Raw genomic sequence first — 57,671 nt, forward strand, 5'->3', positions numbered from 1 at the left:
CAGTGTTTAAGAACAGGGGCACGTCTTGTGTGGGTGTCCGAAAAACAGGTACTACACTAATTCGCGTGTCCACTGTTATGGGTACATTATATTTGCAATTCCTCCTTTCCTTATTTACAAGTTGATTATAAGACAGGTGTAAAAGGATTGCTTGCCAAATCGAAAGAAGATATAGACAAATGTTGCAAAGGGGAGTATTTCATGCAGTTAAAATATGTTGACACAAAAGAGGAGATCATAGCAATAAATAGGAAGTCAAAACATATTGAACCACATCTTCATAATGCACTGGAGATCGTTTGTGTAACAAGTGGAGCATTAGAACTTGGTGTCGGACAGGAACTATACCATATGGAAAAAGGAGATATAGGCTTTGTATTTCCAGATGTTATTCATCACTATCAGGTACTGACACCCGGTGTAAATAAAGCGACTTATCTGATTGCATCGCCATTTACGATAGTCAAATTTGCAGATATCATGCAATCCATGGCTCCTGAATACCCAATCATTAAAGCGGAAAAGGTTGAACCGGAGGTATATAGGGTTATAAATGCAATTTTAGAGACAGAACAGTCGGATATTACTGTTGCACAGGCATATCTTCAAATTGTGTTGGCACGCTGCATAGGAAAATTAAATTTGGTAGAAAAGAGTAATGTGGGGAGCAACGATCTTATTTACCAGACAGTTTCCTATATATCAGCAAATTTCAAGAAGAAGTTTTCGCTGGAAGAGATGGCAAAAGACCTGGGCGTGAGCAAATATGTTTTATCCAGACTCTTTTCCAAGACATTCCATAGAAACTTTAATCAATATCTTAACGATGCAAGGCTGAACTATGCATGCCATCGTTTGGAAAATACGAGTGATTCTATTACAAATATTTGTCTGGATAGTGGATTTGAAAGTCAGAGAACGTTTAACCGAGTATTTAAAGAAAGATATAAAATATCACCAAGTGATTATCGAAGTACTTGTGTGAAAGAGATGTTGTCATAAAAGGTTCTGTTGATCGAAATATTTACTTTGATTTTACAGTGCTATGTATTTGATTTCATGTGTGGATGATATAATATAAAAATATTTGTAGAAAAAAGAGTTTTATTCTATTATGAAAAGAGTAAGGTGTATTCTAAAGAAACAAGAAAGGCAGGGCGCACATGAACATGAGAAAATCCATAATCGATTTTAATGAAAAAAAAGGATTCATCTGTGATATGGATGGTGTGATCTATCATGGCAATCAGATATTGCCAGGTGTTCCAGAATTCATCCAGTGGTTGCATGATGAAAAGAAAGAATATTTGTTTTTGACAAATAATAGTGGATATACACCACGAGAATTAAATCAGAAACTGGCTAGGATGGGACTTGATGTGCCAGAAGAACATTTTTATACCAGTGCATTGGCAACAGCCGCATTTTTAAAAGAACAGGCGGCAGGCTGTTCGGCATTCGTGATAGGAGAAGCCGGCCTGTTAAATGCACTTTATGATGTAGGTATCACAATGAATGATGTAAATCCGGATTATGTTGTTGTGGGAGAGGGACGCTCCTATTCATTGGATACATTAACAAAAGCAACGAATTTAGTTCTGAAAGGTGCAAAGCTGATCGGAGCAAACTCAGATGTTTCCGGACCGATTGAGAACGGCATCGCTCCTGCCTGTCGTGCATTGATTGCACCTATAGAAATGGCAACAGGTACACAGGCATATTTCTGTGGGAAACCGAATCCACTGATGATGAGAACAGGATTGAATATGCTTGGATGTCATTCAGCAGAAGCTGTAATGGTTGGGGATCGTATGGATACAGATGTGATTTCAGGAATGGAAAGTGGTATGTCTACTGTATTGGTTCTCTCTGGATGTTCAACGAAGGATACACTCAAAACTTATGCTTATCTTCCGACAATGGTATTGAATGGAGTGGGAGATATCGCCAGTATGGCAAAAGCAAAAGAGGAATAGTGTGATTAGGCAAATACCAGGAGGTAAAGTATATGATGAAACTTGATAATTTTGTAGGAATGATGACAGGACATTTTGATAATAAGGATCAATTTAATAAGATGCAGGCAGAAGGGAAAACATATCCATATGCGGAACATGTAAATACAATCTGTAATGACAAAATAAATAACCTTCCTGAAGATTTCAAAGGAAAATTTGTTGTTGAAGAGAGTTATTATGAAATTAATGGAAAACGTCATGCATCTCCACATCTTTTCCTTATCACGGAAATAGGGACGGAATCTGGGAGGGAGGCAGCACAAGCCAGTTCTCTCCGGTAATGACATTCAAACTTTGGGAAAAGTTTTCCAACAATTTTCTGGAAGTATCGGAAAGCATGGAAGTTAATGGAAAGAGAACTTTTGGATATGATGAACCAATAATTTATAAGCGTGTATAATCAAAGGTCTGCATATTGGGATGAACTTCAGTTTGTAGAGGACTCGATGAATTTGCGTAATATTGGGCGTTACATGAATGTTAATTTAAGAAAATAATATGGTAAGCAAAAGCGGGATAACTTTTCAAATATAAAAATAAGCGATATTATAAAAATTCTTTTTCAATTAAAAATAAGAAATAATTATCTGCCGTACGACGGCAAAAGAAAAAAGCCGTCGTACAGCAGTCATTTGACACGCCCGTATAAAACGGCGGCTTTGACTTTTCAAAGTCGCTGTTTCTTTGCGTTTACGCAAACTTATCATATTGAGTGAAGTATCGAAAGTGATTGAAATAGACTTAATCCTGGAGGAATATTTCAACGCAGCATGATAAAAAATAGAATAGTAGTGATAGAAAAAAGTACAAATAAGAATCGAACATTTGTACCTTTTTTCTTGCGTTAATCTATATACTTTCAAAAATTTATTTGATATAATAGGGACTGTTACAAGAACAAACAGTAAAAATATGACAGGACCGGAGGTTAGTATTTTCAGGTATTTCCGAGTGCTGTTTTATCCGCAAATATTAGTTTTGTGACTTTTATTCGTAACGAGGTGAGAAACACATCTATTCACTATAAAAATGAGCTTTTCGTTACGAATCTAGATACGAATTTTTGGCTGATAATGATCATAGTAAAAGTCACAAATGGAGGGATTTACCATGAATGAGTTCAAATTAAAAGCCCCATACAAGCCAACCGGCGATCAGCCCCAGGCCATCGAGAAATTGGTCGAGGGATTTAAAGAAGGCAACCAGTTCGAGACTTTGCTTGGTGTTACTGGCTCCGGTAAGACTTTCACAATGGCGAATGTCATTGCCCAGTTAAATAAACCAACTCTGGTACTTGCCCACAATAAAACACTGGCGGCCCAGCTTTACGGCGAGATGAAAGAATTTTTTCCTGAGAACGCAGTGGAATATTTTGTGTCCTACTACGACTACTACCAGCCGGAGGCTTACGTTCCTTCCACAGACACCTACATCGCCAAGGATGCATCCACCAACGACGAGATCGATAAACTCCGCCTTTCTGCCACAGCGGCCTTATGTGAGCGGAAAGACGTGATCGTAGTTTCATCGGTATCCTGTATTTATGGCCTGGGTGCGCCGCAGGAATTTTTTGATATGATGATCTCACTTCGGCCGGGGATGGAAAAGGATCGTGACGAGGTTATCAAACAGCTGATCGATATCCAGTATACAAGAAATGAGATGGATTTCCACCGAGGAACATTCCGGGTGCGTGGCGATGTGCTGGAGATCTTTCCGGCTAACTCTACAGACCGGGCGGTGCGTGTGGAATTTTTTGGAGATGAGATCGAGCGGATCACAGATATCGATGTGCTTACCGGCGAAATCAAAAGTGTGGAAAGCCATGCGGCCATTTTCCCGGCGTCCCATTATGTTGTGCCTCAGGAGCAGATCCGCCGTGCTGCGGATGCCATTCTGGAAGAGATGAAACAGCAGGTGGAATATTTCAAAAGTGAGGACAAACTGATCGAAGCCCAGCGGATTGCCGAGCGTACCAACTTTGATGTGGAGATGATGAAGGAAACCGGATTCTGTTCCGGAATTGAGAACTATTCCAGACATCTTACCGGGCTTGCACCAGGGCAGCCACCGTATACCCTGATGGATTACTTTGGAGATGATTTTTTACTTATTATAGATGAGTCCCATAAGACAGTGCCCCAGGTTGGCGGTATGTATGCAGGAGACCAGAGCCGTAAACAGACTCTGGTGGATTATGGATTCCGCCTTCCTTCCGCCAAGGACAACCGCCCGTTAAGTTTCGATGAATTTGAGACCAAACTGGACCAGGTAATGTTTGTATCTGCAACACCGGGAGAATATGAGTTTGACCATGAACTCCTCCGGGCAGAACAGATCATCCGCCCTACAGGACTTCTTGATCCGAAGGTAGAGGTACGTCCAATCGAAGGACAGATTGATGACCTTGTGGCAGAAGTAAATAAAGAGATCGAGAAGAAAAACAAGGTTCTGATCACGACCCTGACCAAGCGCATGGCAGAAGATCTTACTGATTATATGAAAGATCTGGGGATCCGGGTCCGGTATCTCCATTCTGATATCGATACTCTGGAACGAGCAGAGATCATCCGTGATATGCGTCTGGATGTATTTGATGTGCTGGTGGGAATCAACCTTCTGCGAGAAGGACTGGATATTCCGGAGATCACGCTGGTAGCGATCCTGGATGCAGATAAGGAAGGCTTCCTTCGTTCGGAAACATCCCTGGTACAGACTATCGGCCGTGCTGCCCGGAACAGCGAAGGCCATGTGATCATGTATGCAGATAATATGACAGAATCCATGGAAAAAGCAATCTCGGAGACAGAAAGAAGGAGAGCGATACAGGAGGCTTACAACAGGGAGCATGGCATCACTCCGACCACGATCAAGAAGGCGGTCCGTGATCTGATTGCTGTTTCGAAGAAGGTGGCAGAGACAGAAGTGAAGCTTAAAAAGGATCCGGAATCCATGAGCCGAAAAGAACTGACGAAGGTGATCGCTCAGGTAGAGAAGCAGATGCGTGCTGCGGCAGCAGACCTGAATTTCGAGCAGGCTGCTGAGCTGAGAGACAAGATGCTCGAATTAAAAAAGAATCTGGAAGAATTAACGGAATAGGCTGCGAAGCAGCTGACAGTACAACACCCCTGGCTGTTACAGCCAGGGGTGTTGCCGGGTATGCTCGATCTGTTTTTAGGAAAAGCTTATTTTGTAGTTGAAAAGCCCAGGGAGCGCAGGGTGATGCCGGAGCCCTTGAGAAGATCAGTCCAATATGGAACAGCCATATCCAGAGTGTCGTTGGCAAGCTCGGAAGCATCTTTTTGTGTCAGGATTTCATAAGGATCTGTAAGCTTCTGGAAGTGGAAGGATAAATTAGAGGATTCATTCCTGATGGCGGAAAGCGGAGCGGAGCTGCTCATAGTGGCGATCAGTGTACCGGATTCATCATCAGGAAGTATGCTCATGTAAAAATAAAAGTTTAAGGAAGCCGCAGTAGAATTCATCGGGAAAGTCAAAGTAATATCACTTTTTAAATCATCATGGCTGGAAAACCGGAAATAGAATTTAAAACTGTTGTTTTTTGGAATGTATGTGATACTTCGATATTCATCTACGGAAACCTGCATAGAAGAAGATGACGAACCCAAACCGCCTAAATCCATATCGATTTTTTTGATTCATCGTGTGTGTTAAGCTCAATTTTTACGCTTCCATCACTGGCCTTTTTGCCTTTGTTCAGGATGTGGTTTTTTAATTTTATGCCGGGCTTCGGAGCTGCGGTAGGGGTTGGTTTTGCCGGAGTAGCTTTTTTCTGGATTTTAACCTTGCAGACAAAGCGGATCCCGTTTACCTGAGCAGTAATTGTAGCATTTCCTGCAGATTTTGCAAAAAGCTTGCCTGCTTTGTTTACAGTGACGATTTTGGAATTGCTGCTCTTCCAGGTGATTTTCTGCCCTTTTTTGAGACCGGTGATCTTCAGTGTTCTGCTCTGCCCCTTGATCATGGTAAGCTTGGAAGAACTGATCCTGGGAGCGGCTTCTGTAACACAGACTGTGCCAGGCAGAATTGCCGATTCTGCCGGAAGAATGGCCAGTACAAAGACTGTTATCAGAGATATCAGGATTTTTTTCCATTTTTTCATAGCGATCCCTCCTTCGAAAAAATAGGATGGTTCTCTTTATTGATTGATTATAAGTAAAATTCCGGAGAAGGGCATTGGCATTTATGCCAGTAACTTTGTTATAAAGAAGAGAAGAAGTTATATATGCTGTTCCCGATAGGCGGAAGGTGTGATCCCCATTTTCTTTTTGAAGCTGGTGCTGAAATAATATTGATTGGCATAACCACATTTCAGGCTGATCTCCTTCAGACTCATAGTAGTCGTAGTCAGGTAACGGGCGGCTGCGGAAATTCGCTGAGATGTGATAAAGTCACTGAGACTGATTCCCTGATTTTTTTTGAAAAGAGCACTTAAATAAGCAGGGCTTACATTGGCAGAGGCAGCAATATCATTGAGGCAGAGCGTATTGTCAGTGTAGTGTTCGTTGATATAGGAAATCACCAGTTCACAGAGCTTCTGGTGATAATCATTCATGGAGGAATCAAGCTTCCGGCATAAAAGATGGCACAGATCCTTCAGCCATTGACATAGCTCTTCCGTATTATGAAACTCATTTATGTGGTTGTAAACATACAAAATTTTAGCTTCAAGGTCATGCGTATCCAGATTTAATTCATAGAAAAATTTCAGGATCCGGCCAAGAAGAGAATAAATCTGTATGAAAGCGAAATTCTTTGTGCGAAATTTCTGAGTGAGCCAGTCGGAAAAATTCTGAAACCAGAGATCTATGGCAGCGGTATCCTTTTTGCAGAGAAGCCGGATCAGTTCCTCCTCCTTTGTATCTGAAAAATCTGCAACAGACAGATCGGAACCCAGAGCCTCTCTTCCGTCAAAGATATTCTGATGCGGGAAAAAGAATCTGTATTCCAGTGCATGTACGGCGCTTTTATAAGAATGGTTCAGATTCCAGAAATCCTGGACAATTGTTCCAATGCCTGCGTTGAGAGAAAGTCCCAGTGGCTGGCAGGCATCTGCGATTGAGGAAATAAGTCCGCTGGTAAGCTGGCGGAAGCTGTTGGACTGACAGCCGCTGTGTCCCAGAATGCACAGATAGCCATCCATATCCGGGAGAAGATACACAAAATCAAGAGAAGCGGTTTCCTCAGTTATCAGATCCTGAAGGTTGAAAAGCTCCATCTGAAACTTTTCAATCCCGTAAACAGCTTTTAGATCCGGAGCATTTTCAAGCTCCAGAATAACAACTGCATAAAAATCATAATTCAGCTCCAGGTTCAGATACTTAAGATAAGGCTTCAGTCGGTAGGCTGCTTCAGAAGACGGAAGGTGTGTGATCTCGCGGAAAAATTTTTCCGTAAGAAGAGGCCTGCTTTGTTTCAGAAGCTGGAGATTTTTCTGTTCCTTTTCCATCAGTGCAAAAGCGTTTTTTACCTTCTGGATAAGATAGGCATAGTCCAGAGGCTTTTCGATATAATCCAGAGCACCGAGGAGCAGAGCGCGTCTTGCATATTCAAATTTATCACAGGCACTGATCAGGATGATCTTTACCATAGGATTGATCTCAAGAGCTTGACGGCTCATGGAAATGCCGTCAAGATCAGGCATTTCAATGTCAGAAATGATCAGATCTGCCGGTTCTTTTTTCATGGCTTCGATAGCAGAGGTTCCATTGTAGCAGACATGGATGATCTCTGCATTCAGCGTTTCCCAGTCTATGTTTTTTTCGATACCTTCTGCAGATAAGTAATTATCATCTACGATCATTATTTTTTTCATCGATATCTTCCTCCATCTGTTCGAATTCAATGGTGACGTATGTGCCGTTTCCGGGGTTGCTGCGGATCCTTACGGAACCGTTTCCGTATAATGGGTTGGAAATACGGGAACTTACGTTGGAAATTCCAAAATGCTTCTCATAATCAATAACATTATGCTCAATAGCATGGCGCAGCTGTGCAAGGGTTTCAGAGTCCATGCCGGCACCGTTGTCCTCAATGGAGATCACAACCGTATCATCGCCATAAAGAACATGGATCGAAATGAAAACAGCTGGTGTGCCCGAAGAAATCCCGTGCAGAATGGAATTTTCGAGAAATGGCTGAAGTGTAAACTTGCAGATCAGGAAATTTTCGATTCCATCTTCTGCTTCGATCTCCCAGTCCAGATTATCTTTATGACAGAGCTTTTCCATTTCCAGATAAAGCCGGGCAATTTCCAATTCATCTTTAATAGGAATAAGTTCCTTTGATTTACGCAGGGTAAGACGGTAAAAGGCAGTCAGATTTGCAATCATCTGATCAGCAATGTCAAGCTTTCCAAGGGACTGGCAGGTACGGATCGATCCCAGGATATTGTAAAGAAAATGCGGATTGATCTGTGACTGGAGCAGCTGGTATTTCAGACGTTCTTCGTTTACGGAAAGATTTACAATGGACTTCAGGTTTCCGGCTATTGTGTGCTGCATATCTTCAAAGGTGATGCCCAGTCTGTCAATCTCATCATACCTGGAAGGATCATCCGGGTGGGGAACAGTAACGATAGACAGATGTTCCGGGTCATGTCCCAGCTGAAAGGCTTCCATTGCATAGGAAAGTGCAGTAATCTTCCGGGTAAGATTTTCGGAAAACAGGATAACGATGATAACAGTAAGGGGCAAAAAAATAAGGACAGTGATCAGTAAGGCACGGATCAGGATGTGCGTGTTGCCCTGAATATAGCTTTCCGGGATTTCGGTAACATGGAGCCAGCCATTGCTTAAGGTGCAGCAGTTATAATATTTGTCGCCGCTGTGAAAAGAAGAATCTGCATTTCCTTTGAGTTTCTGAAACTGTGCTTTGGAAATTCCGGATAAATTCAGTGAGGATGTATTTTTTGCTGCAATCTCTCCGTGATCTGTGAGAATGTAGCTGTATATGCGGGAATCCAAAGCAGCAGGCTGCAGATAAGTGGTAAGCTCTGAGGTGTCCAGAGCAATGCCGTAGGCGTATTCCAGAATACCGGTGGCCTGATTTTTCAGTGCCCGGACGCAGAGGATCACATCGGCAGATGATTTTTTTGTGGACAGTATTTTAGGCAGAGGCATATTGGAAACCGGTATCCAGACAGAGGAAAAGCCTGAACCGGAAACAATATTTTTATCCAGACCATATGCAGAAAGCTCATCTGTGGAAAAGAAGTACAGGCCTTCTTTTGAACCGAGCTGATCGGGCTGCAGAAAAACATATATATGGAAGAAATCGAATGTGGATTTATACAGCGAAATATTATTTTTCACAGCGGTGAATTTTTTCAGTGCATCTACATTATTAGAGGAAGGCTGATTTAGGGAGTACATTTGAAACTGTATGGTATCTGCTACATTTTCAACCTGACCGAGGCGGTCGTTCAGCTGAGAGACCAGCTGCTTGTCAGTCATTACGGCAGAATCGATGATACGATCTCTGGCAATGTTATAGGAAATGTGATAGCTGATGAAGATCAGGGAAATCAGAGGTACCATAGTTGCAATCAGAAATGCGAGCAGGAGCTTATAGCGAAATGAGGAAAAACTGGGTGGGATACATTTGTGGAATTTCATAGTACATATTCTCTTTTATGTCAAAAACAAATTAATGAAACCGAATTCAGCTGTGAAAAAAAGCCGTTACAAATATAGATTATATAAAAGGATTATAAAAAATTAACAACAAAAATACAAGAGAACGAAAAATAATATAAAGAAATCATAAAATATTGTATTTAGAATAAGGGGGCTCTCTGGTATCCTTAAACCATCAAAAACAGGTGTGGACAAACACGAAAATGTCCAGAAAGGAAGAAAGATATGAAGAAAAAAGTAATGAGTGCAGTTTTGGCAGCAGCGATGGTTGTGGGTATGGCAGGTAACGTGGTTACTGTTTCCGCAGAGGAGAAATATGATCTTACCTTATACAGCATCAACACCACAGACCCGGATTTTGAGGACTGGCTTGCAAATGTGGAAGATGCCACGGGCCTGAACATTAATGTAATTGCGGCACCTACAGATTCAGATACACGTCAGCAGAAGATCACCACAATGCTTTCCACAGGAGATGCTTCCGTGGATGTCATTGAGATCAACGATGAGATGAGTGCGGCATTTAAAAATTCCGGATGGCTGGAAGGACTGAATGATACAGTAATGACAGATGATATCGCTGATCAGTTTGCCCAGGGATATGTAAAGGATATGATCACAGATAAGGACGGAAACATCATCGGTGTTCCAGGCTATACAGGATATCTTGCATTCTGGGTAAATCAGGAGATCATGGATGAGGTCGGAATCAAATCCATTGATACAAAAGAGGATTTCATGAAGTATATGAAGGCTGTTTCCAAGGACGGAAGATTCGGCTACGGCGGTTCCTGGGAGAAAACTTATGCATTTAACGAGCTTGCACAGTTTGTAAACATGTTCGGCGGCGATTATTTTGACTGGACCAAAGAGGAAAACAAGGAAGCAGTTCAGTTCCTCCACGATCTGGTTGCTGATAAAGAAACATCCATTGAGCAGATCGCTGATAAATATGAGCAGATGAATCCGAAGATCAATGACGGAAAATACGGATGCTGGTTCATGTGGGGCCTTGGAACAGATTATGCAAAGGCAGATATGCTTGGCGCAGATAAGATCCACATGGAAATGGTACCGGATTTCAGCGGTAAGGGAGAGCGTGCGATCTTTACAGATTCCTGGAGCTATGTTCTCAACAAAGCATCCAAGAATAAAGATGCAGCTGTGAAATTCCTCCAGTATATGGCTGATGAAGGCGGAATGGAAGCTTCCTATAAAGCATTTGACAGATATCCTGCAAGAAAGGATGTTGCAGAGAAGGTAGTTCCGGATTCTGACCCGGCAAAAGAAATGTACAGCAGATATGCAAATGAATGCAATGTACAGGGACGTCCGATGGTGGCACAGACAATGGAATTTATCAGCGATATGGGAACAATCTTCCAGTCCTGTATGAAAGACGAGATCACAGTTGATGAGTTCTGCAAGAAGGCTCAGGATGTGGTAGATATGTATAAGTAAAAGATATAAAAAAACAGCAATGTAAAGCAGAGGTAAAAGTCTGCTTTACATTGCTTGATGAACAGGGAGGAAAGTTCCATGACAATAAGTAAAAAAACTATGAAGTGGATACCATGGCTTTTGATCCTGCCGGTTGTACTGATTCGAGGTTTTACAACATTATATCCCATTCTGATGACTGTGAAAAACAGCTTCTTTAATATCAGTATCCTTGCAGGTATCAATGAATTTATAGGCTTCAAGAATTACCTGAAGGTATTTTCTGATCCTAAAGTGCTCACATCGATCAGCTTTACGGCAATATTTGTGGTTGCTTCCATGATCCTGCATGTGATCCTCGGAGTTATCCTGGCACTGATCCTGAATATGAAATTCAAAGGCCGCCGTTTTCTGAGGACCATCGTGCTGATCCCGTGGGCTATGCCTGCAGTAGTAGCCGGTATGGCTGCAAAATGGGCATTTAACAATGATTATGGTCTGATCAATGATTTTATCCGCTGGTTTGTACCGGGTTACCAGAACAGCTGGCTGATCAATACAGGTACTGCAAGAGCAGCGGTAATTGCAATGGACCTGTGGAAGGACCTTCCGTTCTTTGCAATCCTTGTACTTTCCGGACTTCAGTTTATTTCCGGCGATATCTATGAGGCAGCAAAGGTAGACGGTGCAAACGGGATCCAGAGCTTTTTCCGGATCACACTTCCGCTGATCGCAAAAAATGTCCTGACTTTATGTATTCCGTTCACACTCTGGAGACTGACAACCTTCGATCTGGTTTATTCCATGACATCTGGAGGCCCTGGAGAGGATACTGCGCTGATCGCATACAGAATCACAACAGAAGCATTTACAAATCTAAACGTAGGATATGCTTCGGCGCTGGCTATGCTGCTGTTTGTTGTAATGGCGATCTTCAGCTGGCTGAATATACGTGTTATGAATAAGTTTGACAGTTAGGGGGAATTATCGTGAAGAATACAGGAAAATATAATGTTTATCATGGAGTGGTAGCCGTTGGAAGATGGGTTCTGTTTGCAGTCGTGGCTTTTCTGATCCTGTTCCCGGTTTACTGGATCTTTATTTCTTCGATCACACCGGCAGGAGAACTGTTTAAAACACCGATCGATTATCTTCCGGATCATCCCACACTGGAAAGCTATAAATTTCTGATACAGAATGTAGGACTGCTTTCAAAGATCGGAAATACAGTTCTGATCGTAGGCCTTACACTTGTGATCAGTACCGTGCTGTGTGCAATGGCTGCCTATGGATTCTCAAGATTTAACTCAAAGGGAGTTTCTGTTGCATTTGCATTTGTGCTGGCTACCATGCTGATCCCTGAGGTTGTTACAGCCCGCCCGCTGTATGAGTTTATGCAGAAGGTAAAGCTGTATGATACATATCCGGGACTTATCCTTCTTTATATCAGTACCGTTATACCGTTTACGGTTCTGATCCTCAGAAACTTTGTCGGTGAGATCCCGATCTCACTGGAGGAGGCAGCTGCTATTGACGGCGCATCTTTTTCACAGAGACTGTTTACGATCGTTCTGCCGCTGATGAAGCCGGCGATCGCTACGGTTTGCATCATCAACTTTATTACCTGTCTGAATAACTTTTTCACACCGTTGTTTTATTCAAATGGTATTCAGGTACTTTCCGTTTCCATTGTACAGCTTCCGTTACGTGACAACATGTATGGAGTTCCGTGGGATCTTGTCAGCGCCATGGGATGGATCATCCTTCTTCCGATCATTATCTTTGTAGCTGTTTTTGAGAAACAGATCATGGATGGTATCATGGCAGGTGGAGTAAAAGCGTAAATATTTTTAATTTCCAAAAGAGAGGAGAAAACAGATATGTATCAGGCATTTACAGGCGGACTGGGAGGAATCGCACTTGCAAAGCATGGAAAAAGCCGTGCGATCAACGCGGAAAATCCTCATGGAGAAAAAGGCAGAGGCGGTATGGCTGCAAGTCATCTGGGACCATCCAGAAAAGGAAGCCCGTGTCTTAAGGATATTGAGCCGGGAGCTGTGGTAACTCTGGCAGAAATGGAAGGACCGGGACAGATCAATCATATCTGGATCACCGTTGATAACAAGACTACAGAGGCAGATTGCTTTGTACTGAGAGATCTTGTGATCCGTATGTACTGGGATGACGAGGAAACTCCTTCCGTGGAAAGTCCTCTGGGTGATTTCTTCTGCTGCGGATTCGGAAGAGAATGTTTTGTAAATTCTGTTCCGGTGGCTGTTGTTCCAAACAGGGGCTTTAACTGCTATTTCCCGATGCCGTTTAAGAAGAAAGCAAAGATCACACTGGAAAATCAGCATGCAAATAAAATCCCGGCTTTCTTTTATCAGGTAGATTACTGTCTCTATGATGAGCTTCCGGACGATATTGCTTATTTCCATGCGCAGTGGAGAAGGGAACGGTTGACAGAAAAAACAAAAGATTATACAATTTTGGATGGAGTAAAAGGAAAAGGCCATTATATAGGAACCTACATGGCACTTACCACACTGGAACGTTACTGGTGGGGCGAGGGAGAAATGAAGTTCTATATTGACGGAGATGAGGAGTATCCGACCATCTGCGGAACAGGAACGGAAGATTACTTTGGAGGTTCCTGGAGCTTTGCCAAACAGGTGGATGGAAAAACCGTGGAACAGAATTATAACACACCATATCTGGGATATCCGTATTATTCTGCCCATGACGAACTGATCCACAATTTTTATCATAATGATGACTGCCCGCCAATGCGAGGCTTTTACAGATGGCATTTACAGGATCCGATCTGCTTTGAAGAGGATCTTCGCGTTACGATTCAGCAGATAGGCGTCGGATACCGTGGCCTGTTTGAACGACAGGATGATGTGGCAAGTGTAGCGTACTGGTATCAGACACTTCCTCATGCACCGTTCCAGCCGTTGATGTCAAAAGAGGATAGATGGCCCAGATAAAAAGGGTGGTAGAGATTGAAAAAACAGGTATTTTGCGGGGTATTTGCCCTGGCTCTGGCAGTGACAGGATGTGGAGTCCAGAAGAAGGAGGCTGCATCTGATATTGTGCCGGAGAACAGACAGGAACTGACGATTCTTCATATGGATGCAGGCACAGAGGGCTTTGATTCTTTTATCAGTCAGGCGGAAAAGGATCTTGGAATAGAGATCCATATCGAAAAATGTCCGGCTAATGCGGACAACCGCCAGGCCAAAATAGCAACTCTTCTGACATCAGGAGATGATTCTGTTGATCTGATCACAGTAAATGATGAGATGATATCCGAATTTAAGCATAAGGGATTTCTTCTTCCGCTGGAAGATACGGTTATGACAGAGGAGACAGCGGCGAATTTTCCACAGGAATACCTGAAAGAAATATGCATGTCAGACGGACATATTTTTTCGGTACCGTTCAAAATGGATATCATGGCATTCTGGGTGAATCAGGAATTGCTGGATCAGGCTGGTCTGGACAGACTCTCCTGTCTCAGTGATCTTGAGATCCTTCAGAAAAAGCTTCAGAATACGGGAAAATATGCATACGGGGATGCATGGGAGATTTCTTACATATATAATAGTATCAGCGAGTATGTCGATTTTTTCGGAGGAGATTATACAGACTGGACGGATCCGAAAACAAGAGAAGCGGCAGAATATATGAGGCGAATGCTGGATACAGGGATGATATCAGAGGAGAATCTGATCGACCAGCATGACCAGCTGAATGAAAAATTTATAAACGGCCAGTATGGATGTATGTTCATGTATACCGGTGCGTTGAGTACCTTTCAGAATGCAGGCGTGTATAGAAAAGATAAGATCCATATGGCACCATTTCCGGAATTTGACGAGAAGGTGACCAATATCGCAACCTGGCAGTATGTACTGAATAAAAATTATGATCATAAAGAAGCAGCTCTGAAGTTCCTTCAGTATGTGTCCGGATATGAGGCCAGTAAAAATTACGGACAGCTGACAAAAATGTGTCCGGCAAGACTGGATGTGATCGAGGATAAGAATTTTGATCTGGATGGCATTGAAATGATCCGGCAATATCTGAAAGATTATAAGCTGAAGGCAAGACCACTGTGTGCCGATTCCATAGAAGCTGTTTCGGCTATGGGTACGGAATTTCAGAAATATGTGCTGGGACAGAAAACAGAAGCGGAATTTTTTACCGGAGCACAGAACTGTATAGACCAGTATTACAAAAAAGCATCGTACTGATGCTTTTTTTGTTGCGAAAAAATAAGAACTTTTTTTCAAAACATATTGACAAATAATTTACATGGTGATATCTTAAAGACTGTGGATGTTAGCACTCCACTAAAATGAGTGCTAACAGATATAAAAAAAGAATCAACATCCGTCAGGAAGAATAAAAAGGAAAGGAGATGGCTTCATGGAAGAGGTGTTGAATGAGCGCAAGCAAAAAATCTTAAAAGCAATCATCAAGACCTATATGGAAACCGGAGAACCGGTTGGTTCCAGGACCATTTCCAAGTATGCGGATCTCAATGTCAGTTCCGCAACGATCCGAAATGAAATGTCAGACCTGACAGATATGGGCTATATCGTCCAGCCTCATACCTCAGCAGGAAGGATTCCTTCAGATAAAGGCTACAGACTTTACGTCAATGAGCTGATGAAGGAGAAGGAAGCAGAGGTTGCAGAGCTGCGAGATCTGATCATTGAGAAGACAGATAAGATGGATAAGGTGCTTAAGAAGGTTGCGAAGGTTCTTGCTTCCAATACCAACTATGCTACCATGGTTTCCGTTCCGCAGTACAGCGGCAACAAGATCAAGTTCATCCAGCTGTCGAGAATGAGCGAGCTTCAGCTTGTGGCAGTGGTTGTCAGTGACAACAACACAGTTCGGAACCAGATCATCAATCTGGATGAGGAAATGGACGACCAGACGATCCTGAAACTGAATCTTCTTCTTAACACCAATCTCAATGGGATCCCGATCCAGGATATCAACCTTGGGATGATCGCCAGACTGAAGGAACAGGCAGGCAGCCACAGCGGTGTGGTGGCAACGGTTCTGGATGCAGTGGCAGCCACCATTCATGTGGAAGAGGAAGATATGGAGATCTATACTTCAGGTGCAACTAACATCTTCAAGTATCCGGAGCTTGCCGATAAAGAGAAGGCAACGGAGCTGATCTCCGCATTTGAGGAGAAGCATGAACTTGCCGATCTTGTAAAAGAACAGATGTCAGATGGAGAGAATACAGGAATCCAGGTTTACATCGGTGATGAGATGCCGATCCAGACCATGAAGGACTGCAGCATTGTAACTGCCAGATATGAACTGGGAGACGGAATGTACGGAACCATCGGGATCATCGGTCCCAAACGAATGGATTATGAGAATGTAGTGGACAGTCTGAAGGAACTGAAGAATCATCTGGATGACGTTTTGAAAAAGAAGAAAACTTAGAAAGGCGGTAGAAAAAAAGTGTCGGAGGAAACAAAGAAAACATCCGAAGAGCAGGAAGCGGAGAAGGAAATCCCCGTAACTGACGGAGATCAGGAAGAAGAAAACCTGACACCGGAGGGAGAAGATCTGCCGGAGGAAGAAAACAATACTCCAGGCGAAGAAGCTGCCTCAGAGGATAAAAAAGAAGAAAAATCAAAAACTTCCTTCTTCGGAAAGAAGAAAAAAGATAAATCTGAGCAGAAGGTGGAGGAACTTACCGATCGCCTGAAGCGTACCATGGCTGAATTTGATAATTTCCGTAAAAGAACGGAAAAAGAAAAATCCAGCATGTACATCATCGGAGCAAAAGAGATCGTTGAAAAGATCCTGCCGGTTGTGGATAACTTCGAAAGAGGTCTTGCACAGGCACAGGAAGGTGATGCTTTTGCAGATGGAATGAAAATGATCTACAAGCAGCTTACCACAACACTGGATGAGCTTGGTGTGAAGCCGATCGAAGCAGTGGGAAAGGAATTCAACCCGGATTTCCATAATGCAGTGATGCATGTGGAGGATGAAGAGGTTGGAGAGAACATCGTGGTGGAAGAATTCCAGAAGGGTTACACCTACAAGGATTTCGTAGTACGCCACAGTATGGTAAAGGTTGCGAACTAACTGACAACAAACTTTATTTTAACAGATACAGACTAAAACAGGAGGAAAAAATCATGGGAAAGATTATTGGTATTGACTTAGGTACAACAAACAGCTGTGTAGCCGTAATGGAAGGTGGACAGCCGACAGTTATCGCAAATACAGAAGGCGCAAGAACAACACCATCCGTTGTAGCATTCACAAAAACAGGAGAGCGTCTGGTAGGTGAGCCTGCAAAACGTCAGGCAGTTACAAATGCAGACAGGACGATCTCTTCTATCAAAAGAGAGATGGGTACCGATTACCGTGTAACCATCGATGACAAGAAATATTCTCCACAGGAGATCTCCGCAATGATCCTTCAGAAACTGAAAAAGGATGCAGAGGCATATCTTGGTGAGAAAGTAACAGAGGCAGTTATCACAGTTCCGGCTTACTTCAACGATGCTCAGCGTCAGGCAACCAAAGATGCAGGTAAGATCGCAGGTCTTGATGTAAAACGTATCATCAACGAGCCTACAGCAGCAGCTCTTGCATATGGTCTTGACAATGAGAAAGAGCAGAAGATCATGGTATACGACCTTGGCGGCGGTACATTCGATGTATCCGTGATCGAGATCGGTGATGGCGTTATCGAGGTTCTTTCCACAGCTGGTAATAACCGTCTTGGTGGAGATGACTTTGATAAGAAAGTTACAGATTACATGCTTGCTGAGTTCAAGAGAACAGAGGGCGTAGACTTAAGCAACGACAAGATGGCTCTTCAGAGACTGAAAGAGGCAGCTGAGAAGGCTAAGAAAGAGCTTTCTTCCGCAACAACAACAAACATCAACCTTCCGTTTATCACAGCTACAGCTGAGGGACCGAAGCATTTTGATATGAACCTTACAAGAGCTAAATTTGATGAGCTGACACATGACCTTGTAGAGATGACTGCAGAGCCGGTTCGCCGTGCACTGTCTGATGCAGGTATCACAGCTTCTGAGCTTGGCCAGGTACTTCTGGTTGGTGGTTCTTCCCGTATCCCGGCTGTACAGGATAAGGTAAGACAGTTAACTGGCAAAGAGCCAAGCAAGAACCTGAACCCGGATGAGTGTGTTGCACTTGGTGCTTCCGTACAGGGTGGTAAACTTGCAGGTGATGCAGGTGCCGGTGATATCCTTCTTCTGGATGTTACTCCACTGTCACTGTCCATCGAGACAATGGGTGGTATCGCAACTCGTCTGATCGAGAGAAATACTACAATTCCTACAAAGAAGAGCCAGATCTTCTCCACAGCAGCAGATAACCAGACAGCTGTAGATATCAATGTTGTACAGGGTGAGCGTCAGTTCGCGAAAGACAACAAATCCCTCGGCCAGTTCCGTCTGGATGGAATCCCGCCAGCACGTCGTGGAGTTCCGCAGATTGAGGTAACATTTGATATTGATGCCAACGGTATCGTTAATGTATCCGCTAAAGACCTTGGAACAGGTAAAGAGCAGCACATCACAATCACAGCTGGTTCCAATATGTCCGATTCCGATATCGACAAAGCTGTCAAAGAAGCAGCTGAGTTCGAGGCTCAGGATAAGAAACGTAAAGAGGCAATCGATACAAGAAACAATGCAGACTCCATGGTATTCCAGGTTGAGAATGCTCTGAAGGAAGCTGGCGACAAGCTTGACGCAAACGATAAAGCAAGTGTTGAGGCTGACCTTAATGCACTGAAAGATCTTCTTGCACAGACAGCAAATGCTCAGGAGCTTACTGATTCTCAGGTTGCAGATATCAAGGCTGCACAGGAGAAGATGATGGAGAGCGCTCAGAAACTGTTCTCCAAGATGTATGAGCAGACTCAGGGAGCTCAGGGTCAGGCTGGTCCTGGACCGGATATGGGCAACATGGGCGGAAACGCTGGTGCCCAGGGCGGAAATGAAGCAGGATACGGCGATGATGTTGTAGATGCTGATTACAAGGAAGTCTAAGACAAGTAGGAAATAATTACAATGGCTGATAAAAGAGATTATTATGAAGTCTTAGGTGTGGATAAAAACGCCGATGACGCAACATTAAAAAAAGCATATCGTAAGCTGGCCAAGAAATATCACCCGGATGTAAATCCGGGTGATAAAGAGGCTGAAGCGAAATTCAAAGAGGCGACAGAGGCTTACTCCGTTTTAAGTGATGCCGACAAGAGAAGACAGTATGATCAGTTTGGTCATGCGGCATTTGAAAACGGCGGTGGAGGCGGAGCCGGCGGCTTTGGCGGATTTGACTTCAACGGCGCAGATATGGGAGACATCTTCGGAGATATCTTCGGAGACCTTTTCGGCGGCGGAGGCAGAACCAGACGGGCCAACAACGGACCGATGAAGGGCGCCAACCTTCGTGCACGTGTGAACATTACTTTTGAGGAAGCGGTTTTCGGATGCGAGAAAGAGCTGGAGATCGTTCTGAAGGATGAGTGTACCACATGTCACGGAACCGGAGCGAAACCTGGAACATCACCGGTCACATGTCCGAAATGTAAAGGCCAGGGTCAGATCGTTTACACTCAGCAGTCCATGTTTGGTATGGTACGTAATGTTCAGACCTGTCCGGATTGTAATGGAACCGGTAAGGTGATCAAGGACAAATGCAGTGCCTGCCGTGGAACCGGATATACCTCTTCCAGAAAGAAAATCCAGGTATCTGTACCGGCAGGTATTGATAATGGTCAGTGTATCCGTATCCGCGAAAAAGGCGAACCGGGAACCAATGGCGGACCGAGAGGAGATCTGCTGGTGGAGGTAAATGTAGCCCGTCATCCGATCTTCCAGAGACAGGATATGAATATCTTTTCAACAGCTCCGATCACATTTGCACAGGCTGCACTTGGCGGGGAGATGCGTATCAATACGGTAGACGGTGAGGTTGCCTATGAGGTGAAGCCGGGAACACAGACTGATACAAGGATCCGTCTGAAGGGAAAAGGTGTTCCGTCATTACGTAACAAGAATGTTCGTGGTGATCACTATGTAACCCTGGTAGTCCAGACTCCGACAAATCTCAATGAGGAAGCAAAGAAAGCTCTGGAAGCTTTTGATGCGGCATGTGGAAACCGTCCGTCAGAGGACAGCACATCCGAGACTTCCGAAAAAACCGAAAAGAAGAAAAAAGGTTTCCGTGAGAAAGTTAAGGAAATGTTTGAGGAATAAATAAAGTGAAAACAGGAAAGAGGCACAAAATGCCTCTTTCTTTTTTTTCTGTATTCGTGTATATTAAAAGAAGTGCCCGTTTTCGGGACAATAGAAAACAGGCGACAGACTGGAATGAAAATCCGTAAATGTGTATACAGCATAAGGAGATATAAAAGATGAAATGGAACCGTTTTACACTTAAGACAAAAACAGAGGCAGAGGATATTGTGATCTGTACACTTGCCGAGGTGGGAATTGAAGGTGTGGAGATCCAGGACAAGCAGCCACTGACCGATGAGGATAAGGCACAGATGTTTGTGGATATCATGCCGGAAGGACCAGCAGATGACGGGATCGCATATCTGAACTTCTATCTGGAAGAGGATGCGGATACCGAGGCAATCCTGAAAGATGTGAAGGCTGCACTGGAGGATCTGAGAAGCTTTGTGGATATCGGAGAGGCAACCATCACAGAATCCCAGACAGAGGACAAGGACTGGATCAATAACTGGAAACAGTACTTCCATCAGTTCTATGTAGACGATATTCTGATCGTACCGTCCTGGGAAGAAGTGAAGGCAGAAGATAAGGACAAGATGATCCTCCACATTGATCCGGGAACTGCCTTTGGTACAGGAATGCATGAGACCACACAGCTTGTGATCCGTCAGCTGAAGAAATTTGTGAAGCCGGGAATGGAGATTCTTGATGTGGGAACCGGAAGTGGAATCCTGGGAATCGTTGCACTGAAGCTTGGTGCAGGCCATGTGGTTGGTACAGATCTTGATCCCTGTGCAGTTCCGGCAGTATCTGAGAACAAGGAGGCCAACCAGATCGAGGAGAAATCCTTTGACATGATGATCGGAAACATCATCGATGACAAAGAAGTTCAGAATCAGGTCGGATATGAGAAATATGATATCGTAACTGCAAATATCCTGGCAGATGTTCTGGTACCGCTGACTCCGGTGATCGTTGCACAGATGAAAAAAGGCGCTTACTACATTACATCAGGCATCCTGGATGTAAAGGAGGATGTCGTAGTGAAGGCTGTAAAAGACGCCGGACTGACGCTTGTTGAGGTGACTCATCAGGGCGAGTGGGTATCTGTGACAGCAAGAAAGGACTGATCTCATGCAGCGATTTTTTGTGGAACCTCATCAGATCGACAGGGACAGACATGAGATCCATATTACAGGAAATGATGTCAATCATATTGTCAATGTGCTCCGCATGAAAAAAGACGAGGAGCTCTGGATCAGCGATAAGGAAAAAGAATATCACTGTGTGATCGAAAACGCAGGGGAGAATGAAGTCCTGCTTCATATCCTCTATGTACAGGAGCCGGATTATGAGTTGAAAAACCACATTTATCTTTTCCAGGGCCTGCCGAAAGCAGACAAGATGGAACTGATCATCCAGAAAGCTGTGGAGCTTGGGGCATATTCCGTAGTTCCGGTTTCAACCAGGCGCTGCGTGGTAAAACTGGATAACAAAAAAGCAGAAAAAAAAGTATCCCGCTGGCAGCAGATCGCAGAAAGTGCGGCAAAACAGTCCAAGCGTATGCTGGTGCCGGAGGTACATTCCGTGATGACCTTTAAAGAAGCCCTTGTCTATGCAAAAGAACTGGACGTTCTATTGATCCCTTATGAGCTTGCAAAGGGAATGAAAGAGACGAAAGAACTGATCCGGTCGATCGAACCGGGAAAAAGCATAGGTGTCTTTATCGGCCCTGAGGGTGGTTTTGAAGAGCAGGAAGTGGCAGATGCCATGGAAGCCGGTGCGAAACCCATCACCCTGGGACACCGGATCTTACGGACAGAAACCGCGGGACTCGCAGTACTTTCTGTTCTGATGTTTCAACTGGAGGATGAATAGATTATGGAAGCATATTTTGACAATTCCGCGACAACGAGATGCTTCGATGAAGTAAAGGATATTGTCTGCAAAACCATGACAGGAGATTTCGGAAATCCTTCTGCCATGCATAAAAAGGGAATGGAAGCGGAGAATTATGTCCGCAGAAGTGCCCAGACCCTTGCAAAATTACTGAAAGTGAATGAAAAAGAGATTCTTTTTACCTCCGGTGGAACAGAATCGGATAACCTTGCTATCATCGGTGGTGTGGAAGCCAATAAGCGTATGGGAAACCATATCATCACAACTGCAGTAGAGCATGCAGCAGTGGCCCAGCCTTTTGCTTATCTGAAGGAACAGGGCTATGAGGTGACCATTCTTCCTGTTGATCATCAGGGCGTTGTAAAGCTGGATGCACTGGAAGCAGCTCTGCGCCCGGATACGATCCTGGTGTCTGTGATGTATGTGAACAATGAGGTGGGAGCTGTGATGCCGGTAGAAGAGATCGGAAAGCTCGTCCACGAAAAAAGCCCGAAAGCACTTTTTCATGTAGATGCTATCCAGGCGTTCGGAAAGTACCGTATTTACCCGAAGAAACTGGGAATCGACCTTTTATCTGTAAGCAGCCATAAGATCCACGGACCAAAGGGTGTGGGCTTCCTCTACATCAACAAAAAAGTAAGAGTACAGCCGCAGATCCTTGGCGGCGGACAGCAGAACGGTATGCGTTCCGGAACAGACAATGTGCCGGGAATCGCAGGCCTTGGCGTTGCCGCAGATATGGTATACACAGATTTTGATAAAAAGATACAGCACCTCTATGCTCTGAAGGAGCGGATGGCAGAGGGACTTTCAAAGCTTGGCGATATCACTGTCAACGGAATGCCGTTAATGGAGGGAGCGCCACACATCATGAGTGTAACCTTCCACGGAGTACGGAGTGAGGTTCTTCTCCATACGCTGGAAGAATTCGGAGTATATATTTCCGCAGGAAGTGCATGCTCCAGTCATAAGAGAAAACCAAGTGCAACACTGACAGCTATAGGCTTGAGCAGAGCAGATGTGGAAAGTACCGTCCGCATCAGCTTCTGTGAGGAAAATACCTTTGAAGAGGTAGATTACTGCCTGGAAGCACTGGGAAAAACAATTCCGATGCTGCGCAGGTATGCACGTCGATAGAGAATACAGAAGAAAGGGATTTTTATGTTAGTACATGCATTTCTGATCAAATATGCGGAAATTGCCCTTAAGGGAAAAAACCGCTATCGTTTTGAAGATGCTCTCGTACATCAGATGGAGATCGCACTCTCCAAGATCGAGGGAGATTTTGAAGTAAAAAAAGAGCAGGGAAGAGTTTATGTATTCTGCCCGGAGAATTATGATTACGATGAGGCTGTAGATGCGCTGCAGCATGTATTCGGTATTGTAGGCATCTGCCCGGTTATGATCTATGAAGAACAGGGCTTTGAGAAGCTTGCCGAAGATGTTGTGGGTTATATGAAGCAGTGGCATCCGGACTTTAACGGAAGCTTCAAGGTCTGGACACGCCGCGCAAAGAAATCCTATCCGATCAGCTCCATGGAAGTCAGCGCTGAGCTTGGCGGACGTATCCTGGATGCGTTCCCGGAGGCAAGTGTAGATGTTCATCATCCGGAGCTGGATCTTTCTGTTGAGATCCGTGACAAGATTTACGTATATTCCCAGACCATTCCGGGCGCAGGCGGAATGCCCATCGGAACAAACGGAAAAGCCATGCTTCTTCTTTCAGGTGGGATCGACAGTCCGGTTGCCGGCTATATGATCGCAAAACGTGGTGTCAAGATCGATGCGGTATATTTCCATGCACCGCCCTACACCAGTGAGCGCGCAAAACAGAAGGTAGTGGATCTTGCCCGCCTGGTAGCCAAATACAGCGGACCGATCCGTCTCCATGTAGTTAACTTTACAGATATACAGCTTTATATTTATGATCAGTGTCCTCATGATGAGCTTACTATTATCATGAGAAGATATATGATGCGTATTGCCGAGCATTTCGCTAAAAAAGACCGTTGTCTCGGACTTATCACAGGTGAGAGCATCGGACAGGTTGCAAGCCAGACCTTACAGAGCCTTGCTTCTACAAATGAGGTCTGCACACTTCCGGTATATCGTCCGGTGATCGGCTTTGATAAAGAGGAGATCGTCCGTATTTCCAGAAAGATCGATACCTTTGAGACTTCTATTCAGCCGTTTGAGGATTGCTGTACCATCTTTGTAGCGAAACATCCTGTAACAAAGCCGAATCTTAAGGTGATCCGCCGTTCTGAGCAGAAGCTTTCTGAGAAGATCGATGAGCTTATGGAAACGGCTCTGAATACCACAGAGATCATTGAAATTCAGTGATCCGTTTTTTGATAAGAAAAAACAAACAGGGAACCTCGCTGCAGAGGTTCCCTGGAATTACCGATATATCAGGAAAAGGGAGTTCATTGAGAACAGAAGGATTCTGAAAGCATGAAAAAAGAGGAACTGTATCCGATACAGTTCCTCTCAAATATACAGTATAGATTAGTCGATTGTATATTTGGAAATAATCTGCATTACGTTATCCAGAGCAGCGCCATCTGCATGGATGTTGAGGTCGATCGGCTTGGAAAGATCCAGGCTGAAGATACCCATGATGGATTTTGCATCGATCACATATCTTCCGGATACTAAATCAAAATCGCAGTCGAATTTGCTGATCTCGTTTACGAATGCTTTCACCTTATCGATGGAATTCAGTGAGATTTTAGCTGTTTTCATTATAATAACCTCCCTTGATAAATTTTTGTTGTTTTACAGCTTTCATCTTACCTGTCAGTACCCAAAAAGTCAAGGTGAAAAGAGATAAAAATTGTTTTAATAATTAGTTAAAGTGTAAAAAAAGTGAGGAAAAATGGGAAATAAAGTTGCATTACACAACCTGGGCTGCAAAGTAAATGCCTATGAGATCGAGGCCATGCAGCAGCTTCTGGAGGAGGCGGGATATGAGATCGTGCCTTTTGAGCCGGGAGCGGATATTTATGTGATCAATACCTGCACAGTAACCAATATTGCAGACAGAAAATCAAGACAGATGCTCCACAAAGCAAAAAAAATGAATCCGGAAGCGATCGTGGTGGCAACGGGCTGTTATGTACAGACCGGTGGCGAGAAACTGGAAAAAGACGAAGCCATTGATCTTGTTCTGGGAAATAACCAGAAGATCAATATTGTGGAGGCACTGGCCGAATATGCGGAAAACAAACCGGGCCATGGTTCCCATGTGATCAAGATCAATCAGACAAAAGAGTATGAGGAACTTTCCATTGATCATACAGCAGAACATGTAAGGGCATATATCAAGGTTCAGGACGGATGCAATCAGTTCTGTACGTACTGTATCATTCCCTATGCAAGAGGCCGTGTCAGAAGCCGGAATATTGAAAGTGTTCTGAAGGAGGTCCGTGCACTTGCGGAAAAAGGGTATAAGGAAGTGGTCCTTACAGGAATCCATTTAAGCTCCTATGGAGTGGATTTCCCGGAGGAGAAAAAAGAGACACTGCTTTCTCTGATCCGTGCTGTGCATGAGATCGAAGGAATCAGGCGTATCCGTCTGGGATCGCTGGAACCGGGAATCGTTACAAGAGAATTTGCGGAAGGGATCGCGGCGCTGCCGAAGGTATGCCCGCATTTCCATCTTTCCCTGCAGAGTGGCTGTGATGAGACCCTGGAGAGGATGAACCGCAGATACAGAAGCGGGGAATACAGAGAGCGCTGTGAGCTTTTAAGAGAAGTGTATGGAAATCCGGCACTGACAACGGATGTGATTGTAGGCTTTCCGCAGGAATCGGAGGAAGAATTCCGGAAATCCTATGATTTTGTGGACAGCATCCGTTTTTACGAGACTCATATCTTCAAATATTCCAGAAGACAGGGAACAAAGGCGGCTGCCATGGACGGACAGCTGACAGAGGCGGAGAAATCCTTCCGCAGTGAGAAGATGATCGAGCTGCATCATCGTCATGCAGGGGATTATGAGAAATCCATGCTTGGCAAAAACCTGGAGGTACTGATCGAGGAAGAGTATACAAAGGATGGACGGACCTGGTATCTGGGACACAGCCGGGAGTATATAAAAACTGCTGTACCGAAATCGGAAGCTTATGGTGTAAATGATATCGTAATCGTAAAGGCAGAAGGCTTTCTTGAAGAGCATATCATGACAGGTGAAGCCGTGGAGTGAAGAACGGGATCGTATGTTGAAAGGTTGTTTGTTCACTGGTAATATTTTGCGAAGCGTGTTACTGAGAACGGAGTGAACAGTAACGTTGACAGTTTGTATTCGCAATCCTCGTTAAATTTAAGATTGTAATTTATGTAAATTTATATTAAAATAAAAAAGAATATATTTTAAGGACGTGAGAGACAATGGCAGAGAATAATCTGGGAAATACACAGTATTTCAGAACAAAACCGGATCAGGAGCTTCAGGTAAAAGAAGTCCTGGATCTGGTGTACAATGCAATGGATGAGAAGGGCTACAATCCGGTGAATCAGATCGTAGGATATATTATGTCCGGAGACCCGACCTACATCACAAGCCACAAGGGTGCGAGAAGCATGATCATGAAGGTGGAGCGTGATGAGCTGGTAGAGGAGCTTCTCACCGAGTATATCAAGAATAAGTCCTGGGAACGGTAATATGAGAGTACTGGGACTGGACTATGGCTCGAAGACCGTTGGGGTTGCAGTGAGCGATCCCCTTGGTCTGACAGCCCAAGGTGTGGAAACCGTATGGCGCAAGCAGGAAAACAAGCTTCGTCGTACTCTGGCACGTATTGAAGAGATCATTTCGGAGTATCAGGTTACGGAGATCGTTCTGGGATACCCGAAAAACATGAACAATACAGTAGGAGAGCGGGCCGAGAAATCTCTGGAGTTTAAGGAAATGCTGGAGAAACGTACGGGTCTGCCTGTTGTTATGTGGGATGAGAGACTGACTACCATGGCGGCAGACCGTACTCTGGAGGAGACCGGTGTGCATAAGGAAGACCGTAAACAGTATCTGGATCAGGTAGCAGCAGTCTTTATCCTGCAGGGATATCTGGATGCTGCCGCATACAGAAGAGAGCAGCAGGAAGGCGTGGAAGAATGATCGGAAACGCAAATAGATATTTTGAGCGGATCAGGTAGCAAATGCGGATTGTGAATATCCGCTTGACAAGAACGGATAAGGAAGAATTAAATATGGAAAAAATAATATTTCAGTCAGACGACGGCACAGCTGCTGAGTTTTACGTAGAGGAGCAGACCAATATTGCGGGTGTGACTTATCTTTTGGTGTCCGATTCACAGGATGAGGAAGCAGACGCATATATTCTGAAGGATATTTCAGCTCCGGGAAGCACAGAAGCCTGTTATGAGATGGTCGAGGATGATGACGAACTTCAGGCTGTATATGCAGTTTTTCAGCAGATGCTGGATGACGTGAATTTTGAATGGAGGAGCGATTTTTGAAAAGCGAGAACAACGATGACAACAAAAATGCGGAGAGCAGAGTACAAGTTTCCGCAGGCGGTGCCAGAAGAACCGCAGCAAGACAAAAGAATGCCGGATCAAGAACAAGACAGTATCGTGGTGGCAGCAAAAACCGTCAGGATAAGCCTTTCCGGCCAACAGCAAAGAAAACAGCAGCCGGTGGCGCTGTAAAAAACAGCAGAAACACACAGAAACCGGCAAAGACCGGCGGCAGGCCATCCGGTCGGAAAACCGGCCGCAGAACAACATCCAAGCTTAAGATCATACCACTTGGCGGTCTGGAGCAGATCGGAATGAACATTACCGCTTTTGAGTATGGCGACAGTATTGTAGTTGTAGACTGTGGTCTTTCTTTCCCTGAGGACGATATGTTGGGAATCGATCTGGTCATTCCGGATGTAACATACCTTAAGGAAAATATTTCCAAGGTGAAGGGATTTGTGATCACTCATGGACATGAGGATCATATCGGAGCTCTTCCGTATGTGTTGAAAGAGATCAATGTTCCGATCTATGCTACCAAGCTGACACTGGGACTGATCCGCAACAAACTGAAAGAGCATAACCTTATGCGTTCTACCAAATTGAAAGAGGTAAAACACGGGCAGGTGATCAATCTTGGGGATTTCGCTGTGGAATTTATCAAAACGAATCACAGTATCCAGGATGCATCCGCACTTGCTATTTATTCACCGGTGGGAATCGTGATACACACAGGAGACTTTAAAGTTGATTATACACCAGTATTTGGAGATGCCATCGATCTGCAGCGTTTTGCAGAGATCGGCAAGAAGGGTGTGCTTGCACTGATGTGTGAGAGTACCAATGCAGAGAGACCGGGATTTACAATGTCCGAGCGTACAGTGGGACATGTATTTGATAATCTTTTTAATGAGTACCGTACATCCAGGATCATCATTGCAACCTTTGCATCCAACGTGGATCGTGTGCAGCAGATCATTAACACTGCATACCGGTTCGGAAGAAAGGTTGCTGTGGAAGGCCGCAGTATGGTCAATGTTATTTCCGTAGCGTCAGAGCTTGGCTATCTGCAGATCCCGGAGAACACACTGATCGAGATCGATCAGGTGAAGAATTATCCGGACGACAAGGTGGTTCTGATCACAACCGGAAGTCAGGGTGAGTCCATGGCGGCACTTTCCCGTATGGCAGCCAATATCCATAAGAAGATCACGATCAAGCCTAACGATACCATCATTTTCAGCTCCAATCCGATCCCCGGAAATGAAAAGGCAGTTTCCAAGGTCATCAACGAACTGTCTATGAAGGGAGCCAAGGTTATTTTCCAGGATGTCCATGTTTCCGGACATGCCTGCCAGGAGGAGATCAAGCTGATCTACTCCCTCGTAAAACCGAAATATGCCATTCCGATCCATGGTGAGTACCGTCATCTGACTGCACAGAAACACATTGTGGAAGATCTGGGAATCCCGAAGGAGAATATTTTTATCCTTTCTTCCGGAAATGTTCTGGAGTTGGACGGACAGGATGCCAAGGTGACAGGAAGCGTTCATACAGGTGCGATCTTCGTAGACGGACTTGGCGTTGGCGATGTGGGAAATATCGTACTCCGTGACCGTCAGCACCTGTCTGAAGATGGAATCATGATCGTAGTTATGACACTGGAGCGCCACAGTAATGTAGTTCTCGCAGGTCCGGATATCGTTTCCAGAGGTTTTGTGTATGTAAGAGAATCTGAGGATCTTATGGAGCATGCCAGACAGGTTGTGGAAACTGCACTGGATTCCTGCCTGGAGAACAATATCACTGACTGGGGCAAGATCAAAACCGAGGTCAAGGATGCCCTTGGAGAGTATCTGTGGAAACGGACCAAGAGAAATCCTATGATCCTGCCTATCATTATGGAGGCGTAGGTTCATGGATGAGATCAGCATGGAGATCGAGAAGCTTCTCGATGCTGTGCACAGAAGCGATGAATATCAGGAATATCAGAAACAGGCAGCCCAGCTTGAAGCGGATCCTGAGCTGAAAGCCAGAGTGATGAGATTCCGCGGAGATAATTTCAGACTGCAGAATCATTCAGACAAGGATGAGCTGTTCCATATTGCGGAACAGCTCAATCAGGAGTCTGCAAGTCTGAGACAGAACCTGAAAGTAAATGCCTATCTCGACGCAGAGCTTGCGCTGTGCAGACTGATGCAGCGGATATGCAGGACGCTGGTGGACGGGATTGACATACAGATTCCTGACTTATAGGAGGAAAGACTATGGCAGACACAAGAGACAAGGTTAGCAGGGCCGGCGTTTTTCTGGCTGGAGGGGTATTTAAAACCGCTGTATATATCTTTATTATCGTATTTCTGATCTGGGTTGGAAAATCAGCATATCAGTTTGGCTACGATGTGTTTAACCAGCAGGCTATGAGCCCGGGAGAGGGACAGCAGGTCACGGTAGTCATAAAAGAAGGTGCCTCTGCATATAAAGTAGGCAAGACACTGGAGCAGAAGGGTCTTATCAAGGATGCGCTTGCATTTACCATACAGGAAAGAATGTCCGCATATCACGGACAGATCAAAGCAGGTACATACCTTCTCAGTACAGCTTATACACCGACCAGGATCATGGCAGTGCTGTCAGGAGAAGAGAGCAAGGAAGGATCGAACAGCCAGTGATCGTAGAAGAACGCATGCAGACCTATATCAATTCACTGGATATGGGGAATACTCCATTTCTGCAGGAGTTGGAGACAAAGGCACTTGCAGACCGGGTGCCGATCATCCGGAGAGATATGCAGAGCTTTATGAGGATGCTTCTGGCACTGAAACAACCGAAGCGCATTTTGGAGGTGGGGACTGCCGTAGGCTTCTCCACACTTCTTATGTGTGAGTATGGGCCGGAAGATATGGAAATTGTTACCATAGAGAATTATGAAAAAAGAATTCCTGTCGCAAAGGATAATTTCAGGCGCGCAGGAAGAGAGTCACAGATCACGCTTCTGGAGGGAGATGCCGGAGAGATCCTGAAGAATCTTACCGGAACCTTTGATATGATCTTCATGGACGCAGCCAAGGGCCAGTATATCCACTGGCTTCCTGACGTGCTGAGACTGATGAAAGAGGGAAGCGTGCTGGTATCTGACAACGTGCTGCAGGAAGGGGATATTATTGAATCTCATTATCTTGTGGAACGGCGTAACCGTACAATCTATAAAAGAATGAGAGAATATCTCTGGCAGCTGACTCACAGTCCGGTGCTTCGTACATCGGTGCTTCCTCTTGGAGACGGAGCGGCTGTAAGTGTAAAAACAGGAGAATAGGTTTATGAAACGACCAGAACTATTGGTTCCGGCGAGCAGCCTTGAGGTTTTAAAGGTTGCCGTCATATATGGTGCAGATGCTGTTTACATCGGCGGAGAAGCTTTTGGACTTCGTGCAAAGGCTAAGAATTTTTCAAAAGAAGATATGTGTGAGGGAATCGCATTTGCCCATTCCCATGGTGTAAAGGTTTATGTGACAGTAAACATCCTGGCGCATAACCGTGATCTTGAGGGTGTAAGGGAATATCTTCAGGAACTGAAGGAGATCGGACCGGACGCACTGATCATCGCAGATCCGGGAATCTTTATGTATGCAAGGGAAATCTGCCCGGAGATCGAGCGTCACATCAGTACACAGGCAAATAATACCAATTATGAGACTTACCGTTTCTGGTATAACCTTGGTGCCAAACGTGTGGTAAGTGCAAGAGAGCTTTCTCTGGAAGAGATCCGGGAGATCCGGGCACATATTCCGGAGGATATGGAGATTGAAACGTTTATCCACGGTGCCATGTGCATCTCCTATTCCGGAAGATGTCTTCTCAGTAACTTTATGGCAGGAAGAGATGCCAATCAGGGAGCCTGTACCCATCCCTGCAGATGGAAATATTCTGTTGTGGAGGAGAAGCGTCCGGGAGAATATATGCCGGTATTTGAAAATGAGAGAGGAACTTTTATTTTTAATTCCAAGGATCTCTGTATGGTAGAACATATGGAAGATATCCTTACAAGCGGTATTGACAGCCTGAAGATCGAAGGACGTATGAAAACAGCTCTTTATGTGGCAACAGTGGCAAGAACCTACCGCAAAGCCATTGACGACTGTATGGAAAGTCCGGAAAAATATCATGCAAATATGCCGTGGTATCAGGAGCAGATCTCAAACTGTACCTACCGTCAGTTTACCACCGGATTTTTTTACGGAAAGCCGGATGAGAATACCCAGATCTATGACAGCAACACATATGTAAGAGAATACACATATCTTGGATTTGCAGAAGAGATCGATGAGAGAGGTCTGGCAAGACTGACACAGAGAAACAAGTTTTCTGTAGGAGAGACTATCGAGATCATGAAACCGGACGGAAGGAATATTCCGGTCACAGTGGAAGCCATTTATAATGAAGAGGGCGAAGCTATGGAGAGTGCACCACATGCTCAGCAGAGGATCTATGTGAAACTGACTGAGATGCCGGAGGTATTTGATATTCTCCGAAGAGGTGAATGATCCGAAAGGGCAGATAAGAGAGAGTAAAGGGGAGAACGAAAAGAACGTTCTCCCCTTTACTGATTTTCAGGAAAAAGAGTACGGAGTTTTCGAAGAGCGTTCTTTTCGATACGGGATACATAGGAGCGGCTGATGGAGAGATTTTCAGCAATCTCTCGCTGGGTCAGTGGCTCCTGACCATTCAAACCGTAGCGGCAGCAGATCACCTGGTATTCCTTTGGGGAGAGTACTGTCCGGATATAACGGAGAAGATAGGAAATGCTGTCCCTTTTGAAACAATCATCCACAACATCAACGGGTGGACTTTCAATGATATCGAGAAGGCTGATCTCGTTGCCTTCCCGGTCTGTGCCGATGGGTTCATAGAGAGAAACTTCTCTGGAACGTTTCCTGCGGGCACGGAACATCATGAGAAGCTCATTGTCAATGCACCGTGCAGCATAAGTGGAAAGCTTGGAAGTCCGGCTGGGATCAAAGGTGGAAATGGCTTTGATCAGACCTATGGTGCCTATGGAGATCAGATCATCCTGATCCTCGTCACATCCCTGATATTTTTTTGCAACATGTGCTACGAGGCGGAGATTGTGTTCGATAAGGATATTTTTTGCTTCCGGATCGCCCCTTTGGAGCTGCAGAAGATAGAACTGCTCTTCCGCAAAAGAAAGCGGTTTCAGAAAGGTTTTCAAGGGTTCACCTCAAAGGGGATTTCCTTATAGCTTATGAGCCGGACGTGCTTTTCGTGCTTTTCCAACAGAAACTTTATAAAAAGGACAGAGGCGAACACCTGTTGCGCCACATTCTGATCTGGTGTATAATCATAAAATACGAGTGACAACAATCAGTGTATATTGATGAGGAGTATATATTTTGAAAAAGAGGATAGAACAGCTTCTTAACGGAAAATTTATTTATGAACAGCCTGGGCTTCTGTTTTCACAGGACCGTATTTTCGCTACGCTGAAGGCAGGAGAGACTACAAAGGATGAGATTTATTTCGGTACCGATGACAACCGCAGGATCAGTGGCTTTGTGACTTCATCTGACCGGAGACTGGTGCCCGGATTTGACCGCTTTTCCGGAACCACAGTGCGCATGCCTTATGGGGTAGATGCAGAGGGAATGAAGCCGGGAGAGAGCTTTGAAGGCTGGCTGTGTTTTACTACCAGTATCGGAGAATATAAGCTGCCGTTCACTGTACAGGTACAGACGGAAGAGGTGAAGAGTGCAGGCAGAAAGGTATCTTCTCTGGAAGAATTTCTGCACATTGCAAAGGAAGATTTCCATGAGGCTTACCGGATCTTTACAGAACGACATTTTTCCCTGATCCTGAGTGATCAGAGTGAGAAGATCCGTTCTCTTTATGCAGGAATGTCACAGCAGCCGGTGACCTATCAGCATCTGGAGGAATTTCTGATCGCAGCCGGTGCCAAGGAAAAGGTGACATTGAGTCTGAACAGAGAAGAGGCCGGTTTTTATGATGTCAGTGAATCTGTTCAGGAATCCCTTTATATCCACAGGAGCGGATGGGGACACCTGCGGGCAGATATTGAGGTAAACGGGGATTTTCTGGAGGCAGGCAAGCATGTGGTCACAGAAGAGGATTTTATCGGAAGTACCTGTGAAATAAACTATGTGATCCGCCAGGAAAAACTGGGAAAAGGAAATCAGTACGGCGAGATCATTGTAAAAACCCCATACCAGAAACTGGTATATCACGTTCTTGCATCCAGAGGAACTGAGAGTGCCGTGAACCTGGATCTTCTTGAAAAACAGTACCGGATATCTCTGATGAAGGAATACCTGGGATATCTCTGTAAAAGAACAGATTTTCAGGCCTGGACAGCCTCTACTCATGAGAAGCTTGACCGTATGGGCGAAAACGGACTGAAATATCCGGAATATCAGCTTCTGGAAGCCTATCTTCTTCATCTGGAAGGAGAAGATGACCAGGCTTCAGAAATCCTTGAGCGTTATCAGAATAAATCCTTTCATCACAATGAACTGGAACTGGCAGGGATTTATCTGTATCTGTGTACACAGACCGGGCTGTACCGGGATAAGGAACAGGCCCTCCGCAAGGTACAGAATTTCCAGATGCAGAAGGAAGACAGCTTTATCCTTCTGAAACTGGTATTTGAAATGGATCATACGCTTTCTCCGTCAAAAAAGATCTTTCTGATGGAGGAACTTTTTGAGCGGGGATGTACAAGTCCTTTTCTGTATCTGGAAGCATGGAACCGTATTTGTGCAGATATGTCTCTGCTGCATCGAATCAATGGGTTCTGGGCCCAGGTATTCCTTTTTGCAGGAAAAGAACAGATGCTGACGGAAGAGCTGGTCATGCGCCTGGCATATCTTTCCGGTTATGAGAAAGCTTTTAACGAAAGTCTGTACCGTGCTATGGTCATGGGATGTGAAGCCTTTCCGTCGGATGATACCGTGGAAGCTATCTGTAAATATATTATGAAGGGAAATCCAAGAAAACCGGAATATTTTCAGTGGTTTTCCGCTGCCGTGGACCGCGGGATCCGGATCACACGGCTGTATGAATATTATGTGGAAACACTGGATACTTCTTATCGGAGAGTCCTGCCGAAACCGCTTTTGATGTATTTTACCTATAACAATAATACTCTCGGTGATTCCAAGCGTGCCTATCTGTATGCATGCATCATTGCAGGGAAGGAACGTGATCCACAGACATACGAAAGTTATCGTGAAAGCATGGAGGAATTTGCTTTCCGTAAGTTACGGGAAGGCCGGATGAATGAAAATTATGCCGCTGTTTATCAGGAATTCATGCGGGAACCATCGGACAGCGAAAAAGCGCAGGTGATCGCCTCCAGAATGTTTACCTGCCGGCTGTATACGGATGATCCGAAGGTCCGCAGTGTGATCGTCCGTCACAGACAGATGAAACAGGAAGAAATCTATCCGTGTATCCATGGGATCGCTTACCCAAGGATCTGCAGCGAAGATGCGGCCGTTGTATTTCAGGATGAAAAACAGAGACGTTATGCTGCTACGGTAGATTATAATCTGACACCACTTTTTGATGATCGTGAGATGGTTCCGGCAGTGCTGGAAAAAGGGGCGGATGAACCGGCTGTGCTTTTGTATTACTGTCAGGGTCAGGAGATCAGTCGTAAGAATCTGGGAATTTTTCAGAAACTGGTCCTTTCACCGGCGTTTACCGATGAATATAAGAGGCTGATCCGCAAAAAGATCCTGGATTATTATCGGGATCACGTGCAGGGAGAAGATCTGGATGCCTGTCTGGAGATGATGGATTATCGGGAATATGCCATGGTCGACCGGAAAACCCTTCTGGAGATCCTGATCCAGCGGGGACTGTTTCCGCAGGCTATGAGCGTGGTGGAAGCATTTGGATTTGAAGGAGTAGAGGAGCGTGCTCTTCTGAAGCTGGTAAGCCGTATGATCATCCGTTGTGACTGTGCGGAAGACGAAGAGCTGATCGCACTTTCCTCTCATGTATACCGACAGGGAATCTATGATGAAGTGATCCTCATGTATCTGATGAAATTCCGGTTTGGACCTGTGGATGAACTTCTGGATATTTGGAAAAGTGCCTGTGGGTTTGATATGGATACCTATAATCTGGAGGAGAGGATCCTTTCTCTTCTGATGTTTAACTGGGATTACCGGCCAGAGGGTGCGGATATCCTGAAAGCATATATCCGCCATTCCGGAAAAGAGAGTGTGATCGGTGCGTATCTGACTCTGATGTCTTACGGAATGTTTGTAAAAGAAATGCCGGAGATGCCTGGACTTAAGGAGTATCTGAAAAATCGCAGAGAAAAGGAGTGGCCCGGAGACCGGATCTGTGACCTGACCCTTCTGAAACTGCTTTCCGAAGAAAAAACTTCTGATGAAGAAAATCTGGAAATGGAGGAAAAAATCCTCTCTTCCTGTGTAAAGGAAGGAATGATATTTGAGTTTTTCCGGAATCTGGATCAGAGTATCCTGCGACTGTATCAGCTGGATGATAAGACTTTTGTAGAGTATCATACTTCACCGGAGGCTTCGGTCACACTGTATTATTCCCTGGATACCGGTCTTGGAACTGTACCGGACTATAAAAGTGAACCGCTCAAAAATATCTATGAGGGAATTTTTGCCAGAGCATTTACATTGTTTTATGGAGAGACCCTGCGATATTATTTCCAGACAGAAGATGAAACCGGTGTACACAAAACGGAAGAAAAAATACTGACCATGAACCAGAGTAATGACCAGGCATCCAGCAAATATCAGCTGATCAATCAGATACTCTGTGCAAGAAAACTGGAGAAAGACACGGAAGTGAAGGAGAAGCTGGCACAGTATCTCCGGCAGGAACAGTACGTTAATGAAATGTTTGTCATAGAGAAGGAACCGGAAAGATGAATGAAATTCGTGACTTGATCATAGGAATTGATATTGGAAAAGAATACACACAGATCTGTTATTATGACAGAAAAGCAGAAGAAGCCCGTTCTCTTTCCATGAAGGTAGGAGCCAGTCAATACGAAGCACCGGGCTGTATCTGCTATCGTACCGATCACGGTGATTACTGCGTAGGCCTGGAAGCAGAGTATTTTGCCAGGGAAAAGGGCGGGATCATGATCGGAAATATTTATGATATCTGTCAGAAGGAAGAAAAGATCCAGGTGGCAGGAGAGGAAAAAGAGCCGGCAGAGCTTCTGGCACATTTTCTAAGGGGAATCCTGAAATTTCTGGGAATCCAGGATATCGTAAAGAATACCCGGTGCCTTTGTATCACATCGCCGGAGTTTAGTACACTTCAGGTACGGAATTATCAGAAGGCCTGCAGCCTTGCAGGTTTTTCCCGTGAGAAATATATGCTTATGGACTATGGCGAGAGCTTTTATTATTATGCACTGGGACAGAAACGGGAAACCTGGAATCGAAGTGTAGGCTGGTATGCCTTTGCAGGCGATACGGTAACCTTCCGGAAGCTGACCATCAACGGCTCTTCCAGACCGGTGCTTGTAAAACTGGAGGATCCGGTCAGTGCAAAGCTTGAATCGGAAGAAGAGATCCGTGATGTGGAATTTTACCGTTTTATCAGTAAAACTCTCGGCAAAGAGCTCTTCTCCAGTGTGCAGATCACGGGAGAAGGATTTGACCAGCAGTGGGCACAGCAGTCTGTAAAGCTCCTGTGTCATCAGGGACGGAAGGTTTTTTACGGAAACAATCTTTTTGCAAAGGGAGCCTGTATAGCCGGTAAGGACAGGCTGGAGGATAAAAAACTCAAAGGTTACCGCTATTTAAGTGATTCGCTGGTGACTGCGGACGTAGGAATGGATATGCGGGTGATGGGATCTCCGGCTTATTATCCGCTGATCGAAAGCGGCAGCAACTGGTATGAATGCAGTGCATCCTGCGAGCTGATCCTGGATGATACCAGTGAACTGGTATTTGTAGTAAGTATTCCGGAAGAAACCGAGAAGAAACGTGTGGCTATGGCACTTGAAGGTCTGCCAAAGCGGCCTAATCGGACTTCAAGGCTTTCCCTCATGCTGAAATACGTATCGCCGAGAGACTGCGAGATCACAGTGAAGGATCTGGGATTTGGCGAAATGTATCCTTCCAGTGGGAAGATCTGGAGGGAACTGGTACGATGGGATGAGCAGGAAGAAAGGAAGCAGGCATGAGCGGATATATTTTATGTCAGGTAAAAAAAGCAGAGAAGCCGTTTTATATCGAAAATATCAGTACCAATATCTATTCTATAGAAGAACTCTGCTATTATCTTTATAACAATCTTTATCTTGTGGACAGCTCATTGATCAGCAGTAAGCTCTGTACCTGGCTGGAGGAAGAACTGGAGCTTCCGAAGCTTGCGGCCAAGCTGAAACCTTATATTGGAAGAGAGGCCGGACTTGAAGAAGTACTGTATCCGATATTTAAAGAGATCAATTATCTGGCTTATGAAGAGCTTAAGACCTTAAACGGGCGCATCGAAGCCAGAAAACGTGAACCTGAAGAAATACGGGAGAAACGCAAAGGTGATGTACTGATGGAGAATCGGATGTATGTGAATGCGCTCCGTGTTTATCAGAAGTTGATGGAGAATGGTGGGAAAGAAATTACCAAAGAAATGCGTGAAAGGATCCTTCATAACCAGGGATGCGCATACAGTTACCTGTTCCAGATGGATAAAGCGCTGGATTGCTTTTGGAAAGCATGGAAGGAGAATCATTCAGAGAAAGCGCTGAAGGTTTATCTTCTGGCCTACCGCAGTGTTCACAGTGAAGAAGAATACAGGAAACGACAGGAAGATCTGAAGACAGATGAAATGGTAAGGCAGGAAACAGACCAGGCGCTGAAAAGCTTTGCCGGTCTCCCGGAGCAGCATATCGCATCCGGAGAAACCGACAGGATCCTGGAGGATCTCACAAGAGAATATCACAGAAGTACCGGCTCTTAAAGCTGTTCAAGAAGTCCCAGCAGGATCTGCCGGGCTTCTTTTTTTGTATATACGGATTCTTCCTCAGACAGGGAACAGAGGTAATCATTCAGGGCCTGTCCGATACTGGTCTCTTTCAGATAGATACAGAGAAAAGTATCTTTTTCGGAAAGAAAGCAGAGAAAAACGGAATAGTCAGACAGAACTTCCAGATGGATCCCGGTTTCAGGAAGTACGGAAGGCTTCAGGATCCTGCATTTTTCATGTCCCATATCTGTGTCAAGAAGATGCTTGAGGGCTTTTTTTCGTTCTTCTTTCGGAAGAGGGGTCTGATGGTAGGAATAAGGTCCGTCAAGGAGTCCGGTACGGGCAAATTTCCGGATCCCGCTCAGTGTAAAATAATTGCAGGAAAAGGCAGCTTCTGTAAAAGAAAAGGAAGTCTGGTTCAGAACCGCTGCCAGCTGGGTATAGACCGGATCGGAAAGATCGATATCCCTGTTATCAAACAATGACTGAATAAAGCCAGGACCATAGGACATCAGTGCAAGGCAGGGATGAGATTCCAGTGCAAAATTTGTTGAGATCTTTGTCTGCATGATAGAACCAAAGATATTAAGGATCCTGTTCGGAGAATCCGACTGCAGGAAGAATTGACTGGAATTCTCAAGAACCCGCCGGAATTCCTGTTGATATGCGTGGATCGCTTCCGGATTTTCAGTAAAAATACAGGTCATCATATCCGAGGATAACAGCAGCAGTTTTTTTTCAGTGAGTAAGAAAAAAGGAAACAGTTCATAGCTGGAAAACTCTCGGCCTGTCTGAGTATAGTAATAATATGGCTGGTAGCCCACAAAACCTGACAGGATCGGAAGGAGTGTGCAGAGAAAGGTTTCCAGATTCATGTTGTAATCCGGTGAGGCGGACGGGTTCTGGTGAAGCGGCAGAATCTGGATCACCGGTGGCAGTTTCTCATATTTGGGATAAAGAAGGGAAAAGATCTGTACAAGAAGCCGGCAGTTGGCCGGAAGGTTGGTACGGATCGTTTCAGAAGAACCGGAAGACAGGATGTCCTCAAAAAGGCTCAGGACCTTCTTTTCCACATCAAGAGAAAAAGTTCCACGGTAAAAGGGAAAGGATGGAAGCTTGAGAAAACCCTCCCGGGAAATGACCTGCTGGGAGCTGATAACACCCAGAAGCTCCTGTATATATTTGCGGTTGTAATATATTTCTTTTCCGATTTTTTCTATTTTATATAATTCCATCAGTTCCCTGCGTTGGGAAGGATTGATCCGGAGGGAATCGCAGAACTGGCGCACAAAATCAATACCGGGAAGACGTTTCCCTGTGATCATACGTTGTAGCGAGGTACGGTCAAGTCCCGAAGAAGCAGATAACTGATAAACGTTTTCTCCTGTATCCTTTAGGTATTCCCGGCATTTGTTGCTGAAATCAGACATAGTAGTACTCCTTTTGGTGCTTATATGACATTATTATACGAAAACAGATCATGAATTGCAATAATTTGTAAAAAAACAAGGCACAATTAGAAGCACATATTGCGCAGGTCTTTCTTTGAAAATAAAATGTTAATATCAGAAAGAGCATAAGGGAGGAAAACACGGCAATGGCAGTGATGACGATCGCGATATGTGATGAAATACGAAAGGATGCACAGAAGCTGTACAGGCAGCTTTCCACACTGGTCCCTGATGCAGAGCTCCTTCTGTATCGGACCAGAGAGAGTCTTCTGAAAGGACTGGCAGAGGGACACAAGATCTGCGATCTGATATTTCTGGGGCTGGATGGTGATCAGGGCAGGAGTCTGGAAACTGTACGGACAATGCGCCTGAAAGGACATCATATCCCGGTTGTGCTGGTGGCAGAGAATGAAAAATTCTATAAAGAAGCATTTGAAGTGTTTGCCTATAACTATCTGGTCAAACCGGTTGAAAGTAGAGAACTGGAACATGTTCTGGTACATATCCTGGAGGTGTGCAGGCGTGAAGGCGGAAGAGCGCTGTATTTTCGCTACAGGACACATGTTTATACACTGCAGCACGATCATCTGGCATATATATCCAGTAGTCTTCACAGTGTGACATTTCATCTTACCGATGGAAAAAAGATCAGCTGCAGGGCCAGGCTGGGGGATTTTTCGGGACAGCTGTCAGACAGCAGCTTTCTGAGATGTCATCAGAGCTTTTGTATCAACATGGAGAAGGTAACTTCACTTAAGAAGAACAGTTTTGTGGTCGGACAGACGGAAATCCCAATTTCCAGAACATATCTGAAAACGGCCAGAAAGAAATACAAAGATTATCTGGCAGAGCAGAAGGTTTGCTCTTGACAGCTCCTTTTGGGTATGTTACTATAACCATACGCTTTCGCGTGGTAGAGTGACCATGTGATAAAGAGATAACCGAAAAAAGGAGAATGACCATGAAGAAAAGAACAGTTGCAGTAGTAATGGCGGCAGCGATGACAATAGGAATGATGGTAACAGGAGTGAGTGTACAGGCAGGAGTTGAGGATAAGACCCTGATCGTAGGATTTGATGCTGAATATCCTCCGTTCGGATATAAGGATGATAACGGAGAATATGTAGGATTTGACCTTGACCTTGCCCAGGAAGTATGTGATAATCTTGGCTGGGAACTTGTTAAGAAGCCTATCAACTGGGATTCCAAGGATATGGAGCTGAACTCCGGAACGATCGACTGTATATGGAATGGATTTACTATCAACGGACGTGAGGATGACTATACATGGAGTGATCCATACATCAACAATGAGCAGGTGATCGTAGTTGCCAAGGATTCCGGAATTGAGAAGCTTGCGGATCTTAAGGGTAAGAACGTAGTTGTACAGGCTGCATCCGCTGCACTGGACGCATTGAACAACGATGACAATAAGGACCTGAAGGACAGCTTTGCATCTCTTACAGAGAATCCGGACTACAACACTGCATTTATGAATATTGATTCCGGAGCTGCAGACGCTGTTGCTGTTGATATCGGTGTTGCTAACTATCAGCTTTCCCAGAGAGGCAAGGATAAATATGTGATCCTTGACGAGCCGATCCAGAACGAGCAGTATGGCATCGGATTCAAGAAGGGAAATGATGAGCTGGAAGAGCTTGTATGGGATGAAGTTGAGAAACTTGATGAGTCCGGTGAGGTAGACAAGCTTGCAGATAAGTATGAGCTGGATAAGAGTATGCTCTGCATCAGCGATGATGATAAGGATGATGATTCCGTAGAAGCTGATATAGAAGAAAGTGAAGATAGCACGGATGAGGATACAGATTCCGAATCATAATAATCCGGGCTTATATTGCAGTGTAAATTGCAAAGATTCGTTTCGGTAAAAAATGATCCAACAGAAGAAATAAGAAACATAGCAGAAGCTTTTGAAGCTTCCGCATAAAAAGGAAATGAGGGTGCTTCGGCGCAGAAAGAGCTGCCGTACACGCTCATTTCCTGTTGTTTACAGGAATTACAGGTATCAGTCCGATAAATGGGACTGATACTCCGAACCAGGAGGAAAAAAATGAGTTTTAATGTAATGCTCCAGCAGCTGGCAGGAGGAATGCTGGTCTCTATTGAGATCTTTTTTATAACTTTGCTGTTTTCTCTGCCGCTGGGACTTCTGATCTGTTTTGGCAGAATGTCCAGAAACAAAGTGATCCGTACCATTGTATCCGGGTACATATCCATCATGAGAGGAACGCCGCTGATGCTGCAGCTGATGGTGGTATATTTCGGCCCTTATTTTATCTTCGGGATCCGTATTTCCATGGGATATAGTCTGATCGCTGTATTTATCGCATTTGCCATCAACTATGCAGCTTACTTTGCAGAAATCTATCGCGGCGGCATTGAATCCATGCCGGTGGGACAGTATGAAGCTGCAAAGATCCTTGGATACAATAAGGTGCAGACATTTTTCCGCATCATCCTTCCACAGGTGATCAAGAGGATTTTGCCGTCTATTACAAATGAGGTCATTACGCTGGTCAAGGATACTTCCCTTGCGTTTGTTGTGGCAGTTGCGGAGATGTTTACCATTGCCAAGCAGATCGCAAGTGCACAGACAACAATGATGCCATTTGTGATCGCTGCGATATTTTATTATGTGTTCAACCTGATCGTGGCTGTTGTGATGCAGAAGGTTGAGAAAAGTATGAATTACTACCGCTAACCGGAATGGAGAGTATAAAATATGAAATTATTTGAAATGAAACATATCAAAAAAAGCTTTGACGGACTGGAAGTTCTCAAAGATATCTCTCTTGACGTGGAAGAGGGAGAAGTTTTAAGTATCATCGGTCCTTCCGGTTCCGGCAAGTCAACCATCCTGCGTTGTGCCACAGGACTTGAGACGCCGGACAGCGGCGAGATCATCAAAAACGGTGATGTGGGACTGGTGTTCCAGCAGTTCAATCTGTTTCCGCATTTTTCCGTACTGAAAAATATAGTGGATGCACCTCTGAAGGTGCAGAAGAGAAAGAAAGATGAGGTTTACGCCCAGGCAAGAAGCCTTCTTAAGAAAATGGGCCTTGCAGACAAGGAGAAGGCATATCCTTTTCAGCTTTCCGGAGGACAGCAGCAGCGAGTTTCCATTGCCCGTGCGCTCTGTATGAATCCGAAGATCCTGTTTTTTGATGAACCTACATCTGCACTTGACCCGGAGCTGACCGGTGAGATCCTGAAGGTTATCAAGGATCTTGCTCAGGAGCATATTACCATGGTGATCGTTACTCATGAAATGAATTTTGCAAGAGATATTTCCGACCGTATCATCTTTATGGATAAGGGTGTGATCGCAGTGGAGGGAACGCCGCAGGAGGTATTTTCTTCCGAAAATGGCAGAATGAAGGAATTTTTGGGAAAATTCCATCAGGGTATGGAGTAACAAACGGTTGCTTTTAAAGAGGCAATGTTATATAATTTCAAGAGGCGTGAATTAACCAGAACCGGGCAGATAACGGATCTTTCGCCATTCCGGCCCGGAGGTATGTGATCAGGAGGTAGTAATGAATACAGACAGATATGTTAGCCCGCTGTCAGAGCGGTATGCAAGTAAAGAGATGCAGTATATTTTTTCTCCGGACATGAAGTTCCGCACATGGAGAAAGCTGTGGATCGCACTTGCTGAGACGGAACGTGAGCTTGGCCTTAACATTACCCAGGAGCAGATCGACGAAATGAAGGCTCATGCGGATGATATCAATTATGATGTGGCTAAGGAGCGTGAGCGTCAGGTTCGCCATGATGTAATGTCTCACGTGTATGCGTTTGGCGTACAGTGCCCGAAGGCAAAAGGCATCATCCATCTGGGAGCAACCTCTTGTTATGTAGGAGATAATACGGATATCATCGTTATGACAGAGGCGCTGAAGCTTGTCCGCAAGAAACTTGTGAACGTGGTCGCAGAGCTTTCCAAGTTTGCAGCGCAGTATAAGGACCAGCCAACTCTGGCGTTTACTCATTTCCAGCCGGCACAGCCGACAACCGTAGGTAAGAGAGCAACTCTCTGGACTCAGGAATTCCTGATGGATCTTGAGGACCTTGAGTATGTATTAAGCACTATGAAGCTTCTTGGCTCCAAGGGAACAACCGGTACACAGGCTAGCTTCCTGGAACTTTTTGACGGGGATCAGGAGACCATCGACAAGATCGATCCGATGATCGCAGAGAAGATGGGATTCAGATCCTGCTATCCGGTTTCCGGACAGACCTATTCCAGAAAGGTTGATACCCGTGTGCTGAATATCCTTGCGGGAATCGCTGCAAGTGCACATAAGATGTCCAACGATATCCGTCTTCTTCAGCATCTGAAAGAAGTAGAGGAGCCATTTGAGAAATCCCAGATCGGATCTTCCGCTATGGCATATAAGAGAAATCCGATGAGAAGTGAGAGAATCGCTTCCCTGTCCAGATATGTGATGATCGATGCACTGAACCCGGCGATCACATCTGCAACACAGTGGTTTGAGAGAACTCTGGACGACTCTGCAAACAAGCGTCTCAGCGTTCCGGAAGGATTCCTTGCGATCGACGGAATCCTGGATCTCTGCCTCAATGTTGTAGACGGACTGGTTGTTTATCCGAAGGTTATCGAGAAGAGACTGATGTCTGAGCTTCCATTTATGGCAACTGAGAATATCATGATGGATGCAGTTAAGGCAGGCGGAGACCGTCAGGAGCTTCATGAGCGTATCCGTGAGCTTTCCATGGAAGCAGGAAAGAACGTGAAGGTAGAGGGTAAAGATAACAATCTTCTTGAGCTGATCGCAGCAGATCCGGCATTTAACCTGACTCTTGAGGATCTTCAGAAATCCATGGATCCGTCCAGATATACAGGACGTGCCAAAGAGCAGACAGAGGCATTTATCGCCAATGTGGTACAGCCGGTGCTGGATGCGCATAAAGATCTGCTTGGCGTTAAGGTTGAGATCAACGTATAATGCTGTAAGCATAAAAAGAACACAGACAGGAATGTCAGTTTTCTGTGGATGATATACAGATAACGTGGCATTCTGAATAATAGAGAAAGACACAAGGAGGAACTGTGTTATGGTAACTGCAGTAGTAGGAGCAAACTGGGGAGATGAAGGTAAAGGCAAGATCACAGATATGCTTGCTGAGAAAGCCGATATCATCGTAAGATTTCAGGGTGGAGCCAATGCGGGCCACACCATCGTAAATGATTACGGTAAATTCGCACTTCATACACTTCCGTCAGGTGTGTTTTACGGACATACAACAAGTGTCATCGGAAACGGTGTTGCACTGAACATTCCGGTATTCTTCAAGGAGTACAACGAAGTAGTAGGCCGTGGAGTACCGGCACCGAAGATCCTGATCTCCAACAGAGCACAGATGGTAATGTCTTACCACATTCTGTTTGATCAGTATGAGGAGGAGCGTCTTGGCGGCAAGGCTTTCGGTTCCACAAAATCCGGAATCGCTCCGTTCTATTCTGACAAATATGCAAAGATCGGCTTCCAGGTAAGTGAGCTTTTTGATGAGGAAGCACTGAAAGAGAAGGTTGTACGTATCTGCGAGACCAAGAACGTAACACTTGAGCATCTCTATCATAAGCCTCTTCTGAAACCGGAAGACATCATGAATGAGCTGATGGAATACAAGAAGATGGTTGAGCCATACGTATGCGACGTATCGCTCTATCTCTGGAATGCACTGAAAGAGGGAAAACAGGTTCTTCTTGAGGGACAGCTTGGAACTCTGAAAGACCCGGATCACGGAATCTATCCGATGGTTACATCCTCTTCCACACTGGCTGCTTATGGTGCCATCGGTGCAGGTCTGCCTCCATATGAGATCAAGAAGGTCGTAACCGTATGCAAAGCTTACTCCAGTGCAGTTGGAGCAGGTGCATTCGTTTCTGAGATCTTCGGCGAGGAAGCAGATGAGCTGAGAAAACGTGGCGGTGACGGTGGTGAGTTCGGTGCTACTACAGGCCGTCCGAGACGTATGGGATGGTTCGACTGTGTTGCATCCAAATACGGATGCCGTCTCCAGGGAGCTACAGACGTTGCTTTTACAGTACTGGATGTTCTGGGATATCTGGATGAGATCCCGGTTTGCACAGGCTATGAGATCGACGGAGAGGTAACAACAGAATTCCCGACAACTGTGCAGCTTGAGAAAGCAAAACCGGTTATTGAGAAGCTTCCGGGATGGAAATGCGATATCCGTGGAATCAAAAAATATGAGGATCTTCCGGAGAACTGCAGAAAATATGTAGAGTTCGTAGAAAAACATATTGGATTCCCGATCACAATGATCTCTAACGGACCAGGAAGAAGCGACATCATTTACAGATAATTATTTTTACAGTATCAGGATTATGACACAGGAAGCGCCGGGGAAGAATTTCTCCGGCGCCCTTTTGGTTCAAAGAGATATTCAGTTAAAATAACAGATAGAATAGCGGATGTATCATGTGAAAGGAAGCTCAATGAAAAATTTTAAAAGAATCGCGGCACTTGCAGGTGTTGTCATATTACTTCTTATATTCTGCCTTCCAATGGCATTTGCCTGGGGAAGCAGTGAAAACGCCCAGGCTTTGTTCCGGGGGGCTTTTGCGGCAGCCGTTCTGGTACCGATCGTAGCGTATGTTTTCTGGATGGCGTACCGGATCTGGGGAAATAAGAAGCCGAGAGAGGATGAAAACCGTATGATCGAGAATATTATTTTTGATGTGGGAAATGTGCTGATGGGCTATGACTGGGAAGAGTATCTTCGGAGCTATGACTTCCCGGAAGAAAAGTATCAGAAAATCGCAGATGCAGTATTTCGAAACCCGATCTGGGAGGAACAGGACCGTGGACAGCATGAGGAGTCCTGGTATGTAGATAAATTTGTGGAAAGTGCACCGGAATATGAAGCAGATATCCGTGAGGTGGTACGACGTGATCCGGAGTGTATGCATCTGTATGATTATGCGGAAACCTGGGTGAAATATCTCAAAAATCAGGGATATCATCTCTATGTCCTTTCCAACTACGGAACTTATATGCTGGATCGTACAAAGCAGGATATGTCTTTTCTGAAATATATGGACGGAGTGGTATTTTCCTGTGATGTGCAGCAGATCAAGCCTGAGGTGGATATTTACAAAACACTTCTGAAGCGTTACAGCCTGAAACCGGAGAAATCGGTATTTCTGGATGATCGTGCCGTGAACTGTGAGGGAGCCGGAAAAGCCGGTATCCATACCATCCAGTTTGAGAATCTGAAGCAGGCGGCGAAGGCGCTTGAGAAGCTTGGTGTGAAATGACCTTCAGTGTGAAAAGAGAAACGCAGAGGGCCTGCACCATCGCGAAGCCCTCTGCATTCTAAAGGGGAGGATATGATAAGTATCTCCCGGAACGGCATCTGTTATACAGAAAATATATAAGATCTTGTAATCTTTTATTCCCTGTTCTTCTTCCGGTATTCACCGGGAGTCATTCCATATGTTTTTTTAAAAGTACGCATGAAATGCTCCGGACTTTCATACCCTACAAGTTCACAGATCGCAAGATTGCTGAGCGAGGTTTCACGCAGAGCATGACATGCCTGGTTCAGCTTGATATCCCGGATGATCTGTAAAAATGTCTGTCCGGACTTTCCTTGATCAGGGTACTGAAGTGGGAAGTACTATAGCCAAAATGCTTCGCAGCTTCACGTAAGGTAACGCTCTGGTAGTGACGGTTCAGGTAGTTGAGGATTTCCGTTACAGAATTTCCGGTGCTGTCCTTTGTAAGGATGGATTCAATATCATTTTCGTGAAAACGCAGCAGCATGGCCCAGAATATTAAAAGCAACACTGTCATCAAAGATCCCCACACTGTGAGTGGTATGCGGTGGAATGATACAGATATCTCCGGTATGCAAAGTGTGTTCGATCCCCTGTATCGCAGTGTGGGCAGTTCCGTCATACAGACAGAGAATCTCAAAAAATTCATGTTCATGGGGAAAAACAGGGGTATAGCGGTAATGCTTGGAAAGCACGATATTGCCATTTATATCATGAAAAAGATCGGTTTCTTTCATATAGGGATACCAGGCTTCAGTCTGAAGCTCCGGTACATAAAGCCGGTGTTCATAAATCTTTTTACGGTCCAGTGTCAGGCAATATTCATGAAAAGTCTCCGGATGTTCCTTCTCCTGCAGATAAAGTGTCTTATAAAAAGTCTCATCGTTGTTGTAGGAATAAATATATTTCTGAAATTCTTTTCTGGTAAGCTTCATAACTGTCCTCTTTCCATGTGGTTATTTCATAACAGTTGAGTAAAGTACATCATAATCACCAAAAAAAACGTCAGTGTTTTATAAGAAAAATCACAATTGGAAGAAAAAGTGAAAAAGTGTATAGTAATGCAGAAAGAATCATCGAAGAACTGGATGAAAGGAGAATGATCATATAATGGCAGAGGCAAGTATTGATCTTAATATGGTCCGTGTGACCAATGAGGATTTTGTAAAAAAAGCAGAAGCATGTACACCGGAGTTACTGAAAACGGTAGTTCGTCCGGTTTCTATTGTAGACATCGTAAAAACAGAGGAGGTCTATCCTGAGGTTCACAAAAAGGATGAGATCAAAAATCTTTCAGGCTATCATCTTGCAAAGGGAGACAAAATCTGTCTGGATTTTGGAAATCATCAGGTAGGATACGTGACTCTGAAGCTGAACTCCGTAGGAAGTCCTCAGGACGCACCGGCATTTTTCAGATTGAAGTTCGGAGAGATTGCCAAGGAGATGACCGAGGATTCTGCAGACTATGACGGATGGATCAGCAGAAGCTGGATACAGGAAGAATTTATCCATATCGATGTTCTTCCGGCAGAGCTGAAGCTTCCGAGAAGATATGCCTTCCGTTATATGGAGATCGAAGCTATAGACACTTCCATGAAGTGGCAGATGGTAGTGGAAGATGTATTCTGTACCAGTGTTTCTTCTGTCAGAATGGAAGATGTGAAGCCGGTGGAAAGCAAGGATGAAATGATCCGCAGACTGGATCGTGTCAGCCTTCGTACTCTGCAAAACTGCATGCAGACCGTATTTGAGGACGGCCCTAAGAGAGACCGTCGTCTGTGGCTTGGAGATTTAAGACTTCAGGCGCTTGCAAATTATGAGACATTCCACAACATGGAGCTGGTAAAAAGATGCCTGTATCTGTTTGCAGGCCAGACAAAGGACAATGGACAGGTAAGTGCCTGCCTTTTCACAGAACCGAAATTTATTATGGATGATACCTTCCTTCTGGATTACTCCATGTTCTTCGGAGCAGCCCTCTGTGACTACTACGAAGCCTCCGGCGACAAGGAGACCGTAAAGGATTTAAGTGCCTGTGCATACCGTCAGATGGAGATCGCAAAAGAGCAGTTTGATGAGAACGGACTTATGAAAAACGGGGATGGTTTCTGGGGCTTTATCGACTGGACAGAGGGTCTGAACAAGCAGAGCGCAATGCAGGGTGTTTATATCTACTGTGCAAAGAAGGTACAGAAGATCGCAGAGCTCCTCGGAGATACGGAAAAAGCAGAAGAGCTGAAAAAAGAGGCTGAGGCAAAAACAGCGTCTGCAAAAAAATATCTTTTTGATGAAGAGAGCGGGCTGTTCGTCAGTGGCGACGAAAAACAGATCAACTATGCAAGTCAGGTATGGATGATCCTGGCAGAAGCGGTCAGCAGCGAAGAAGGAGCAGAAATACTGGATCGTCTGGTGGAACTGAAACCGGAAAAAGGAATGGTTTCTCCGTATATGAACCATCATTTTGTGGAAGCACTTCTGATGTGTGGTAAAAAAGACCAGGTAATGGAATATATGAAATATTACTGGGGCGGAATGATAAGCCACGGTGCGGATACATTCTGGGAGCTTTATAATCCGGAAAATCCTGCAGAATCTCCATATGGAAGCAGCATTGTCAACAGCTACTGCCACGCATGGAGCTGCACTCCGACTTATCTTCTCAGAAAATATTTTAACTGAAGCAAGTAAGTCCCCTGCGGGGGCGCGAATATCTGCTTGAACTAAATCACAGTGTGATAAAATAACTCGGATATGAAACAGATGTATTTGATTTCTTCGCCAAAATATGATATAATAAATAGAAATTGCGAAGCGGAATATAAATCTCCGTCTTATTTATCTAAAATTTTGGAAAAGAGGATCAGACAATGAGCGATATGACAATTCTTGAGCAGTGGCGTTCCATTGCTTATAATCAGAATGCAGATAAGAATAAGCTTCAGCGCTTCTGGGCAAATTATTTTAACATTGAGAAGAATATTTATGAGCAGCTTCTTGAGAACCCGGATGAGGTTGTTTCCGGAACTGTAAAAGAGCTTGCGGAGAAATACGGTCAGGACGTTATGACTATGGTTGGTTTCCTTGACGGAATCAATGACAGTCTGAAGGTTCCGAACCCGATCGAGACTATGGATGAGGATACCAAGGTAAACCTTGCATTTGATAAAGAGGCACTCTATAAGAACATGGTAGATGCCAAGGCTGACTGGCTTTACAACCTTCCTCAGTGGGACAAGATCTTCACAGAAGAGAAAAAGAAAACCCTCTACATGGAGCAGAAGAAATCCGGCACAGTTGTGAAACCGCACAAGGTCGGAAGAAACGATCCGTGCCCATGCGGAAGCGGCAAGAAATACAAACACTGCTGCGGAAGATAATGAGCGTAAAGAAGAATCTGGATTACATTATCGTGTTAGGTGCCCATGTGGACGGAACACGGATGACACTTGCCCTTCTGGAACGAGCCAGAAGGGCCCTTCTTTATCTTGAAGAAAATCCGGGTACGAAGGCAGTGCTATCCGGAGGAAAAGGAGATGGAGAAAACATTTCCGAGGCAGAGGCCATGTATCGTTATCTTACCGGTCACGGAATAAACAGGGACAGACTGATACGGGAAGAGGAATCTACCAGTACAAAAGAGAATTTGGAATTCAGCCGCAGAAGGATCGGAACCACAGACTGTTCCGTAGGCGTGGTGACGAACAATTTTCATGTATGGAGAGGAGCAGCCATTGCAAGAAAATGTGGATTCCGGGAAGTGGCCATGGTACCTTCCAGGTATCGAAGCTGGCGTCTTTTTATCTACATTCCCCGTGAGATTCTGGCCATTATCAAAGACAAACTCATGGGAAATCTGTAGATCTGTGCGAGAAGAGAAATCTCAAAAATTTTGTCAACATGCGTTGACAAATAAAAATACTGCGCTTATAATGAACCACAGAAAAAGAAATAAAAAACACGTTGACGAGACGAGTAAGCTGTGAAACGTTACAGAGAGAGATGTGAAGTGCTGGAAACATCTTATCGGGAAACAGCCGAAGACTACCTCCGAGTGGCCCCAATCAGGTCCGGTGATTCCGTTATCATCATAATTGAGAGGCTTTGCATCCTGGCATGACCGGGCAGCAGAGCAAGCAGGGTGGAACCGCGAGAATGAATGAACTCGTCCCTTACAGTATGTGATGTGCTGTGAGGGATTTTTTTATTGCAGAATCTCTTGCAAAAGCAGATACATACTGTGTACCATAAAAACTTCATTTAAAATGAAAGGAGAAACAACAATGATCATTACATTAAAAGACGGCTCAAAAAAAGAATATGCAGAAGCAAAAGCTGTGATCGATATCGCATATGACATCAGCGAAGGTCTTGCACGTGCTGCATGTGCAGGAGAAGTAAACGGAGAGGTCGTAGATCTTCGTACAGTTCTTGACAGCGACTGTGAGCTGAATATCCTTACAGCGAAAGACGAGAAAGGCCTTGCAGTTCTCCGTCATACAGCATCTCACGTAATGGCACAGGCTGTACAGAACTTATACCCGGAGGCAAAGGTTGCCATCGGACCATCCATTGATACAGGCTTCTACTATGATTTCGACCACGAGCCATTTTCACGTGAGGATCTTGACGCCATTGAGAAAGAGATGAAAAAGATCATCAAAAAAGGCGCAAAGATCGAGCGTTTTACAAAATCCCGTGAGGATGCCATCGCATACTTTAAAGAGAAAAATGAGCCATACAAGGTTGAGCTGATCGAGGATCTTCCGGAGGGAGAAGAGATTTCCTTCTATTCACAGGGAGCCTGGACAGATCTCTGTGCAGGCCCGCACCTGATGAGTGTAAAAGGCATCAAGGCATTCAAACTTCTTTCTTCTTCCAGCGCATACTGGAGAGGCAGTGAGAAAAACGCAATGCTCACACGTATCTACGGAACAGCCTATGCTACAAAGGATGAGCTGAAAGAGCATCTGGAGCAGATGGAAGAAGCAAAGAGACGTGATCATAACAAGCTTGGCCGTGAGATGAAGATCTTCACAACTGTAGATGTGATCGGACAGGGACTTCCGCTTATCATGCCAAACGGTGTGATCATGATGCAGGAGCTTCAGCGCTGGATCGAGGATGAGGAGACAAAGCGTGGATATGTAAGAACAAAAACTCCTCTTATGGCAAAGAGCGATCTTTACAAGATCTCCGGACACTGGGATCATTACAAAGATGGTATGTTCGTACTTGGTGATGAGGAGAAGGACAAAGAGGTTTATGCACTTCGTCCGATGACATGTCCGTTCCAGTACTATGTATACAAAGCAGAGCAGCACAGCTACCGTGATCTGCCGATCCGTCTCGGCGAGACCTCCACACTGTTCCGTAATGAGGATTCCGGAGAGATGCATGGCCTGACACGAGTTCGTCAGTTTACTATTTCCGAGGGACATCTGATCGTAAGACCGGATCAGATGGTAAAAGAGTTCAAAGACTGTATCGCACTTGCCCAGTACTGTCTGCAGGTACTTGGTGTTGAGGAAGATGTAACCTATCATCTTTCCAAATGGGATCCGACAAACAAAGAGAAATACATCGGTGAGCCGGAGGTATGGGAAGAGACAGAAGGTCATATCCGCCAGATGCTTGAGGAGCTGAACATTCCATTCACAGAGGATGTGGGCGAGGCTGCTTTCTACGGACCGAAGGTTGATATCAACGCAAAGAACGTATACGGAAAAGAAGACACCATGATCACGATCCAGTGGGATGCACTTCTTGCAGAGCAGTTTGATATGTACTATATCGATGAGAATGGCGACAAACAGCGTCCGTACATCATCCACCGTACATCCATGGGATGCTATGAGAGAACACTGGCATGGCTCATTGAGAAATACGCAGGAATGTTCCCGACATGGCTCTGCCCTGAGCAGGTTCGTGTGATCCCGATCTCCGAGAAGTACAACGATTATGCACAGAAGGTTGAAGCTCAGATGAGAGAAGCTGGAATCCGCTGCTCTGTGGACGGACGTTCCGAGAAGATGGGATACAAGATCCGTGAGGCACGTCTTGAGAGAGTACCTTACATGCTTATCGTTGGTGCAAAAGAGGAAGAAGAGGGTAAGGTTTCCGTAAGAAGCCGCTATCTTGGCGATGAGGGAATGAAAGAGCTTGGTGAGTTCATTGACTTCATCAAAGAAGAGATTAAGAACAAGACGATCCGTAAGATCGAGGTTCAGGAAGAGAAGAAATAAACAAAACAGATGATTGACGGATAAATAAAAGGCGACCCGTGTGATAGGCGGGCCGCCTTTATTTTTGATCCGGCAATATTGAGGCCACGCTGTGATGCGGAGGCGGTCAGTATTGCCGGATATTTTTTATTTAAAATATTTCTCCCTGACGAGCTCAACCGGCATGTCCAGTCCGGTCCAGATGTGGAAAGCCTTTACACCCTGGTGGAGCAGCATGTACATTCCGTTAAAGGTCGGACATCCGGCTTCCCGGGCTTCCCTGAGAAGTCTTGTTTCTCTTGGCTCATATACAACATCGGCTACGGTAAGCTCCGGATGGAACAGAGCCTTGTCCGGGATCACGGTGCCTGTCACATCCGGAACCATTCCCACAGAAGTTGCATTGATGAGGAGATTGCTTTCCTCCAGTGCGTCCTTCAGCGCAGTGTGATCATCCATCTCATGAAGGATCATCTCACATTCTGTCATATGAGACATTTTTTCTGCCATGGAAGCGGCGCGTTCCCAGTAACGGCTGGTAGGACGTGCAAAAACATGGATCTTTTTTGCACCCTCCAGGGCGGACTGGCCGCAGATCGCCATTCCGGCACCGCCGACGCCCATAACGGTGATGGTGCGCCCTTTTACATCACAGCCGGCATCTCTGGCAGACTGGGTAAATCCATAACCATCAGTATTAAACCCCTTTAATTTTCCGTTGTCGTTGCGTACGGTATTTACCGCTCCGATCAGCTGGGCAGTGGGAGAAAGCTCGTCCAGAAGCTCCACGATCTTATTCTTGTTTGGCATGGTCAGGTTAAAGCCCTTGATCCCACAGGCTTTCAGTCCTTCCACAGCCTGGGGAAGGGTCTCCTCTGTTACATCAAAACAGAGATACACATAATCAAGTCCAAGATAACGGAATGCCTCATTGTGCATTAAAGGTGATACGCTGTGTGCCACGGGGCTTCCCAGAAGGCCGGTAAGCCCGGTATGGCCGGTAATATTGATCATTGTTCGATTCCCTCCTGTATCTCATAAAATAGAATTTCTTTACGAAATATAATAAAAAATATTTTAGCACTATAAAGTGCGAAAATCAACAAATACAAATATTGTACGGAAATTTATACATTTTTGTCGCTGATTCATAGAAAAAATCTATAAATGTCGATACAGACAGAAACGACCCGATAAGTTAGAAGAATCGACATCCGGATTTGACAAAATATGCAAAGAGCCTGCCCTATAATAAATGCACTTACCAAAGTTGAGAATCGATGGCAGACGAAACAGCAGTGGGGGAAGCTTATGTATCAGAGGATGTACATAGATATCGTTTTTATGACGAATTTCCTTATGGATTACATGCTTTTAAGACTTGTGGGAAAATTTCTGCATCTTGACGGGAAACGCAGAAGATGTGTGATATCCGCTGCCTTTGGATCTTTTGTATCCTGCCTGCTTGTATGTGCACCTTTTAAGATCATTTTTCCTGCCGCTGTACTGATCCATGGCGGCTGCGCTTTTTTTATGGCGTCGTTTGCTTTTCGACTGAAAAAAGGCGGCCTTCTTGTAAAAACCATTCTGGCTCTGTATTTCACAGCTTTTGTGGTTGGCGGGATCTATCAGGCACTGGAAACGGAAAGAACCATGACGGTGAAAATATTTCTGCTTTTTCTGGCAGGGATTTATGGCGCACTTTATACACTGGGGTGTGTGACCGAGACCTTCCGGTTTGGAAGAAGAAATATTTTTCCGGTCACTTTGAAATATCAGGGGAAGCTGCAGCAGACATACGGCTTTTATGATACCGGAAATCTCCTTATGGATCCTGTGAAAAAACAGCCGGTATCGATCATCAAACAGGAACTTTTGGGAAGCCTGATATCGAAAGAGCAGGTGAAAAAACTGATGGATATTAAAGATAAACCAGAGGCACTGGAAAATACAGGATTTGTCAGTCTGCAGCCGCATTTTCTGAGCTGTCATACCGCAGATGGAAAAAAAGGACTGCTGCTGGCAGTGATCCTTGATGAACTTCTGATCCAGACTCCCGAAAGGGTGGTACATGTAGGAAAACCGGTGCTTGCCATAACATCCGAGCCCTCAGCTTTGGGAGAAGAGTACGAGATACTTTTGAATTCCAGACTATTAAATTGAGAAGGGGGCTTATGTTATGAACAGAGCAGCTGCAAGATCCTATCCGTTTCAGGTGATCCGGAAATTTATGTTCAATCGTCCGGGAGAGGTTTTTTATATTGGTGGAAATGATATCCTTCCGGCGCCGTTGTCAGCGGAACGGGAGGCTGAAGTGATCGAAATGCTGGGAACAGAAAAGGAAAAAGAGGGAAAGTCGGTTTTGATCGAGCATAATCTACGGCTGGTGGTTTATATTGCAAAGAAATTTGATAATACAGGGGTAGGTGTGGAGGATCTGATCTCCATCGGAACCATAGGGCTCATAAAGGCTATCAATACCTTTGATCCGGTAAAAAATATCAAGCTTGCTACCTATGCATCACGATGTATCGAAAATGAGATCCTGATGTATCTGAGGAGAAACAGCAAAACAAAGATGGAGGTTTCCATTGATGAGCCGCTGAATGTGGACTGGGATGGAAATGAGCTGCTGCTTTCGGATATTCTGGGAACGGATGACGATGTGATCTCCAGACGTCTGGAAGATGAGGTGGAGATCGCACTTCTTGGAAAAGCCATCAGCAAACTGACAAAGCGGGAACAGATGATCATCCGTCTGCGATTCGGTATCGGAAACCGGGAAGGAAGCGAGAAAACACAGAAGGAGGTAGCGGATATTTTAGGAATTTCGCAATCCTACATTTCCCGCCTGGAAAAGCGGATCATGAAGCGGCTGCGGAAAGAAATCGTAAAGTATGAATAGATAAAACCGGAAAAAACGGTTTACCGGACAGGGACAACGTGTTATATTGAAAAAAAGAACGGAAACAGTCATTTTCCGGTAAACGAGGAGCTTGAAGAAATACGATGGACAGAGAAGAGCTTGACCGTTATCTGAGAAAGGTAACACCAAGAGAAAAAGAGATTTTGGAAGGGATTTCCCTGGAGGAACTGCAAAGGCAGGATACCTGCCGTTTTGCAAAGGCCGGCCAGGGAACTTATCTTTTTGAGGGAAGCCTGTTTATGGCACCGGGAGAAAAAATCGTGGTAAGCAGGCAGGACCGCTATGTAAAAGTCCTGCCCCACCAGCATGATTATATAGAGCTTTGTTATCTCTGGTCTGGAAGCTGCAGTCAGACCATAGAAGGGAAGAAGATCGTTACCAGCGAGGGCGATATCTGTATTTTTGATACCCAGGCAGTGCATGCGATTGAGGCGGGCGGTGAAAACGATATTCTGGTAAATATCCTTATGAGCCGGGAATTCTTTGACACTGCCTTTCTGAGCCGGATGCCGCGTCAGGGAATAGTTTCGGAGTTCCTTGTGGAATCAGTGACCAGAAGCAGGAAGAAAAAGCAATATCTGTATTTTAAAACCCATGGGAACAACCGGGTGGGCGAGATCATGGAGCAGATCATATCTGAGTATTATGCCCGGGATATCGGCATGGAAGAGGTGATGGAAAGCTATGTGATCATTCTGTTTACAGAGCTACAGAATGAACAAAAGAAGAAGGGGGTGTGGCAGAATGATCGACATTGCACATGCAAAACAGGAATTCGAAAAATATCTGGATGAATACGACCGGGAGGATGAACAGATTTGTCTGAAGATCGTACATACCTATGGCGTGGTGAAATACGCAGGAGAGATCGCCAGAAAAATGGAATGTTCCGGTGAAGATGTGGAACTTGCGGAGCTGATCGGTCTGCTTCATGATATTGGCCGTTT

The 57,671-nt window shown here is 44.9% G+C and carries 52 protein-coding genes and 2 pseudogenes (1 of these 54 running past the window's edge); 44 read left to right on the plus strand and 10 right to left on the minus strand.

Translation table 11 applies throughout. The annotated features are described in order from the left end of the window. The first annotated feature begins 201 nt into the window (after positions 1-201). The 4 genes and pseudogenes from ACTNDQ_RS08410 to uvrB all read left to right on the plus strand — a co-directional run bounded on the left by ACTNDQ_RS08410 (position 202) and on the right by uvrB (position 5,117). Positions 202-1,002: an AraC family transcriptional regulator gene (locus tag ACTNDQ_RS08410; protein ID WP_441064391.1), complete on the plus strand. Its 801-nt coding sequence runs from the start codon at positions 202-204 to the stop codon at positions 1,000-1,002. 161 nt (positions 1,003-1,163) lie between these two features. Next, positions 1,164-1,976 carry an HAD-IIA family hydrolase gene (locus tag ACTNDQ_RS08415; RefSeq protein WP_003506512.1) on the plus strand — a complete coding sequence of 271 codons (813 nt, stop codon included), beginning with the start codon at positions 1,164-1,166 and terminating at the stop codon, positions 1,974-1,976. Positions 1,977-2,008: 32 nt separating this feature from the next. After that, a pseudogene (locus ACTNDQ_RS08420) lies at positions 2,009-2,418 on the plus strand (hypothetical protein). Between the two features lie 710 nt (positions 2,419-3,128). Further along, positions 3,129-5,117, plus strand: coding sequence for an excinuclease ABC subunit UvrB (gene uvrB / locus ACTNDQ_RS08425; protein ID WP_279199139.1), 1,989 nt, complete (start codon positions 3,129-3,131; stop codon positions 5,115-5,117). Between the two features lie 86 nt (positions 5,118-5,203). On the opposite strand, the gene ACTNDQ_RS08430 is transcribed toward uvrB, so the two are convergent. The 4 genes from ACTNDQ_RS08430 to ACTNDQ_RS08445 all read right to left on the minus strand — a co-directional run bounded on the left by ACTNDQ_RS08430 (position 5,204) and on the right by ACTNDQ_RS08445 (position 9,655). Beyond that, positions 5,204-5,647, minus strand: coding sequence for a hypothetical protein (locus tag ACTNDQ_RS08430; protein ID WP_278796857.1), 444 nt, complete (start codon positions 5,645-5,647; stop codon positions 5,204-5,206). Between the two features lie 5 nt (positions 5,648-5,652). Then, on the minus strand, positions 5,653-6,141 hold the full coding sequence (locus tag ACTNDQ_RS08435; protein WP_279199137.1) for an Ig-like domain-containing protein: 489 nt from the start codon (positions 6,139-6,141) through the stop codon (positions 5,653-5,655). A 117-nt stretch (positions 6,142-6,258) separates the two neighbouring features. Beyond that, a complete protein-coding gene (locus ACTNDQ_RS08440; RefSeq protein WP_441064392.1) occupies positions 6,259-7,854 on the minus strand; it encodes a helix-turn-helix domain-containing protein in 1,596 nt (531 codons plus the stop codon). Further along, positions 7,829-9,655 carry a sensor histidine kinase gene (locus tag ACTNDQ_RS08445; protein ID WP_441064393.1) on the minus strand — a complete coding sequence of 609 codons (1,827 nt, stop codon included), beginning with the start codon at positions 9,653-9,655 and terminating at the stop codon, positions 7,829-7,831. Before ACTNDQ_RS08445 ends, ACTNDQ_RS08440 begins: the two co-directional genes overlap by 26 nt. 246 nt (positions 9,656-9,901) lie before the next feature. Between ACTNDQ_RS08445 and ACTNDQ_RS08450 the strand changes: the two genes are divergently transcribed. From ACTNDQ_RS08450 to thiI, 13 genes are all read left to right on the plus strand, one after another. After that, positions 9,902-11,137 carry an extracellular solute-binding protein gene (locus tag ACTNDQ_RS08450; protein WP_331476882.1) on the plus strand — a complete coding sequence of 412 codons (1,236 nt, stop codon included), beginning with the start codon at positions 9,902-9,904 and terminating at the stop codon, positions 11,135-11,137. Positions 11,138-11,215: 78 nt separating this feature from the next. Then, positions 11,216-12,094: a carbohydrate ABC transporter permease gene (locus tag ACTNDQ_RS08455; protein WP_118624109.1), complete on the plus strand. Its 879-nt coding sequence runs from the start codon at positions 11,216-11,218 to the stop codon at positions 12,092-12,094. Positions 12,095-12,105: 11 nt separating this feature from the next. Then, on the plus strand, positions 12,106-12,960 hold the full coding sequence (locus ACTNDQ_RS08460) for a carbohydrate ABC transporter permease (RefSeq protein WP_118624107.1): 855 nt from the start codon (positions 12,106-12,108) through the stop codon (positions 12,958-12,960). 36 nt (positions 12,961-12,996) lie between these two features. Beyond that, entirely contained in the window at positions 12,997-14,106 is a 1,110-nt protein-coding gene (locus ACTNDQ_RS08465; RefSeq protein WP_021976674.1) for a glycoside hydrolase family 172 protein, read from the plus strand. A 15-nt stretch (positions 14,107-14,121) separates the two neighbouring features. Next, entirely contained in the window at positions 14,122-15,375 is a 1,254-nt protein-coding gene (locus ACTNDQ_RS08470; protein WP_441064394.1) for an ABC transporter substrate-binding protein, read from the plus strand. Between the two features lie 175 nt (positions 15,376-15,550). Then, positions 15,551-16,594 carry a heat-inducible transcriptional repressor HrcA gene (gene hrcA / locus ACTNDQ_RS08475; RefSeq protein WP_015527075.1) on the plus strand — a complete coding sequence of 348 codons (1,044 nt, stop codon included), beginning with the start codon at positions 15,551-15,553 and terminating at the stop codon, positions 16,592-16,594. Between the two features lie 18 nt (positions 16,595-16,612). Beyond that, positions 16,613-17,248: a nucleotide exchange factor GrpE gene (gene grpE / locus ACTNDQ_RS08480; RefSeq protein ID WP_059085388.1), complete on the plus strand. Its 636-nt coding sequence runs from the start codon at positions 16,613-16,615 to the stop codon at positions 17,246-17,248. A 53-nt stretch (positions 17,249-17,301) separates the two neighbouring features. Next, the gene (gene dnaK / locus ACTNDQ_RS08485; RefSeq protein WP_110102502.1) at positions 17,302-19,194 is read left to right on the plus strand and encodes a molecular chaperone DnaK; all 1,893 of its coding nucleotides are present in this window, start codon (positions 17,302-17,304) and stop codon (positions 19,192-19,194) included. Between the two features lie 21 nt (positions 19,195-19,215). Beyond that, positions 19,216-20,406, plus strand: coding sequence for a molecular chaperone DnaJ (gene dnaJ, locus ACTNDQ_RS08490; protein WP_118513083.1), 1,191 nt, complete (start codon positions 19,216-19,218; stop codon positions 20,404-20,406). Between the two features lie 158 nt (positions 20,407-20,564). After that, complete coding sequence (gene prmA / locus ACTNDQ_RS08495) at positions 20,565-21,518, plus strand: 50S ribosomal protein L11 methyltransferase (RefSeq protein ID WP_021652332.1); 954 nt, start codon at positions 20,565-20,567, stop codon at positions 21,516-21,518. Between the two features lie 4 nt (positions 21,519-21,522). After that, complete coding sequence (locus tag ACTNDQ_RS08500) at positions 21,523-22,266, plus strand: 16S rRNA (uracil(1498)-N(3))-methyltransferase (RefSeq protein WP_441064395.1); 744 nt, start codon at positions 21,523-21,525, stop codon at positions 22,264-22,266. 3 nt (positions 22,267-22,269) lie between these two features. Beyond that, positions 22,270-23,424, plus strand: a complete 1,155-nt coding sequence (locus ACTNDQ_RS08505; RefSeq protein ID WP_320810305.1) for a cysteine desulfurase family protein — start codon at positions 22,270-22,272, stop codon at positions 23,422-23,424. 24 nt (positions 23,425-23,448) lie between these two features. Further along, the gene (gene thiI / locus ACTNDQ_RS08510; RefSeq protein ID WP_015527083.1) at positions 23,449-24,630 is read left to right on the plus strand and encodes a tRNA uracil 4-sulfurtransferase ThiI; all 1,182 of its coding nucleotides are present in this window, start codon (positions 23,449-23,451) and stop codon (positions 24,628-24,630) included. 165 nt (positions 24,631-24,795) lie between these two features. On the opposite strand, the gene ACTNDQ_RS08515 is transcribed toward thiI, so the two are convergent. Further along, positions 24,796-25,032 (minus strand): HPr family phosphocarrier protein, encoded by a 237-nt coding sequence (locus ACTNDQ_RS08515; RefSeq protein WP_015527084.1) that lies wholly within the window; start codon positions 25,030-25,032, stop codon positions 24,796-24,798. Positions 25,033-25,165: 133 nt separating this feature from the next. Between ACTNDQ_RS08515 and mtaB the strand changes: the two genes are divergently transcribed. From mtaB to ACTNDQ_RS08560, 9 genes are all read left to right on the plus strand, one after another. Beyond that, positions 25,166-26,494 (plus strand): tRNA (N(6)-L-threonylcarbamoyladenosine(37)-C(2))-methylthiotransferase MtaB, encoded by a 1,329-nt coding sequence (mtaB, locus tag ACTNDQ_RS08520; protein ID WP_021652336.1) that lies wholly within the window; start codon positions 25,166-25,168, stop codon positions 26,492-26,494. Positions 26,495-26,679: 185 nt separating this feature from the next. Beyond that, the gene (locus ACTNDQ_RS08525; protein WP_015527087.1) at positions 26,680-26,952 is read left to right on the plus strand and encodes an IreB family regulatory phosphoprotein; all 273 of its coding nucleotides are present in this window, start codon (positions 26,680-26,682) and stop codon (positions 26,950-26,952) included. 1 nt (position 26,953) lies between these two features. After that, positions 26,954-27,406: a Holliday junction resolvase RuvX gene (gene ruvX, locus ACTNDQ_RS08530; RefSeq protein WP_015527088.1), complete on the plus strand. Its 453-nt coding sequence runs from the start codon at positions 26,954-26,956 to the stop codon at positions 27,404-27,406. Positions 27,407-27,498: 92 nt separating this feature from the next. Continuing rightward, positions 27,499-27,768: a DUF1292 domain-containing protein gene (locus tag ACTNDQ_RS08535; RefSeq protein ID WP_059086846.1), complete on the plus strand. Its 270-nt coding sequence runs from the start codon at positions 27,499-27,501 to the stop codon at positions 27,766-27,768. A gap of 281 nt (positions 27,769-28,049) precedes the next feature. Then, on the plus strand, positions 28,050-29,684 hold the full coding sequence (locus tag ACTNDQ_RS08540; RefSeq protein WP_044962008.1) for a ribonuclease J: 1,635 nt from the start codon (positions 28,050-28,052) through the stop codon (positions 29,682-29,684). 4 nt (positions 29,685-29,688) lie between these two features. Further along, complete coding sequence (locus ACTNDQ_RS08545; RefSeq protein ID WP_015527090.1) at positions 29,689-30,027, plus strand: YlbF family regulator; 339 nt, start codon at positions 29,689-29,691, stop codon at positions 30,025-30,027. Between the two features lie 11 nt (positions 30,028-30,038). After that, positions 30,039-30,443, plus strand: a complete 405-nt coding sequence (locus ACTNDQ_RS08550) for an endolytic transglycosylase MltG (protein WP_288787400.1) — start codon at positions 30,039-30,041, stop codon at positions 30,441-30,443. Further along, positions 30,440-31,087 (plus strand): O-methyltransferase, encoded by a 648-nt coding sequence (locus ACTNDQ_RS08555; RefSeq protein ID WP_278796879.1) that lies wholly within the window; start codon positions 30,440-30,442, stop codon positions 31,085-31,087. Before ACTNDQ_RS08550 ends, ACTNDQ_RS08555 begins: the two co-directional genes overlap by 4 nt. Positions 31,088-31,091: 4 nt before the next feature. After that, positions 31,092-32,315 (plus strand): peptidase U32 family protein, encoded by a 1,224-nt coding sequence (locus tag ACTNDQ_RS08560; protein ID WP_278796881.1) that lies wholly within the window; start codon positions 31,092-31,094, stop codon positions 32,313-32,315. 56 nt (positions 32,316-32,371) lie between these two features. On the opposite strand, the gene sigK is transcribed toward ACTNDQ_RS08560, so the two are convergent. After that, on the minus strand, positions 32,372-33,001 hold the full coding sequence (sigK, locus tag ACTNDQ_RS08565) for an RNA polymerase sporulation sigma factor SigK (RefSeq protein WP_059085391.1): 630 nt from the start codon (positions 32,999-33,001) through the stop codon (positions 32,372-32,374). A gap of 181 nt (positions 33,002-33,182) precedes the next feature. Between sigK and ACTNDQ_RS08570 the strand changes: the two genes are divergently transcribed. The 3 genes from ACTNDQ_RS08570 to ACTNDQ_RS08580 are packed head-to-tail and all read left to right on the plus strand — an operon-like array spanning position 33,183 to position 38,769. Next, a complete protein-coding gene (locus ACTNDQ_RS08570) occupies positions 33,183-36,722 on the plus strand; it encodes a DUF5717 family protein (protein WP_278796884.1) in 3,540 nt (1,179 codons plus the stop codon). Then, positions 36,719-37,993 (plus strand): DUF5716 family protein, encoded by a 1,275-nt coding sequence (locus ACTNDQ_RS08575; RefSeq protein ID WP_441064396.1) that lies wholly within the window; start codon positions 36,719-36,721, stop codon positions 37,991-37,993. Before ACTNDQ_RS08570 ends, ACTNDQ_RS08575 begins: the two co-directional genes overlap by 4 nt. Beyond that, positions 37,990-38,769: a hypothetical protein gene (locus ACTNDQ_RS08580; RefSeq protein ID WP_278796888.1), complete on the plus strand. Its 780-nt coding sequence runs from the start codon at positions 37,990-37,992 to the stop codon at positions 38,767-38,769. Before ACTNDQ_RS08575 ends, ACTNDQ_RS08580 begins: the two co-directional genes overlap by 4 nt. Here the strand turns inward: ACTNDQ_RS08580 and ACTNDQ_RS08585 are convergent. Continuing rightward, complete coding sequence (locus tag ACTNDQ_RS08585; protein WP_278796889.1) at positions 38,766-40,205, minus strand: hypothetical protein; 1,440 nt, start codon at positions 40,203-40,205, stop codon at positions 38,766-38,768. The two genes, ACTNDQ_RS08580 and ACTNDQ_RS08585, sit on opposite strands and share 4 nt — an antisense overlap. Before the next feature lie 167 nt (positions 40,206-40,372). On the opposite strand from ACTNDQ_RS08585, the gene ACTNDQ_RS08590 reads away from it, so the two are divergent. From ACTNDQ_RS08590 to ACTNDQ_RS08620, 7 genes are all read left to right on the plus strand, one after another. Next, entirely contained in the window at positions 40,373-41,095 is a 723-nt protein-coding gene (locus ACTNDQ_RS08590) for a LytR/AlgR family response regulator transcription factor (protein ID WP_441064397.1), read from the plus strand. 92 nt (positions 41,096-41,187) lie between these two features. Next, positions 41,188-42,066: an amino acid ABC transporter substrate-binding protein gene (locus tag ACTNDQ_RS08595; protein ID WP_278796893.1), complete on the plus strand. Its 879-nt coding sequence runs from the start codon at positions 41,188-41,190 to the stop codon at positions 42,064-42,066. Between the two features lie 231 nt (positions 42,067-42,297). Beyond that, positions 42,298-42,948, plus strand: a complete 651-nt coding sequence (locus ACTNDQ_RS08600) for an amino acid ABC transporter permease (RefSeq protein ID WP_144094532.1) — start codon at positions 42,298-42,300, stop codon at positions 42,946-42,948. 21 nt (positions 42,949-42,969) lie between these two features. Next, positions 42,970-43,662 carry an amino acid ABC transporter ATP-binding protein gene (locus ACTNDQ_RS08605; RefSeq protein WP_021652351.1) on the plus strand — a complete coding sequence of 231 codons (693 nt, stop codon included), beginning with the start codon at positions 42,970-42,972 and terminating at the stop codon, positions 43,660-43,662. A 121-nt stretch (positions 43,663-43,783) separates the two neighbouring features. After that, positions 43,784-45,217, plus strand: coding sequence for an adenylosuccinate lyase (gene purB, locus ACTNDQ_RS08610; RefSeq protein WP_173740406.1), 1,434 nt, complete (start codon positions 43,784-43,786; stop codon positions 45,215-45,217). Between the two features lie 109 nt (positions 45,218-45,326). After that, entirely contained in the window at positions 45,327-46,601 is a 1,275-nt protein-coding gene (locus ACTNDQ_RS08615; protein ID WP_015527101.1) for an adenylosuccinate synthase, read from the plus strand. Between the two features lie 133 nt (positions 46,602-46,734). Then, positions 46,735-47,556, plus strand: coding sequence for an HAD-IA family hydrolase (locus ACTNDQ_RS08620; RefSeq protein ID WP_015527102.1), 822 nt, complete (start codon positions 46,735-46,737; stop codon positions 47,554-47,556). Between the two features lie 134 nt (positions 47,557-47,690). Here ACTNDQ_RS08620 and ACTNDQ_RS08625 read toward each other — a convergent pair. Further along, positions 47,691-47,876, minus strand: a pseudogene (locus ACTNDQ_RS08625) (helix-turn-helix domain-containing protein); the annotation flags it as partial. A 162-nt stretch (positions 47,877-48,038) separates the two neighbouring features. Beyond that, positions 48,039-48,512, minus strand: a complete 474-nt coding sequence (locus ACTNDQ_RS08630; protein ID WP_441064398.1) for an AraC family ligand binding domain-containing protein — start codon at positions 48,510-48,512, stop codon at positions 48,039-48,041. 175 nt (positions 48,513-48,687) lie between these two features. Here ACTNDQ_RS08630 and ACTNDQ_RS08635 point away from each other — a divergent pair, with 175 nt between their 5' ends. The 4 genes from ACTNDQ_RS08635 (at position 48,688) to thrS (ending at position 53,819) form a co-directional block, all read left to right on the plus strand. Continuing rightward, positions 48,688-50,256 carry an alpha-L-rhamnosidase-related protein gene (locus tag ACTNDQ_RS08635; RefSeq protein ID WP_441064399.1) on the plus strand — a complete coding sequence of 523 codons (1,569 nt, stop codon included), beginning with the start codon at positions 48,688-48,690 and terminating at the stop codon, positions 50,254-50,256. Between the two features lie 188 nt (positions 50,257-50,444). Next, entirely contained in the window at positions 50,445-50,954 is a 510-nt protein-coding gene (locus tag ACTNDQ_RS08640; protein WP_015527105.1) for an SEC-C metal-binding domain-containing protein, read from the plus strand. Beyond that, entirely contained in the window at positions 50,954-51,436 is a 483-nt protein-coding gene (locus tag ACTNDQ_RS08645; protein WP_279201286.1) for a YdcF family protein, read from the plus strand. Before ACTNDQ_RS08640 ends, ACTNDQ_RS08645 begins: the two co-directional genes overlap by 1 nt. Positions 51,437-51,857: 421 nt before the next feature. Continuing rightward, positions 51,858-53,819, plus strand: coding sequence for a threonine--tRNA ligase (gene thrS, locus ACTNDQ_RS08650; protein WP_441064400.1), 1,962 nt, complete (start codon positions 51,858-51,860; stop codon positions 53,817-53,819). Positions 53,820-53,945: 126 nt separating this feature from the next. Here the strand turns inward: thrS and ACTNDQ_RS08655 are convergent, their stop codons facing one another. After that, entirely contained in the window at positions 53,946-54,812 is an 867-nt protein-coding gene (locus ACTNDQ_RS08655; RefSeq protein ID WP_278796909.1) for a shikimate dehydrogenase, read from the minus strand. Positions 54,813-55,109: 297 nt separating this feature from the next. On the opposite strand from ACTNDQ_RS08655, the gene ACTNDQ_RS08660 reads away from it, so the two are divergent. The 4 genes from ACTNDQ_RS08660 to ACTNDQ_RS08675 all read left to right on the plus strand — a co-directional run. Beyond that, the gene (locus ACTNDQ_RS08660; RefSeq protein ID WP_412671355.1) at positions 55,110-55,961 is read left to right on the plus strand and encodes a sigma-E processing peptidase SpoIIGA; all 852 of its coding nucleotides are present in this window, start codon (positions 55,110-55,112) and stop codon (positions 55,959-55,961) included. Between the two features lie 16 nt (positions 55,962-55,977). After that, entirely contained in the window at positions 55,978-56,703 is a 726-nt protein-coding gene (sigE, locus tag ACTNDQ_RS08665) for an RNA polymerase sporulation sigma factor SigE (RefSeq protein WP_441064401.1), read from the plus strand. Between the two features lie 104 nt (positions 56,704-56,807). Continuing rightward, positions 56,808-57,518, plus strand: a complete 711-nt coding sequence (locus ACTNDQ_RS08670) for an AraC family ligand binding domain-containing protein (protein WP_441064402.1) — start codon at positions 56,808-56,810, stop codon at positions 57,516-57,518. Then, positions 57,469-57,671 carry the start of an HD domain-containing protein gene (locus ACTNDQ_RS08675; RefSeq protein WP_441064403.1) on the plus strand. 583 nt of this gene lie beyond the right edge of the window, so 203 of the gene's 786 nt are visible here — the first part of the coding sequence; it begins with the start codon at positions 57,469-57,471; its stop codon lies off the right edge, out of view. Before ACTNDQ_RS08670 ends, ACTNDQ_RS08675 begins: the two co-directional genes overlap by 50 nt.

The sequence above is a fragment of the Blautia massiliensis (ex Liu et al. 2021) genome, assembly GCF_052064225.1.
Taxonomy (GTDB): Bacteria; Bacillota; Clostridia; order Lachnospirales; family Lachnospiraceae; genus Blautia_A; species Blautia_A fusiformis.

What these genes read in the sequence shown, in the direction of transcription:
- ACTNDQ_RS08410 (WP_441064391.1), top strand. Translation starts at nt 202, where the DNA reads ATGCAGTTAAAATATGTTGACACAAAAGAGGAGATCATAGCAATAAAT.
- ACTNDQ_RS08415 (WP_003506512.1), top strand. Translation starts at nt 1,164, where the DNA reads ATGAACATGAGAAAATCCATAATCGATTTTAATGAAAAAAAAGGATTC.
- uvrB (WP_279199139.1), top strand. Translation starts at nt 3,129, where the DNA reads ATGAATGAGTTCAAATTAAAAGCCCCATACAAGCCAACCGGCGATCAG.
- ACTNDQ_RS08435 (WP_279199137.1), bottom strand. Translation starts at nt 6,141, where the DNA reads ATGAAAAAATGGAAAAAAATCCTGATATCTCTGATAACAGTCTTTGTA.
- ACTNDQ_RS08440 (WP_441064392.1), bottom strand. Translation starts at nt 7,854, where the DNA reads ATGAAAAAAATAATGATCGTAGATGATAATTACTTATCTGCAGAAGGT.
- ACTNDQ_RS08445 (WP_441064393.1), bottom strand. Translation starts at nt 9,655, where the DNA reads ATGAAATTCCACAAATGTATCCCACCCAGTTTTTCCTCATTTCGCTAT.
- ACTNDQ_RS08450 (WP_331476882.1), top strand. Translation starts at nt 9,902, where the DNA reads ATGAAGAAAAAAGTAATGAGTGCAGTTTTGGCAGCAGCGATGGTTGTG.
- ACTNDQ_RS08455 (WP_118624109.1), top strand. Translation starts at nt 11,216, where the DNA reads ATGACAATAAGTAAAAAAACTATGAAGTGGATACCATGGCTTTTGATC.
- ACTNDQ_RS08465 (WP_021976674.1), top strand. Translation starts at nt 12,997, where the DNA reads ATGTATCAGGCATTTACAGGCGGACTGGGAGGAATCGCACTTGCAAAG.
- hrcA (WP_015527075.1), top strand. Translation starts at nt 15,551, where the DNA reads ATGGAAGAGGTGTTGAATGAGCGCAAGCAAAAAATCTTAAAAGCAATC.
- dnaK (WP_110102502.1), top strand. Translation starts at nt 17,302, where the DNA reads ATGGGAAAGATTATTGGTATTGACTTAGGTACAACAAACAGCTGTGTA.
- dnaJ (WP_118513083.1), top strand. Translation starts at nt 19,216, where the DNA reads ATGGCTGATAAAAGAGATTATTATGAAGTCTTAGGTGTGGATAAAAAC.
- prmA (WP_021652332.1), top strand. Translation starts at nt 20,565, where the DNA reads ATGAAATGGAACCGTTTTACACTTAAGACAAAAACAGAGGCAGAGGAT.
- ACTNDQ_RS08500 (WP_441064395.1), top strand. Translation starts at nt 21,523, where the DNA reads ATGCAGCGATTTTTTGTGGAACCTCATCAGATCGACAGGGACAGACAT.
- ACTNDQ_RS08505 (WP_320810305.1), top strand. Translation starts at nt 22,270, where the DNA reads ATGGAAGCATATTTTGACAATTCCGCGACAACGAGATGCTTCGATGAA.
- thiI (WP_015527083.1), top strand. Translation starts at nt 23,449, where the DNA reads ATGTTAGTACATGCATTTCTGATCAAATATGCGGAAATTGCCCTTAAG.
- ACTNDQ_RS08515 (WP_015527084.1), bottom strand. Translation starts at nt 25,032, where the DNA reads ATGAAAACAGCTAAAATCTCACTGAATTCCATCGATAAGGTGAAAGCA.
- mtaB (WP_021652336.1), top strand. Translation starts at nt 25,166, where the DNA reads ATGGGAAATAAAGTTGCATTACACAACCTGGGCTGCAAAGTAAATGCC.
- ACTNDQ_RS08525 (WP_015527087.1), top strand. Translation starts at nt 26,680, where the DNA reads ATGGCAGAGAATAATCTGGGAAATACACAGTATTTCAGAACAAAACCG.
- ruvX (WP_015527088.1), top strand. Translation starts at nt 26,954, where the DNA reads ATGAGAGTACTGGGACTGGACTATGGCTCGAAGACCGTTGGGGTTGCA.
- ACTNDQ_RS08535 (WP_059086846.1), top strand. Translation starts at nt 27,499, where the DNA reads ATGGAAAAAATAATATTTCAGTCAGACGACGGCACAGCTGCTGAGTTT.
- ACTNDQ_RS08545 (WP_015527090.1), top strand. Translation starts at nt 29,689, where the DNA reads ATGGATGAGATCAGCATGGAGATCGAGAAGCTTCTCGATGCTGTGCAC.
- ACTNDQ_RS08550 (WP_288787400.1), top strand. Translation starts at nt 30,039, where the DNA reads ATGGCAGACACAAGAGACAAGGTTAGCAGGGCCGGCGTTTTTCTGGCT.
- ACTNDQ_RS08560 (WP_278796881.1), top strand. Translation starts at nt 31,092, where the DNA reads ATGAAACGACCAGAACTATTGGTTCCGGCGAGCAGCCTTGAGGTTTTA.
- ACTNDQ_RS08575 (WP_441064396.1), top strand. Translation starts at nt 36,719, where the DNA reads ATGAATGAAATTCGTGACTTGATCATAGGAATTGATATTGGAAAAGAA.
- ACTNDQ_RS08580 (WP_278796888.1), top strand. Translation starts at nt 37,990, where the DNA reads ATGAGCGGATATATTTTATGTCAGGTAAAAAAAGCAGAGAAGCCGTTT.
- ACTNDQ_RS08585 (WP_278796889.1), bottom strand. Translation starts at nt 40,205, where the DNA reads ATGTCTGATTTCAGCAACAAATGCCGGGAATACCTAAAGGATACAGGA.
- ACTNDQ_RS08590 (WP_441064397.1), top strand. Translation starts at nt 40,373, where the DNA reads ATGGCAGTGATGACGATCGCGATATGTGATGAAATACGAAAGGATGCA.
- ACTNDQ_RS08595 (WP_278796893.1), top strand. Translation starts at nt 41,188, where the DNA reads ATGAAGAAAAGAACAGTTGCAGTAGTAATGGCGGCAGCGATGACAATA.
- ACTNDQ_RS08600 (WP_144094532.1), top strand. Translation starts at nt 42,298, where the DNA reads ATGAGTTTTAATGTAATGCTCCAGCAGCTGGCAGGAGGAATGCTGGTC.
- ACTNDQ_RS08605 (WP_021652351.1), top strand. Translation starts at nt 42,970, where the DNA reads ATGAAATTATTTGAAATGAAACATATCAAAAAAAGCTTTGACGGACTG.
- purB (WP_173740406.1), top strand. Translation starts at nt 43,784, where the DNA reads ATGAATACAGACAGATATGTTAGCCCGCTGTCAGAGCGGTATGCAAGT.
- ACTNDQ_RS08615 (WP_015527101.1), top strand. Translation starts at nt 45,327, where the DNA reads ATGGTAACTGCAGTAGTAGGAGCAAACTGGGGAGATGAAGGTAAAGGC.
- ACTNDQ_RS08620 (WP_015527102.1), top strand. Translation starts at nt 46,735, where the DNA reads ATGAAAAATTTTAAAAGAATCGCGGCACTTGCAGGTGTTGTCATATTA.
- ACTNDQ_RS08630 (WP_441064398.1), bottom strand. Translation starts at nt 48,512, where the DNA reads ATGAAGCTTACCAGAAAAGAATTTCAGAAATATATTTATTCCTACAAC.
- ACTNDQ_RS08635 (WP_441064399.1), top strand. Translation starts at nt 48,688, where the DNA reads ATGGCAGAGGCAAGTATTGATCTTAATATGGTCCGTGTGACCAATGAG.
- ACTNDQ_RS08640 (WP_015527105.1), top strand. Translation starts at nt 50,445, where the DNA reads ATGAGCGATATGACAATTCTTGAGCAGTGGCGTTCCATTGCTTATAAT.
- ACTNDQ_RS08645 (WP_279201286.1), top strand. Translation starts at nt 50,954, where the DNA reads ATGAGCGTAAAGAAGAATCTGGATTACATTATCGTGTTAGGTGCCCAT.
- thrS (WP_441064400.1), top strand. Translation starts at nt 51,858, where the DNA reads ATGATCATTACATTAAAAGACGGCTCAAAAAAAGAATATGCAGAAGCA.
- ACTNDQ_RS08655 (WP_278796909.1), bottom strand. Translation starts at nt 54,812, where the DNA reads ATGATCAATATTACCGGCCATACCGGGCTTACCGGCCTTCTGGGAAGC.
- ACTNDQ_RS08660 (WP_412671355.1), top strand. Translation starts at nt 55,110, where the DNA reads ATGTATCAGAGGATGTACATAGATATCGTTTTTATGACGAATTTCCTT.
- sigE (WP_441064401.1), top strand. Translation starts at nt 55,978, where the DNA reads ATGAACAGAGCAGCTGCAAGATCCTATCCGTTTCAGGTGATCCGGAAA.
- ACTNDQ_RS08670 (WP_441064402.1), top strand. Translation starts at nt 56,808, where the DNA reads ATGGACAGAGAAGAGCTTGACCGTTATCTGAGAAAGGTAACACCAAGA.